This window comes from Streptomyces sp. NPDC045026 (genome assembly GCF_056432625.1).
Window position 1 is genome coordinate 1 of sequence record NZ_JBWKIS010000038.1, and the last position, 56,093, is coordinate 56,093.

General features: G+C 68.1%; 51 protein-coding genes and 9 pseudogenes (1 of these 60 running past the window's edge). 26 read left to right on the forward strand and 34 right to left on the reverse strand.

The genetic code is table 11. The features are described from left to right. The 3 genes and pseudogenes from AC07EJ_RS41775 to AC07EJ_RS41785 all read right to left on the reverse strand — a co-directional run. Positions 1–307, reverse strand: a pseudogene (locus tag AC07EJ_RS41775) (serine/threonine-protein phosphatase); the annotation flags it as partial. 106 nt (positions 308–413) lie between these two features. Further along, entirely contained in the window at positions 414–704 is a 291-nt protein-coding gene (locus AC07EJ_RS41780; protein WP_389491500.1) for a hypothetical protein, read from the reverse strand. 65 nt (positions 705–769) lie between these two features. Then, entirely contained in the window at positions 770–1,117 is a 348-nt protein-coding gene (locus tag AC07EJ_RS41785; protein ID WP_389491503.1) for a hypothetical protein, read from the reverse strand. A 507-nt stretch (positions 1,118–1,624) separates the two neighbouring features. On the opposite strand from AC07EJ_RS41785, the gene AC07EJ_RS41790 reads away from it, so the two are divergent. Further along, a complete protein-coding gene (locus AC07EJ_RS41790) occupies positions 1,625–2,344 on the forward strand; it encodes a hypothetical protein (RefSeq protein ID WP_389491505.1) in 720 nt (239 codons plus the stop codon). Positions 2,345–2,691: 347 nt separating this feature from the next. Here the strand turns inward: AC07EJ_RS41790 and AC07EJ_RS41795 are convergent, their stop codons facing one another. Further along, positions 2,692–3,111, reverse strand: a complete 420-nt coding sequence (locus AC07EJ_RS41795; RefSeq protein ID WP_393588722.1) for a DUF6234 family protein — start codon at positions 3,109–3,111, stop codon at positions 2,692–2,694. Positions 3,112–3,649: 538 nt separating this feature from the next. Here AC07EJ_RS41795 and AC07EJ_RS41800 point away from each other — a divergent pair. The 3 genes from AC07EJ_RS41800 (at position 3,650) to AC07EJ_RS41810 (ending at position 5,714) form a co-directional block, all read left to right on the forward strand. Further along, entirely contained in the window at positions 3,650–4,159 is a 510-nt protein-coding gene (locus AC07EJ_RS41800; RefSeq protein ID WP_478886194.1) for a 2'-5' RNA ligase family protein, read from the forward strand. Between the two features lie 243 nt (positions 4,160–4,402). Then, positions 4,403–4,909, forward strand: a complete 507-nt coding sequence (locus AC07EJ_RS41805) for a hypothetical protein (RefSeq protein ID WP_389491513.1) — start codon at positions 4,403–4,405, stop codon at positions 4,907–4,909. A gap of 31 nt (positions 4,910–4,940) precedes the next feature. Next, positions 4,941–5,714, forward strand: coding sequence for a hypothetical protein (locus AC07EJ_RS41810; protein WP_393588717.1), 774 nt, complete (start codon positions 4,941–4,943; stop codon positions 5,712–5,714). 1,081 nt (positions 5,715–6,795) lie between these two features. On the opposite strand, the gene AC07EJ_RS41815 is transcribed toward AC07EJ_RS41810, so the two are convergent. The 3 genes from AC07EJ_RS41815 to nadC form a co-directional block, all read right to left on the reverse strand. Then, entirely contained in the window at positions 6,796–7,089 is a 294-nt protein-coding gene (locus AC07EJ_RS41815) for a DUF1330 domain-containing protein (protein WP_393588715.1), read from the reverse strand. A 385-nt stretch (positions 7,090–7,474) separates the two neighbouring features. Beyond that, positions 7,475–8,332, reverse strand: a complete 858-nt coding sequence (locus AC07EJ_RS41820) for a PhzF family phenazine biosynthesis protein (protein ID WP_478886195.1) — start codon at positions 8,330–8,332, stop codon at positions 7,475–7,477. Continuing rightward, entirely contained in the window at positions 8,320–9,213 is an 894-nt protein-coding gene (nadC, locus tag AC07EJ_RS41825) for a carboxylating nicotinate-nucleotide diphosphorylase (protein ID WP_389491520.1), read from the reverse strand. The genes AC07EJ_RS41820 and nadC overlap by 13 nt, the downstream gene beginning before the upstream one ends. A 443-nt stretch (positions 9,214–9,656) precedes the next feature. On the opposite strand from nadC, the gene AC07EJ_RS41830 reads away from it, so the two are divergent. After that, positions 9,657–10,025 (forward strand): winged helix-turn-helix transcriptional regulator, encoded by a 369-nt coding sequence (locus AC07EJ_RS41830; RefSeq protein WP_393588746.1) that lies wholly within the window; start codon positions 9,657–9,659, stop codon positions 10,023–10,025. Here the strand turns inward: AC07EJ_RS41830 and AC07EJ_RS41835 are convergent. From AC07EJ_RS41835 to AC07EJ_RS41870, 8 genes and pseudogenes are all read right to left on the reverse strand, one after another. Continuing rightward, positions 10,002–10,337, reverse strand: a pseudogene (locus AC07EJ_RS41835) (PHP domain-containing protein); the annotation flags it as partial. The gene AC07EJ_RS41830 and the pseudogene AC07EJ_RS41835 overlap by 24 nt on opposite strands. Before the next feature lie 381 nt (positions 10,338–10,718). After that, complete coding sequence (locus tag AC07EJ_RS41840; protein ID WP_389491523.1) at positions 10,719–11,120, reverse strand: nuclear transport factor 2 family protein; 402 nt, start codon at positions 11,118–11,120, stop codon at positions 10,719–10,721. Positions 11,121–11,225: 105 nt separating this feature from the next. Continuing rightward, positions 11,226–11,702 (reverse strand): nuclear transport factor 2 family protein, encoded by a 477-nt coding sequence (locus AC07EJ_RS41845; protein WP_389491525.1) that lies wholly within the window; start codon positions 11,700–11,702, stop codon positions 11,226–11,228. Between the two features lie 48 nt (positions 11,703–11,750). Next, on the reverse strand, positions 11,751–12,155 hold the full coding sequence (locus tag AC07EJ_RS41850) for a nitroreductase family deazaflavin-dependent oxidoreductase (RefSeq protein ID WP_389491527.1): 405 nt from the start codon (positions 12,153–12,155) through the stop codon (positions 11,751–11,753). A gap of 61 nt (positions 12,156–12,216) precedes the next feature. Next, positions 12,217–12,969 carry an SDR family NAD(P)-dependent oxidoreductase gene (locus AC07EJ_RS41855; RefSeq protein WP_389491528.1) on the reverse strand — a complete coding sequence of 251 codons (753 nt, stop codon included), beginning with the start codon at positions 12,967–12,969 and terminating at the stop codon, positions 12,217–12,219. A gap of 88 nt (positions 12,970–13,057) precedes the next feature. Beyond that, positions 13,058–13,489 (reverse strand): Rrf2 family transcriptional regulator, encoded by a 432-nt coding sequence (locus AC07EJ_RS41860; protein WP_389491529.1) that lies wholly within the window; start codon positions 13,487–13,489, stop codon positions 13,058–13,060. Positions 13,490–13,792: 303 nt separating this feature from the next. Continuing rightward, positions 13,793–14,336: pseudogene (locus AC07EJ_RS41865) on the reverse strand (transposase); the annotation flags it as partial. 45 nt (positions 14,337–14,381) lie between these two features. After that, a pseudogene (locus tag AC07EJ_RS41870) lies at positions 14,382–14,564 on the reverse strand (dTDP-4-dehydrorhamnose reductase); the annotation flags it as partial. Positions 14,565–14,610: 46 nt separating this feature from the next. Between AC07EJ_RS41870 and AC07EJ_RS41875 the strand changes: the two are divergent. The 5 genes from AC07EJ_RS41875 (at position 14,611) to AC07EJ_RS41895 (ending at position 20,411) form a co-directional block, all read left to right on the forward strand. Next, complete coding sequence (locus AC07EJ_RS41875) at positions 14,611–16,143, forward strand: integrase (protein WP_478886196.1); 1,533 nt, start codon at positions 14,611–14,613, stop codon at positions 16,141–16,143. A 74-nt stretch (positions 16,144–16,217) separates the two neighbouring features. After that, a complete protein-coding gene (locus AC07EJ_RS41880; RefSeq protein ID WP_478886197.1) occupies positions 16,218–17,870 on the forward strand; it encodes a hypothetical protein in 1,653 nt (550 codons plus the stop codon). Beyond that, on the forward strand, positions 17,867–19,741 hold the full coding sequence (locus tag AC07EJ_RS41885; RefSeq protein ID WP_478886198.1) for an integrase: 1,875 nt from the start codon (positions 17,867–17,869) through the stop codon (positions 19,739–19,741). Before AC07EJ_RS41880 ends, AC07EJ_RS41885 begins: the two co-directional genes overlap by 4 nt. Beyond that, entirely contained in the window at positions 19,735–20,010 is a 276-nt protein-coding gene (locus AC07EJ_RS41890; protein WP_478886199.1) for a hypothetical protein, read from the forward strand. Before AC07EJ_RS41885 ends, AC07EJ_RS41890 begins: the two co-directional genes overlap by 7 nt. Positions 20,011–20,045: 35 nt before the next feature. Continuing rightward, complete coding sequence (locus AC07EJ_RS41895) at positions 20,046–20,411, forward strand: hypothetical protein (RefSeq protein WP_478886221.1); 366 nt, start codon at positions 20,046–20,048, stop codon at positions 20,409–20,411. Between the two features lie 238 nt (positions 20,412–20,649). On the opposite strand, the pseudogene AC07EJ_RS41900 reads toward AC07EJ_RS41895, so the two are convergent. Then, positions 20,650–21,628: pseudogene (locus tag AC07EJ_RS41900) on the reverse strand (NADPH:quinone reductase). A gap of 20 nt (positions 21,629–21,648) precedes the next feature. Next, positions 21,649–22,227 carry a PadR family transcriptional regulator gene (locus tag AC07EJ_RS41905; protein WP_389491625.1) on the reverse strand — a complete coding sequence of 193 codons (579 nt, stop codon included), beginning with the start codon at positions 22,225–22,227 and terminating at the stop codon, positions 21,649–21,651. 33 nt (positions 22,228–22,260) lie between these two features. On the opposite strand from AC07EJ_RS41905, the gene AC07EJ_RS41910 reads away from it, so the two are divergent. Beyond that, positions 22,261–22,746 (forward strand): ester cyclase, encoded by a 486-nt coding sequence (locus AC07EJ_RS41910; protein ID WP_478886200.1) that lies wholly within the window; start codon positions 22,261–22,263, stop codon positions 22,744–22,746. Positions 22,747–22,919: 173 nt separating this feature from the next. Here the strand turns inward: AC07EJ_RS41910 and AC07EJ_RS41915 are convergent, their stop codons facing one another. The 5 genes from AC07EJ_RS41915 to AC07EJ_RS41935 all read right to left on the reverse strand — a co-directional run bounded on the left by AC07EJ_RS41915 (position 22,920) and on the right by AC07EJ_RS41935 (position 26,469). Further along, positions 22,920–23,633: an SDR family oxidoreductase gene (locus tag AC07EJ_RS41915; protein ID WP_389491623.1), complete on the reverse strand. Its 714-nt coding sequence runs from the start codon at positions 23,631–23,633 to the stop codon at positions 22,920–22,922. Positions 23,634–23,725: 92 nt separating this feature from the next. Beyond that, entirely contained in the window at positions 23,726–25,048 is a 1,323-nt protein-coding gene (locus tag AC07EJ_RS41920; protein ID WP_389491614.1) for a UDP-glucose dehydrogenase family protein, read from the reverse strand. Between the two features lie 90 nt (positions 25,049–25,138). After that, on the reverse strand, positions 25,139–25,783 hold the full coding sequence (locus tag AC07EJ_RS41925; RefSeq protein WP_478886201.1) for an aminotransferase class III-fold pyridoxal phosphate-dependent enzyme: 645 nt from the start codon (positions 25,781–25,783) through the stop codon (positions 25,139–25,141). A gap of 4 nt (positions 25,784–25,787) precedes the next feature. Beyond that, entirely contained in the window at positions 25,788–26,039 is a 252-nt protein-coding gene (locus AC07EJ_RS41930) for an aminotransferase class III-fold pyridoxal phosphate-dependent enzyme (RefSeq protein WP_389491617.1), read from the reverse strand. 208 nt (positions 26,040–26,247) lie between these two features. Next, positions 26,248–26,469 (reverse strand): hypothetical protein, encoded by a 222-nt coding sequence (locus AC07EJ_RS41935; RefSeq protein ID WP_389491618.1) that lies wholly within the window; start codon positions 26,467–26,469, stop codon positions 26,248–26,250. Positions 26,470–29,116: 2,647 nt separating this feature from the next. On the opposite strand from AC07EJ_RS41935, the gene AC07EJ_RS41940 reads away from it, so the two are divergent. From AC07EJ_RS41940 to AC07EJ_RS41950, 3 genes are read left to right on the forward strand one after another with little or no spacing between them, the layout of a single operon-like run. Beyond that, a complete protein-coding gene (locus AC07EJ_RS41940) occupies positions 29,117–30,373 on the forward strand; it encodes an IS256 family transposase (RefSeq protein ID WP_478886202.1) in 1,257 nt (418 codons plus the stop codon). Continuing rightward, a complete protein-coding gene (locus tag AC07EJ_RS41945) occupies positions 30,370–30,846 on the forward strand; it encodes a GNAT family N-acetyltransferase (protein ID WP_478886203.1) in 477 nt (158 codons plus the stop codon). The genes AC07EJ_RS41940 and AC07EJ_RS41945 overlap by 4 nt, the downstream gene beginning before the upstream one ends. 9 nt (positions 30,847–30,855) lie before the next feature. Beyond that, the gene (locus AC07EJ_RS41950) at positions 30,856–31,155 is read left to right on the forward strand and encodes a MarR family winged helix-turn-helix transcriptional regulator (RefSeq protein WP_478886222.1); all 300 of its coding nucleotides are present in this window, start codon (positions 30,856–30,858) and stop codon (positions 31,153–31,155) included. A gap of 759 nt (positions 31,156–31,914) precedes the next feature. Here AC07EJ_RS41950 and AC07EJ_RS41955 read toward each other — a convergent pair. After that, positions 31,915–32,163: a DUF6417 family protein gene (locus AC07EJ_RS41955; protein WP_389479675.1), complete on the reverse strand. Its 249-nt coding sequence runs from the start codon at positions 32,161–32,163 to the stop codon at positions 31,915–31,917. Between the two features lie 105 nt (positions 32,164–32,268). Next, on the reverse strand, positions 32,269–32,892 hold the full coding sequence (locus AC07EJ_RS41960) for a hypothetical protein (protein ID WP_478886223.1): 624 nt from the start codon (positions 32,890–32,892) through the stop codon (positions 32,269–32,271). Positions 32,893–33,074: 182 nt separating this feature from the next. Here AC07EJ_RS41960 and AC07EJ_RS41965 point away from each other — a divergent pair. After that, a pseudogene (locus AC07EJ_RS41965) lies at positions 33,075–33,230 on the forward strand (UDP-N-acetylglucosamine--N-acetylmuramyl-(pentapeptide) pyrophosphoryl-undecaprenol N-acetylglucosamine transferase); the annotation flags it as partial. 498 nt (positions 33,231–33,728) lie between these two features. Here AC07EJ_RS41965 and AC07EJ_RS41970 read toward each other — a convergent pair. Beyond that, entirely contained in the window at positions 33,729–33,926 is a 198-nt protein-coding gene (locus AC07EJ_RS41970; RefSeq protein ID WP_389479674.1) for a hypothetical protein, read from the reverse strand. A 610-nt stretch (positions 33,927–34,536) separates the two neighbouring features. Here AC07EJ_RS41970 and AC07EJ_RS41975 point away from each other — a divergent pair. Further along, positions 34,537–34,722, forward strand: a complete 186-nt coding sequence (locus tag AC07EJ_RS41975) for a hypothetical protein (RefSeq protein WP_393588095.1) — start codon at positions 34,537–34,539, stop codon at positions 34,720–34,722. Between the two features lie 21 nt (positions 34,723–34,743). Here the strand turns inward: AC07EJ_RS41975 and AC07EJ_RS41980 are convergent, their stop codons facing one another. Both AC07EJ_RS41980 and AC07EJ_RS41985 read right to left on the reverse strand, forming a co-directional pair. Beyond that, entirely contained in the window at positions 34,744–35,979 is a 1,236-nt protein-coding gene (locus tag AC07EJ_RS41980) for a PP2C family protein-serine/threonine phosphatase (RefSeq protein WP_389479671.1), read from the reverse strand. A gap of 96 nt (positions 35,980–36,075) precedes the next feature. Then, positions 36,076–37,068: an Acg family FMN-binding oxidoreductase gene (locus tag AC07EJ_RS41985; protein ID WP_389479668.1), complete on the reverse strand. Its 993-nt coding sequence runs from the start codon at positions 37,066–37,068 to the stop codon at positions 36,076–36,078. 287 nt (positions 37,069–37,355) lie between these two features. On the opposite strand from AC07EJ_RS41985, the gene AC07EJ_RS41990 reads away from it, so the two are divergent. After that, positions 37,356–37,574, forward strand: coding sequence for a universal stress protein (locus AC07EJ_RS41990; protein ID WP_478886204.1), 219 nt, complete (start codon positions 37,356–37,358; stop codon positions 37,572–37,574). A gap of 226 nt (positions 37,575–37,800) precedes the next feature. Then, the gene (locus AC07EJ_RS41995) at positions 37,801–37,974 is read left to right on the forward strand and encodes a hypothetical protein (RefSeq protein ID WP_326778270.1); all 174 of its coding nucleotides are present in this window, start codon (positions 37,801–37,803) and stop codon (positions 37,972–37,974) included. A 624-nt stretch (positions 37,975–38,598) separates the two neighbouring features. On the opposite strand, the pseudogene AC07EJ_RS42000 reads toward AC07EJ_RS41995, so the two are convergent. Next, a pseudogene (locus tag AC07EJ_RS42000) lies at positions 38,599–39,273 on the reverse strand (NAD(P)(+) transhydrogenase (Re/Si-specific) subunit beta); the annotation flags it as partial. 144 nt (positions 39,274–39,417) lie between these two features. Here AC07EJ_RS42000 and AC07EJ_RS42005 point away from each other — a divergent pair. Beyond that, the gene (locus AC07EJ_RS42005) at positions 39,418–40,911 is read left to right on the forward strand and encodes an APC family permease (RefSeq protein ID WP_478886205.1); all 1,494 of its coding nucleotides are present in this window, start codon (positions 39,418–39,420) and stop codon (positions 40,909–40,911) included. A 14-nt stretch (positions 40,912–40,925) separates the two neighbouring features. Beyond that, complete coding sequence (locus AC07EJ_RS42010; RefSeq protein WP_478886206.1) at positions 40,926–42,527, forward strand: serine hydrolase domain-containing protein; 1,602 nt, start codon at positions 40,926–40,928, stop codon at positions 42,525–42,527. A gap of 226 nt (positions 42,528–42,753) precedes the next feature. On the opposite strand, the gene AC07EJ_RS42015 is transcribed toward AC07EJ_RS42010, so the two are convergent. After that, positions 42,754–42,969 carry a hypothetical protein gene (locus AC07EJ_RS42015; protein ID WP_384063978.1) on the reverse strand — a complete coding sequence of 72 codons (216 nt, stop codon included), beginning with the start codon at positions 42,967–42,969 and terminating at the stop codon, positions 42,754–42,756. 574 nt (positions 42,970–43,543) lie between these two features. Between AC07EJ_RS42015 and AC07EJ_RS42020 the strand changes: the two genes are divergently transcribed. From AC07EJ_RS42020 to AC07EJ_RS42040, 5 genes are all read left to right on the forward strand, one after another. After that, positions 43,544–44,653, forward strand: coding sequence for a phosphotransferase (locus tag AC07EJ_RS42020; RefSeq protein ID WP_478886224.1), 1,110 nt, complete (start codon positions 43,544–43,546; stop codon positions 44,651–44,653). After that, the gene (locus AC07EJ_RS42025) at positions 44,644–44,991 is read left to right on the forward strand and encodes a hypothetical protein (protein WP_478886207.1); all 348 of its coding nucleotides are present in this window, start codon (positions 44,644–44,646) and stop codon (positions 44,989–44,991) included. Before AC07EJ_RS42020 ends, AC07EJ_RS42025 begins: the two co-directional genes overlap by 10 nt. Positions 44,992–45,047: 56 nt before the next feature. Continuing rightward, complete coding sequence (locus tag AC07EJ_RS42030) at positions 45,048–46,538, forward strand: NUDIX domain-containing protein (protein WP_389479655.1); 1,491 nt, start codon at positions 45,048–45,050, stop codon at positions 46,536–46,538. Between the two features lie 136 nt (positions 46,539–46,674). After that, a complete protein-coding gene (gene fxlM, locus AC07EJ_RS42035; protein ID WP_478886208.1) occupies positions 46,675–49,014 on the forward strand; it encodes a methyltransferase, FxLD system in 2,340 nt (779 codons plus the stop codon). Then, complete coding sequence (locus AC07EJ_RS42040; RefSeq protein ID WP_389479651.1) at positions 49,007–49,360, forward strand: ASCH domain-containing protein; 354 nt, start codon at positions 49,007–49,009, stop codon at positions 49,358–49,360. The genes fxlM and AC07EJ_RS42040 overlap by 8 nt, the downstream gene beginning before the upstream one ends. Here AC07EJ_RS42040 and AC07EJ_RS42045 read toward each other — a convergent pair. The 3 genes and pseudogenes from AC07EJ_RS42045 to AC07EJ_RS42055 all read right to left on the reverse strand — a co-directional run. Further along, positions 49,311–49,955, reverse strand: a pseudogene (locus AC07EJ_RS42045) (helix-turn-helix domain-containing protein); the annotation flags it as partial. The gene AC07EJ_RS42040 and the pseudogene AC07EJ_RS42045 sit on opposite strands and share 50 nt — an antisense overlap. 338 nt (positions 49,956–50,293) lie before the next feature. Beyond that, a complete protein-coding gene (locus tag AC07EJ_RS42050) occupies positions 50,294–50,917 on the reverse strand; it encodes an NADPH-dependent F420 reductase (RefSeq protein ID WP_329580146.1) in 624 nt (207 codons plus the stop codon). 32 nt (positions 50,918–50,949) lie between these two features. Then, positions 50,950–51,684: an SDR family NAD(P)-dependent oxidoreductase gene (locus AC07EJ_RS42055; protein ID WP_393588079.1), complete on the reverse strand. Its 735-nt coding sequence runs from the start codon at positions 51,682–51,684 to the stop codon at positions 50,950–50,952. Between the two features lie 144 nt (positions 51,685–51,828). On the opposite strand from AC07EJ_RS42055, the gene AC07EJ_RS42060 reads away from it, so the two are divergent. Next, a complete protein-coding gene (locus AC07EJ_RS42060) occupies positions 51,829–52,440 on the forward strand; it encodes a TetR/AcrR family transcriptional regulator (RefSeq protein WP_478886209.1) in 612 nt (203 codons plus the stop codon). Positions 52,441–52,779: 339 nt separating this feature from the next. Here the strand turns inward: AC07EJ_RS42060 and AC07EJ_RS42065 are convergent. Together AC07EJ_RS42065 and AC07EJ_RS42070 are read right to left on the reverse strand one after the other, a co-directional pair. After that, positions 52,780–52,890: pseudogene (locus tag AC07EJ_RS42065) on the reverse strand (site-specific integrase); the annotation flags it as partial. 386 nt (positions 52,891–53,276) lie between these two features. Further along, positions 53,277–56,093 carry the 3' portion of a S8 family peptidase gene (locus tag AC07EJ_RS42070; RefSeq protein ID WP_478886210.1) on the reverse strand. Its footprint extends 1,044 nt past the window's final position, so the window shows 2,817 of its 3,861 coding nt (coding positions 1,045–3,861); the start codon falls outside the window, past its right edge — the gene reads right to left on this strand; the stop codon is at positions 53,277–53,279.

The following is a 56,093-nucleotide window of genomic DNA, read 5'->3' on the forward strand; positions in this document are numbered from 1 at the left end:
TCACCGGGGCGAACACCCGCTTTCCGTGCCCGGCGTCGGGGGCCTGCACCAGCTCCTGGGTGCGCAGCACCTGGTCGTAGACGCTGCCGGCCAGCCGGATCTGATCGGCGTCGAAGCCGGCCCGCGGGGCGATCCCCTCGTCGACCCGCACCATCTGCCGGCCAGCGACGCTGACGAACAGGAACGACACCGCCCGCGCGTCGAACCGGTCGCGTAGATTGCGCGCCACCACAGCGAGAGACGCCCCCGGCGCTGCGTCCTCCGCAGCGGCGAGCACCTCGGCCAGCCCGAACGGGTCACCCGGCATCCTTGCCTCCGCTCATGCGAATGTCCCAGCCTGACCGCGGTCACTGCCCGCATGCGATCTCACACCGGTGTCTCAGCCTGACCGCGGCCACTGCCCGCATGCGATGTCACACCAGTTCCACCTCGGCGGCGGGCAGGCACGCCCAGTCCCTCGCATAAATGACCAGTTGCGAGAGTTCTGCGAGCACCCCGGAGCCGATCGTGAATCCGCAGGTCGTCGTTCGCAGAAGTCCTATCAAAACCGGTGAGTTGTGCGAGGCGGTTGCAGTGCTGGGCAGGTCGCCGTGAGCATCCCCGTGCTCGCTGGTCTCGTCGAGAGCGATGTCGGGCAACGCCTCGAAGTGGTCGGTTCTCGAGCAGGGCGGCGTGCAAATGCTGCGGCCGGCGGTGCCGGGCAACCGGCTACAGCAGCCTCGGGGCGACCGTCTTCCAGAACGCGAGTGGCACGGTCGCCTGGTAGAGGTCACCCATCGCTGCGTTTCTTGGCTGCGATCCCCAGCATCATCAACAAGCTGTTCAGCGGTTCGCTCTCGCCTTCCGCTCGGTCCGGCTGCTCTGGCAACTCCCATACCTTCGCCTCCTCCTGTGCGCGCCACTGCCGGTCCTGACCGACCGCGGCCCGGTGTGCGCGCCATAGGCTCCACCCGGCCGTGCCGAGCACGGCCGTGGCGAGCACGATCAGGAGGACGGGCCACACCCTCGCCCAGTTCCTGGCCACCCATACCGCGGCGAGCACCGCCGCCACGGCGCCCCAGCCCTGTAACTGCCTGCGTGTGCGCTTCCTCAGTCGGCGCCGTCGTCGTGCTGCCATGACTCCCCCGCTCCCCATGCCCGTGATCCGCAGTGTGAAAGTCCTGCTCGGCCCCAGCAAGTGGGCATTGCCTCCGCACCGGGGATGCCGCTGTGCTCATGGGCGGTCGAACGGGATCGGGTACGAGACCGTTGGCTGTAGCGCGGGCTTCGGGGCGTCCCGGCCCGGAGGTCAACGAACAAACGGCACGACCGCTGGACTTCGGACTTCCCGCACGAAATAAGGGGCCCGGAGAAGGGATTACGACCGGCAGGGCGCGGCGGGCGCGCTCACGGCCTGCATCGTGATCGTCATGCGCCGGTTGCACCCGCCCCCGTACCGGGAATGGCGGGCTGTCGGCACCGGTCCTCTGTGGTGGGGCGGTTCGGCCAGCGAGACACTGACGACACCTCAGCCGCGCTCTCGATAAAGCCGGTGTCGGAAAGTGCAGGTTAGGAGAGAACGGGGCAGTATCAGCTCTATTCTCCACGCGTCCTGACGGCGCCGAGGCGACAGCTGAGGAAGAACATGGGCCAGAATGGCACCCGTCTGATGGCCGTGTCGGCCGCTCTTGCCGGAGCGCTCGCGCTCGTGCCGGCCGCTCCGTCCGCGGCCGGCGCCGATCACCGGACCGGGACCGCGCTCTCGTTCGGGACGGTGGCCGCACCGCAAACCCCCTCCCCGACTCCACCTCCGCCCCGCCTCCCCCGCGACTTCCGCGGCAAGGGCAAGTGGGTCGTCCGGGACCTGGACATCACGGTGCCCTTCACCTGGGAAGGGCGGGATGGCAACAGCCAAATGACCGCTGGGGGCCCGCAGTACCCAATCTGGTTCACCAACCTGATCTACCACGACACGCTCTACACGCTCACGTACAAATGGCCGGGCCTGTACGAGCACCCCTGCTCACGCATCCCGGGCTTCAACCTGAAGGCATTGAACCAGGGGTTCGAGAAAGCCCGGTTCGTCGGGCGGGAGACCCTCAGGCGTACCACGCCGCGGTACGTGAACCACTGGCGGGTGGGCGTGGTCCTGCCCGAGCTCCCTCCCGGGAACCACCCGCGCCTGCCGCTCGCTCTGGGCGACATCTATGTCGACGAGAACAACCGGGGCACCTTCTGGCAGGTACTGCAGTTCGGCGTCCAGAACCTCTACGACCCCGAGCTGGACGAATGGCTGGTCATGGACACATTCGAGCACCGCCCCGGAATCGTCACGCTCCCTCAGCGATGCGCACCGCCCCACTGAGCACGGTGGACTGCCTACACATCACGGGGACAGGTGTCCTGTCCCAGGTAAGTGTGGGCACGTCCAGCCTGTGACCTGCAGTGCCCCCAGTTCTGCGAGACCCCGGTTCGCCCGGTGTCTCGCAGAACTGTGGGCAAGTGACGCAGTCTCGGCGCCCTCCTCCCAACCGTTGCTGGGGTCCGGGACGCCGGGAAGGCTGGCGATCGGGCGAGGTCGCGCCGACGGCGGTGGCGGGTCTCACGAGGACGCCCCAGACTCTGACGCCAATGTTGCAGTTGCCCGCGAACCGCGCGGTGACGACGCCGGCGAGAGACCGGTCACGGTGCGACTTCGAGAGCGTCCGCGCGTCACCGCGGCTGCCGAGGTTGGCGGCCTTGCGCCGAGGTCTGGCGGCTGTCGTCTCGCTGGGACTCGTGCCAGCGAAGTCGCTCCCGCCGAAGACGGCGCCGTCGTCGCTCTCTCCCGATCCACCTGCTGCACTCGGTGCCCACACTCAGGAAAGGCAGCAGCGTGAGAAGCACTGCCATCACCAGCTGGGACACGCATGCCACCGGCAGAGCGGCAAGAGAACAGCCGTACCCAATGGAGGCCGAGAAAGCCGCCGCCGCGCTCAGCGCCAGCACGTCCCGGCCCATCCGATCCGGAACAGGCGCTCCCTTGGCAGCCCACTTCTCCATAGCTCCGACGAACCAGACAGCAAGCAGCGCCACCACTTCGAGCCCTGCCAACAGAACGGCCAGGCCGACGTCGAGGATCCACTTCGTCATTCTTCCCATGTTGGGCGAGCGGGCGGACGGCACGCCTGAGTACAGCTACTCAAATACGTTGGTCAGATAGCGAGTTCGGCTGCCACGCTGCCCTGACCGACAAGTTCGGCGAACTCGAGGTGCTGGTTGTCGACGTGCCCGCGTAACGCTGTCATCGGGCTCTAGCCGTCCCGCCTGTCAGGCCTCCAGGACGACGGTAGGGAGAATCGCGCCGGGCTGCCCAGAGAAGGCTGAGCCACCACACCCTTTGCCCAGACTTTCGCGAGGCGTGAGTCACGGTGCCCACAGCACTCCGAGACTGCCCACTCTTCGTTGAGACAGGACGGACAGGACACGGACAGCTCCACTCGCGATCTGCCGTGCTCATGTGACTGAGCGCCGTAGTTGGCGAGTCTGAGCGCCATAGTTGGCGGCCGCGATGGGAGAGACACGCGCCACCGGCGTGCCACATCCGGCGAGGATCGGCCCGAGCAGCGAGCCGATGCCGCTGGCTACTCGAACCGCGAGAAGCAAGCGACACCGCACCTACGCTGCGTCCATGAGACGGCATCTGTGTGTGAACCTGGCCGGGCCGGAGGCTGGGCAGATCGAACGGTGGAGACACGAGTGGGACCCCGTCATGGCCAGCGTCATCCCCGCGCACGTGACCGTCACCTACCCGGAAGAGACCGTCGACGAAGCTCTCCTCCTGCAACGGGCTGAACTCTGCCACCACCAGACACCCGCCTTCCGGCTGCGCCTGGGCGAGGTCTTCACGGAAGACGAGGGCCGCGGTGGGGTGTTCGTCGCGGTTGACGACGTGGACCGGGGGTGGGCAGACCTGCGCCGAGGCTTGTTGTCCCCTCCGATGACACCCATCAGCTTCCCCGCGCATGTCACGATCGCCCATCCACGCACCTGCAGGCGCGGACCACAGTGTTATGCCGAGCTGGCCAGACATTGCGCCAGGGGCACGGTCTGGGCGCGGGAACTTCTGTTCACCCAGACGACCGCAAACTCCTTCACCGTCCTTCGACGCTTCCCCCTGAGCGCGGGCGCGAACGACTGACCAGATCCGAACGCACAAGGGACAAGACGCTACGACCAGCCTCTGACACGCGCTCGTACTTCACGGTCTTCCTCGAAAGCCCGCGGGTGCCAGTCGGCGAGCGCAAGCGCCTTCTCCCCGAGCGTGAACGTGCCCTTCGGGTGGTCGCCGAGATCGATGCCGCGATGTGCGAAGGGAGCGCGTGACGTGCCCCGGCTCAACGCTCAAGACAAGGCCGGCAACGAGTCGGCCGTACGGGCTGCCATGGAGAAGATCCTGAGAGGCGATCTCCCGCCCGGCGCCAAGGCCGACCTGAAGACCCTGGCGTCACTCGCCGGGGTGACGAGAACCGGCTTCTATCCGAAGAAGAACCGCGACGGCACCACGCGGACCGGGGCTTACCAGCATCTTGCCGAGGAGTTCAGCCGCCGCCTCAAGGAACTGCAGGACGCCGGCGAGATCGTCGACCCTCGTGCCGCGCAGATCGAGCGGCTGAAGAAGGGGAACGCCGAGCTGCGTGGACGGATCTCCCACCGTGACGCGGAGGTGGCGCGGTTGACCGAGTTCAAGGTCATGGCGATCTCGCGGCTGGCGGCCCAGCACGAGGAGATCGAGCGGCTGCGGTCACGACGGCTACTGGAAGCCGAAGCACACGCGGTGGCTACCCACCTTGAGCCGGCGGCCCACATCCGCGCGGTCCCTCCTCAGGGCCGGGAGCTGTCAGAGGGGATCCCCACCATGAACCGTGACCAGGACGGAAATCCGTTGTGAGCACGGCAGTTGGCGTCTCTGCTCTCGCTCCATGACATGGAACGAGGCCAGCGGCACCGTCAGCCAGACCTTCGACAGCTGGCGGGCGACCGACGCGCAGAACCGCGCCTGCCTGCGGCTCTCTGCCGAGTGGTCCAACGCGGCCTACGACCGAACCTGGAAAGAGGCCGAAGCGTCGTTCACCGCAGTCTTCGATCCGGACCGGCACCACGGGGACGAGCATGTTGACATGTTCGACCATGCCGTCGATGGACTATGGCCGAGCGACTACCTCTGGCTGATTGAAGCCTCGGTGCTGAAGGCCGGCGTGACGGCGTTCGAGGTCTACCTGGAGCAGGCGCTGCAGGAGGTGCTGAAGGGGTACCGGGTCACGGTCGACGGGCAGAAGTGCGCCCTCCGACTGGTCACACCGAAGAACTTCGAATCTCCGGGCTGGGGAACACTCGTCAAAGCCCACGCGGTGCTCACGAACGAGGTGGACACCGCCGAAGTGATGTGGGCCAGGGAGCTGCGACACCTCCTCACTCACCAGAACGGTGAGCTGCGCACGCAGGGCGCCCTGGAGAAGGTCCGGGATGCGGAGGCCGAGGCTGGCCGGGAGGAGATCGACCGAGCGTACATCGGCGGGAAGGTCCACCTGGGCGCGGAGCGCGTGCTCAGGACTCTCGACGCGCTGGCCTCCGCGGTCCGTGCCGCCGATCCTGCCGTCTGGTCATTCGTGTGGGGTCCGGGGCGCGGAGAGGACTGCATGAGGGCCCTTGCGGAGCGCGAGCAGGGAAAGCTCATTGAGGCCGCCGCCACCTGATGAGAGCGAAGTCGGGCAGCGAGCCCGGCGGGCCCGGGCGTGTTCGTTTCGAGCGGACGGCCCGGTGCGTGACAGGCGAAGTTTGATTGGCCGAACTCCCGGCGATCGCCGACGCAGACCGCACACCGCTACTTCGACGACTTCGTCCTCCGCCGACTCCCTGCCGCGCTCGCCACGGCCCGTCAGGCCACCGTCACGGCGGCCATGGCACTGCTGGCCGAGATGTTCGTCGACGCCGGCGGCATGGTCCGGCTGAGCCGTGAGCAGGCTCGCGGCCGGGTCGGCGGCTTCGAGATCATCGAGTACATCCTGCGCGGTCAGCCCGGGAGGCGTGCCCGGCCCCTGGGGCCACCACTTCGACGACTGCCTCCTGCACGCTCCCCTCACCGACCAGCACCGCAACAAGATTGCCCACCAGGCCGCGCTCATCGAGTCCGCACTCGGGAGCGACCCGGCGGACGTTCCGAGCACGGCCCCTCGCGCGCGCCACCGGCCGCCGCATCCTGCTGATAGCGTCCGGAGGCGCCGCCGACCTGCGCCGGGTCGACCCGGCTCTCCTGCACCCCGCCGACCGCCTGGTCCTCCACGACGTCGACCCCGACGCCCTCCAGTACGCCCTCACACACCTGCCGCCCGCGACCCGCGCCCAGACCGCCGCGGCCCCCTGGCAACGTCCTGCGCACCGCCGCCCATCTGGCCGCCGACCACGGCCCCTTCGATCTGGTCCTGGCCGGAGGCCTCTTCGACTACCTCGAAGAACGCTTCACTCGAGCCCTGATCCGCACCACCCTGTCCCGCCTGTGGCGCCCCGGAGACACGTTCTACTTCTCCAACATCGCGACCCCGAACCCGTACGCCGCCCTGATGACCCACATCGGCCGCTGGGACCTCGTCGAAGGCACCCCCGCCGACATCGAGGCCGACGTCCGAGCCGCCGCGCCGCCGGGAAGGAACCGTCGCCGGACCGGACATCACCGCCGATGCCACCGGCCTGACGCTTTTCGCGACGGTGCGGCGCGCTGACGAGCCGGGGTGATCCCCGCAGCCGGCATCGTGTTCCTCCCTGACGCGGCATCGGTCGTCAGTCGAGGCCTTCGATGATGCGGAAGTCGCGCTCGACGCCGTCAGCAAGTACGGCCAGTGCCTCCTGGTAGGCCGCACTCGCGCGTGCGGCGACCGCCTGTTCGAAGCTGTCGAACTCGATCAGGACGGTGCGCTCGGCGATTCCGGCGTCGTGTGCGACGACCCGGCTGCCGCGGGAGAGCAGCCGCCCGCCCGCGGACTTGACGGCTGGACCGGCCAGCTTGTCGTAGGCAGCAAGCCTCTCAGGGTCTGCGATGGTGCGGTAGACGCTGACCCAGTAGCCCTTGGCCACGGTACCTCCTGTGTTCGGAATTGATGATCAGAAGCATGCTCAGATCCATGGCCGGCGCGCAGTGGGTCAGCGAGCCGACGGAGACGGCGTCGAAGTCGGACGGCTTCGATCAACCGGCCGGGGCTGCGATCGGATTGGTCTCGGGTGAGCGTCGGCGGGCGAGCACGAGCCAGAGCCGGTCGAGTCGATGACTGGCCTCGCCGGAAGGGCCGCGGCCCGGACTGGTACGAAGAGGAGCCGACAAGTAGGTACGAGTCGCACCAGTACGACGTGATCGGCCATCAACCCTGAGCCCCTGCCACAGATGCCGCCAGAACTGGCGGGGCTCTCACAGGAGCAGTTGGACCTGCTGCGGACCGGCACCCTCGCCTTGAGCGCGCAGGCCTCATCGCATGACCGTGCGCACGATCGCCGCCTGGCCGCCGACTCGGATCCGGTGTCCCGTGCGGTCGCGGTGGGCGGTCGCTGTGATGGTGGACGGGCTGCCGAGGTGATCACCCATGTCGACAGCGAGGCGGTGTGTGCCGAACCCGGCAGCATGCGCTGCCAGGCAGGCCGTGCTGTTGGCGTTGGCAATGTCCTCGGGGACGCCGATCGACGGGGCGAACATCCGGGCTGCTGCTCGGCCGTGTCGGTCCGGGGGCGAGTAGGCGTAGCAGCCCAGCAGACCGTAGCGGTCACAGGCTGCGCGCAACAGGGGTAAGTCCGGCGTGAGTTCGGCCAGTGCGGCGCGGGATCGGATGGGCAGCAGAAGCCTCGGCCGCCCGTTCAACGCCACGCAGGCGTCGCCGGCTACCGCGTCCTCTATCAGTCCGAGGCCGCCTACGACTGCCCTCAGTTCGGGTCCACCGGTGCTACGCAGGCTGACCGGGCCCGGGTCGAACGACGCCGTCAGGCCGTCACCGTTTCGGCTTGCCCGACCGTCGAAGCTGCGGTGGGCCGTACGCAGGGCGGCGCGGTAGTCGTGGTCGCCGCCTTCCCGTTCGGCGAGCACGGCGAGGGCGGCGACGGTGCCGTGTCCGCAGGCGCGCAGTTCGCCCTGGGCGGTGAAGAACCGCAGTGTGTACGCGGGCTGACGACGCTCGATTCCGGTCGCGCGGAGGAAGACGGCGTGCGATGTTCCCAACGCCGTGGGAATGCGGCATCGCTCCTCGTCGGTGAACGGCGCATCATCCAGAACGGCGGTCGGGCTGCCACCCGCGCCGTCTCGCTGACACGCGACGACGACCGCTACCTCGGACATGGCACCGGGCCGGTGGTCAGCAGCATGGTCAGGTCCAGTGCGGGCGCGCTGTGCGTCAACGCCCCGACCGAGATGAGGTCGACGCCCGTCCCGGCGATGGCGAGAACTGTGTCCAGGCGGATGGTGCCCGAGGCCTCCAGCAGGATCCGGGAAGCGTCGGCCCGCCCGGCCCGGAGCTTCACGACCTGCTCGATGTCGGCCACCGGCATGTTGTCGAGCATGATCCAGCGGGCTCCGGCGTCGAGGGCCTCGACGGCCTGTGTGACAGTCTGCACCTCGACATCGCTCTCCACGGTCCGCCCGGTGCGCGCCATCCCGCGCCTGACCGCCTCGATCGCGGCGGTCACCCCGCCCGCCGCGGCGATGTGGTTCTCCTTGAGCAGGACCATCGCCTCGAGATCGAGGCGGTGGTTGTGGCCGCCGCCGGCGGTGACCGCGTACTTGTCCAGGGCGCGCAGGCCCGGCGCCGTCTTGCGCGTGTCCAGGATGCGCACCCTGGTCCCTGCCACAGCTTGGACGTAGTGGTCGGTCAGCGTCGCGATGCCGCACATGCGCTGCAGGAAGTTCAGCGCCGTTCGCTCCCCGGTGATCAGGCTGCGCGCCGAACCGGATAGGTGCACCAGGACCTGGCCGTCGGCCAGTCGGGCGCCGTCGGCGACGGCCGGCCCGACCTTGACCTCGGGGTCGACCTGCGCGAAGACCTCGGCGACCACGGGGAGGCCGGCGGCGATGCCGCTTTGCCGGGTGCGGATCTCGGCCGTGGCCACCAGTTCCTCGGGAACGCTCCACCCGGTGGTGATGTCCTTCCCTGACGCGTCCTCGGCCAGGGCGGCAGCGGCGGCGGCCCGTGCTGCCGTCGAGGGAAACTCGGTCGTGGTCATCTGGTCTCCACCTCTGAGTGGATGTTGGCTTGGTGGCGGCAATCGCCGACGAGGCAGCACTGAAGTTCCGCTGGGCCGGTTCACAGGACCTGGTGGATCCTGCACTCGATCTCCCGCGTGCCGGTCACCCGTCCCCCCGCCACGAACAAGTTCCGAGTGAGCCGTCCGTGCGACTCGGCGCCGACGTCGAACTCGGGGCACCATGCGCATGTACCGGTCCTCCCGGCCGGCCTCGCCTCCGTCGACACGGGCTTTCAGGAACGCCTCTCACCCAGGTCGTCGGGGCAGTGCCACAACAGCCTCCTCCGTTTCGATTTCCGAAGCGGTCACTGATGCTAGCGTGTCGGTATTCGAAGCATCAACCCTGGAGAGCTGGACATCCCGACATGGCAACACCCAGGCCTGGCAATCCTGTTCGCGGCTCGACCACCGGCCGCCCCCTCATGGCCGCACTCGATCTTTTCGGGCGGCGGTGGAGTCTGCGCATCCTGTGGGAGCTTCGCGCGGGTCCGCTTGGATTCCGCCCCTTGCAGAAGCGGTGCGACGACATGTCCTCCAGCGTGATGCGGCAGCGCCTGACCGAACTGCAGGATGCCCAGGTGATTCACCAACTACCGGACAGCCGCTACGAGCTCACCCCGCTGGGACAGGAGGCGCGCCACGCTCTGAACCCCCTCGCCCGCTGGGCGGGACGCTGGGCGGCCACTATCGACCCGCAAGGGGCGGACCACACCGACGACCAGTCCGCCAGCCGCGTCTCACATCCGGACACCGTGGACGACGGGACGCCGGAGAGGGACTCCGCGGACTGACGCCCCGCCCCGCCTCGGATCGGCGGCGGGGCGGGACCGCCGGGTCGCGAGGTTGCCGTGGCTAGGCCGAGCGCCGGGGACAGGCGCGAAACCTCCGCCAATCCTCGTGGAAGCAACCGCCAGGTCAACGCCGGAGATCGGGCGCACTCCATGCGCTGCGCACGACTTCGCGAACCGAACGGCCCCGGTGACGTTGTCGCGATCCGTCAGAGCGAGCCACTCCATGCCCCGCTCGACGGCTCTCCGCACCAAGACCTCGGGACGGGATGCGCCGTAGCGCGTGGAATAGCCGGACGCTACGTGGAGATGCATGAGCCGCTCCACGTACGCCTGGATCTGGTGACGGTGTCCCTTCCGGCATGGCCGCGGAGCTCCAGGTCTGAGACCCTCGAACCGACGGTGACCCACGTCCCAAATCGGTTGTGTCCTCCGTCAACCCGCTGCTGCCGGCCGGTCTGTTCCGCAAGCCGGCCTTCACCGCCGGGCTGCTGATCCAGATGCTGCTCCATGCGGGAGTAGCGGGCATTGTCGGCCTGCAGCAGTGGGGGCTCGATCGAGGGGACTCCGTCCACGGTGGCTCCGGCGAACTGCATCATCTTGGCCAGGGCCCGGTTGTTGGGGGCGGGGAAGTTCAACGTGGGAGCCGACACCTCGTCCAGAGCGGCGCGGTGGGTGTAGCCGATTCGGCGCCCGTTAGCGGGTCACTCCCTGGGCGACGTGCCAGGAGTCCTCGAACATGTAGTAACGGCTGATGCGGCCCTCGGGATTGACGACGATGTCGATGGCGAAAGGCGTGTCGATCACCTTGGCCGTCGATCGGACGACGACCCGTGCCCGTCCGATCAGGACCGCGTTCGGGCCGTCGACGATGATCCGCTCGACGTCGAACAGCTCGCGGTCGGTGTGCGCACTGATCGTCGCGAAGAACTCCGGGATGTCCTCGACAGTGCGACGCCCCACCCAGGGGACGATGCCCGGGTCGCCTGGGATCTCCCAAACGGCGTCGTGTGCGAACAGCTCGACCGCTCCTGCGATGTCGCCCGCCCCGATGCGCTCGAGGAGCTCGGCCACCACGTTGCGCGTGTTCTCACTCATGATCTGCCCTTCTTCGCCGAACGGATTCGGCCTGTCGGATGGTGCTTGCACGGCTTTCAGGTCAGGCCGCTGTCTTGATGTTCGGTCCCGCCAGCATCCGGTTGGTCAGCCCGTTGCCATCTCCTCAGCCATGAACTGCCTTTCCAGAGGCGCGACCTTGCGATCTGTTCGGCGGGGGATGCAGGCCACGCCGCCGGGCAACATGGCCCGAGCGGCGCGTACGACGTCGAGAGATTCCCGCAGCAGGGTGATGGAGCCGTCCTTGGCGACGAGGCGGCCGGCGTACAGCTGGCTGAAGGGCCTGCCGTCTGCGGTCACGGTCTCGAACGCGTACTCGGCGAAGACCTGGTCGGGGGTGTCGATCAGGATGTCCGGTGCCTGGAAGGAGAAGGTCGGGACGGCCTCACCGAGGTTCGTCAGGAACGCGCGGATGGCTTCTCGCCCTTCGGTGCGTGCCGGGATGCCGAGGGAGGTGAGGTAGGGCAGTTCGATGGCGCCGTCTTCGGCGAAGAGCGCTGCGGCCTTGTCCGGGTCGGCCACGGAGTCGAGGTACGCGAGCAGGAGTTCGTGGGCGTTCTTCATGCGCCTGTCCTCCCATCAGAGCGATATGGGGTGGGTGGCGAGGGTTGTTCAGATGGGCTGCAGCACGACGACGGGCAGGATCCGGTCGGTCTGCTGCTGGTATTCGGCGTAGGTGGGGAATGCCTCGACCATGAGCGGCCACAGCTGTTCCCGCTCTTCGCCCTCGGTGGTGCGGGCGCGCACGGTGCGTTTGTCCGGGCCGACCTGGATGCGGATCTCGGGGTGGGCGAGGAGGTTGAGGTACCAGTTGGGGTGGGTGTCCATGCCGCCCCGGGAAGCGACGACGACGTAGTCGTCGCCGACCTTGCGGTAGATGACGGCGAACTTCCGCTCCTCGCCGCTCTTGCGGCCGATGGTGGTCAGGACCAGCGTGTACTTCCCGTCGAGCCACTCGTGGCCGGTAGTACCGTCGGTCTCCTCGTACGCGCGGATGTGCTCTTCCTGGAACAGCATGCGAGTCCTTCTCATTTCGCAGGAGGGACGGGTGTTGTCGGCGGTTGTCGCGGGGGAAGCCTCAGACCTGGGCGAGGCCGCCGTCGACGAACAGTTCCGCTCCGGTGGTGAAGGAGCTCTGGTCGGAGGCGAGGAAGACGGCCGTTGCGGCGACTTCCTCGGGACGGCCCATCCGGCCGAGCGGGACCTGGGCGCTGAAGGTGTCCTTCAACTCCTGCCTGGCCTGCGGGTCGTCACCGGCCAGGCCGAAGATTCCGGGGGTCTCGATCGGGCCGGGGCTGATGGCGTTGACGCGGATGCCCCGTCCGGCGAGCTCACCGGCCCAGGAGCGGGCGAGGTTGCGGATGGCTGCCTTGGTGGCGCTGTAGATGCTCATCGCCGGAATGCCCTTCGAGGCATTGGTGGAGGAGAGCACGATGACGGAGGCGCCAGAGGGCAGCAGGGGAAGGGCCTTCTGCACGGTGAAGACGAGGCCCTTGACGTTGATGTCGAAGGCGCTGTCGTAGTGCTCCTCGGTGATCTCCCCCAGCTGGGCGAAAGAGCCACCACCCGCGTTGGCGACCAGGACATCCAGGTGGCCGCTGCGCTCTTCGATCGTTGCGTAGAGGCGGTCGAGATCGCCGAGGTTCGACACGTCGCTGCGCACTCCGATGGCCTGTGGGCCGATCGCTTCCACCGCGGTATCGAGTTCGGTCCTGCGCCGGCCGGTGATGTAGACGGTGGCGCCTTCGGCGGCCAGCCGCTGTGCGATGCCGAAACCGATACCGGTCGTGCCGCCTGTCACGAGGGCCACTTTGTTGTCCAGCTGTGCCATGACGATCCACCTCTCAGAGAGAACAATTCTTGTTACAACAAATGCCGTGACTATCGGCAGGTTCAGGGGGTTTTGGGACCTTGCGACCCTAACGCGCCGCCAGCACATTCCGGAGGACATCGGCGAGCGTGGTGCGGGCCAGCTGGCCGCGCAGCACCGCCTCGACCTCGTCGTACACGTCCTGCATCGCGGGCCTGATACCGAAGCCGACCGGGCATTCCTGGTTGGGTTCGGCGCGATGCATGGCGAACAGGGCGCTGGGCTCCACGGCTTCGTAGACCTCGAGGAGCGTGACGGACTCCAGCTCTCGCGCCAGGGTCCAGCCGGCGCCCGCGCCACGCCGAGAGGTGACGAGGCCCGCCTTGCGCAGCTCTCCCAGCAGGCGCCTGATGACCACCGGGTTGGTGTTCACGCTTCCCGCGATCTGTTCTGACGTAGCGATCTCATCCCCGCCTCGCTGATGGATTTCCATCCACACCAGAGCGTGCGCTGCGATCGTCAGCCTGCTGTTTGCGCTCACCAGGGCGCCACCTCCTCATAGAAGCAACATTAAACGTTACGACTGGGTGGGGCAACCGGAGGGGTCCGCCCTTGCGGGCGCCGGCGGCGGTCGGGTTCAGTCCGCATTGGGCCAGGCGCGCAGCGCGAGGTCGGCCGTGCGCTGCAGTTCCTCGCGGGCGACCCCGCCGGCCGCGTGGACTGCGATGCCGTTGCTCACGGCCATCACGAAGCGCGCGAGATCGGCGGCGTCGGCGTCAGCGGGAAGATCGCCCTCCGCGACGGCGTGCTCGAACCGCTCCTGCAAGGCGGCGACCACACCCGCCCGTCGGTCGGCGAGTTCCTTCCAGGTCTTCATGCGGGCGAGTGTGTGCTCGACGCGGGCCCGGACCTGCTTGTGGGACTTGTTGTGTGCTTGCTTCCAGTCGGGCAGTTCCTCGCCCTTGCGGCGGCGGTGAGGCATCACGACGCCGGTGCCCGGGTAGCCGCTGTCGGCGATCGTCATGGTGTTGCCGACGGCGGCCTTGGTCCCGGACTCCTCCCAGGCTTTGCAGTCATTGCGGTTGCCGGGGAAGCGGTCGGCCGACCACGACGACGAGCCGGGTGTCGGCGTCGATGACGACCTGGTCGTTCGTGGAGTAGCGGTAGTTCTTCGACGGCTCGGCGACGGTGTGGTCGCGAGTGGGCACCAGGGTGCCGTCCACGATGAGCACGGCGTCCTTGGCGAACCGCTTGCGGGGCTGAAGCGCGAGCATGGGACCGAGATGGTCGATCACACGGTCCGCCGCGGACTTCGGCACCCCGAACAACGGCGCGAGCTGGCGCATAGTCAAGTTAGTGCGCCAGTACGCCGCCTCTACCGACGGCCTCTGCTACACCTTGCTGTCACACCGTGCGCGGGCGAGCCAGTCGCGTCACGCACCGGGGCGCAGGAACTGCCGGGCTCCACGCAGCACAGTGCGCAACTGCCGCTGGGTCGCCTGACTCTGGAGGCGTACATCGAGGGCCCCTGGAACGGTGCTGTTGGCCCGCAGGCCCGTGGGCAGACGAGAGGCGTCGAGACCGTCGCGTCTGGCGATCAGGGTGCCGAGCTCGTGACTTCCCTGATGCTTGAGCGTGTTCAAGCATCAGTGGAGGTAGCAGTTGAGTACGTGGCAAGTGGTGCGGGTACCGGATCCGGGCCGGTGGGGGACGCTCCCCACGGAGGGGGTTCTGGGGGTGCGGGATCTGCCCGAGGCGGTTACCCGGATCGGTCTCAAACCGGGTGATCCGGTGTTCGTTCGGCCGGATGGAGTGGTCGATGCGGACCTTCTGAATTTCGTCCTCTCGGAAGCCTTCAGGTCTATGGAACGTGAGTCGAAGCGGAACTACTCGACGGATATGCGTCTACTGCTCGAATTTCTGTCCTCGCGGCGGGTCGAGTGGCGGAGAGCGACGCAACAGGACCTGGACGACTTCCGGCACTGGCGGTGTGAAGCACCGGAGAACCCGGACAGCATCAGCGGGACCAAATGGGACCGGGAGGCGGCGGCGTTCACGAAGTTGTTCCGGTGGGGCGGTGTACGCCCGCTGCCGGTGGACGTGTCGCGGCGGGAGGACCGGGCGGCGGACTCGGTCAGTTCGCGGGTGTCGTGGCTGACGCCGCGAACCTGGGGCCTGTGGTCCGACGTCGGTCTGCGCGGCCACACCCGTGCTGGTTTGCCGGCGCCGGGGTGGGATTCCCGGACGGAGATGCGGAATGCGAGCTTTGTTCAGCTGCTGCTGTCCTCGGCCCTGCGGCGGCAGGAGGGCGGGTCGTTGCTGACGTTCGAGCTGCCGACCCAACGTCTTCGGCGCGGGCGATATTGCCACGGCCGAATAGCCGGTGCCGTGACGCGGTCGAAGAGCAGCCGCGTGTTCTACGCCACGGTGGACGCAGTCGGGCAGGTCGAGGTCTACATCCAGTCCGAGCGGGCTTGGGCAATCCAGCGAGCACAGGCAGCGGGCCGCTACGAGCGGCTGCCGGTGATGCGGCTTATCACCCGAGTGACGAATGGGCGGAACCCGACGGTGCAGTGGGTGGACCGGAACGGCGTCGCCGGTGCTCGGGAGCTGAGCCGTCTGGGCTGGATGGACCGGCAGTCACTGTTTCTGGAGGGGGCAGAGGGGCCGGAGCCTGCCTATCTATGGCTGACGGAGCAGGGTCTGCCGATGGCACCTGATCGATGGAACGGGGTGTTCAGGACCGCGAACCTGCGCTGCGAGGAAACGTTGCTCACCGAGGAGGAGCGGAAGATCACCCGGGACTTCCGGCTTGCGGAGGTGCTGGGGAAGTCTCCGTACGCGACGCCGCATTCTGCTCGGCACTCGGCGGCGCTCTATTTGCTGATCGTGCTGAATCAGCTGATGGAGACGCGTTACGGGCTGGCGAAGGCGGAGAGGCGGGACTTCGCCCTGTTGTTCGGTGACCCGTGGTGGCTGGTGAAGACGATCCTCGGGCACACGGACGTGGAGACGACGAAACGGCACTACCTCGCGGCGGTCGCCCACTTGCAGCTGGAGTCGATCCTGGCGATGGCTGACGCTGACGAGGACGAGAGTGAGCAGGCGGAGGACCTGGACGGTGTCTTCGCTCGCCTGGCCCGGGAAACCGCCGGCATTCAGGACATTGATGCCCTCCTCAAGGTGGCCTCGTGACTGGGCGGGGACGCAAGGCTGTCCTCCCGCCGGCCGACCACCACACCAGGCCACCTCTTGCTCCGGACGGACTCGTGGTCACCGTGGTCAGCAAGGCTGGCTTCAAGGAGTACGACTTCGCCGAACTGCCGGTGGCCGAGCCGATGCAGCGCTCGCTGGCCGCAGTTTTCGCGGTCCGATCTCGTGGGTGGACCAGTCATCTGACAGCTGGGACCAATTGGCGACACATCGACCAGTTCGCAGAATTCGTCTCGGGCCTGGACAGCCCGCCGGACGATCTGGACGGTCTCACCGTCGTAGCGCTTCAGAGCTGGCGGAACCAGAACATCGGCACCAACAGCGGCCGGAGCGTGCTGGGCACAATCCGTGGACTGTTGCGGCGGGACCCCCGGCTCTCTACTGGGCCGTTGGCCGAAGAAGTGGCCCGCCGGGTTCCTGGGCCGACGCCGAGTAAGCAGTCCTACGAGGAGGACGAACGGAACCGGGTGGTGCTGGCCGCTCAGCGCGAATTCCGCTCGGCCTGGCTTCGGATCGGCGAGAACACACGCCTGCTGAACAGGTGGCGGGCCGGCGACGTCACCGAAGGCAGCCGCGAATGGAAAATCGGCGCCATCCTCGACCATATCGCCCGCACCGGTGATGCCCCTCGCACTCTTCGCCCATCCGGGCAGAGAGCGGTGACCAACCACGAACTGTTGGGCGGCAACAGGTCGGAGAAAACCTGGGGCAGGCTCTTCTTGACCCGCGGGGAGCTCACCGCGCTGGCCGTGCTCCTGACTGACCGGTTCGGGTGGAACCTGTCTCTCTACAGCCGTATGCCCGTGCCGACCACCACACCATCGGTCGGCGAGACGACCTCGGCCACCTACCAGGTCCAGCTCGAAAAGCGCAGAGCTGGCAGGGGGCACTGGTTCTCGACCGAGAACATCACAGACTCCGGAGCCGACTCCCCAGGGCGCCTGATCACCCAGGCACTGGAGGCCACGGCGCACGGACGCGCGCTGGCGAACCGTCTGGCACCCGAGATAGATCTGTTGATGGTCGCTCGTGCTCACCAACCCGGACAGGGACATCTGGGTCTGGATCGTCCATCGGCGGTGGAGCCCCTGTCGTTCGGCATCTCCTACGCCATGGCCAAGTCGTGGGCCCGCAGCCACGGGTTGCACGGATCACCGTTCCAGCGAACCCGCCGGACGACGGTGACCCGCGAGGGACGCCCCCTCCAGCACACCCAGGGCACTCACGAGAGCGTCTACGTGCTGCCCGACAAGCAGGTTCAGCACGCGTCCCGGGACGACTTCGCGACTGGTGCCAACGAGGCTCTGGAACAGGCGATGGCCGCCGTGTTCGGCGGGAAGATCACGGACGAGGCGGACCCGGATCACCACCCGACCGCGACAGTGGACTGCGAGGACGAGACCACCACGCCCTGGCCGGCTCCGGGCGGCGGCTGCGGAGCGGATTTCCTGCTCTGCATGGCCTGTCCCAATGCCCACGTCCACCCGGGCCACCACCCCCGGCTCGCTCTGCTGCACCAGCAGATTTTGAGCCTGCGCTCCGCCCTGGACGATGACACGTTCCACAGCCGCTGGAACGACCATCTGCTGCGACTGGAGAACCTGCGGGACAAGGTCGGCCCGGCTGCCTGGAAGGCAGCCCTGACCCGCGTCAGCGACACCGACTGCACCGTCGTCCAGCTCTTGCTGAAGGAAGACCTCGCCCCGTGACCAGCCTTGCCATCGAGAACGACCCGTACATTCTGGCTCCGCCGAATCCGAACAGCCCCGTGGTGCTACCCCTATGGATCAGCCCCGGCAACACGCACCCGAACGCGCAGTACCGTGATCCCGTCTGGCCGCTGGCCCCGCTCATCGACAGCCCCAGCACCGTGCTGTCCACCATCCACTGGCAGGGCTGTCCCGACTCGTTGCTCGCCCAGGTCAAACAGACGCCCTGGACGATGATCAACGGCCGGCTTCGTCCCACCTACCTTCTGACGCGAGGAAGCCATTCCCGGGCCAGGACGTCCGCTGCGGACATCAGGGACACTTGCAACGAGTGGATGCGGCTGGCGCGATGGCTACACGCGCGCCGCCTCAGCAGTCTTACCGACTGCACCGACGACATGTGGCGGGTCTATATCACCCAGCGCTGGGGCGACGGCGTCTCCCGCGACCACGCCGCGAAGGTCTGCACCAAGCTGACAGATCTGTGGGCGTTCGACCAGCTCAGTGCCCGGCCTGCGGGCGTCACCCAGCCGCCATGGGACATCGAGGGCATCGACGACTTCCTTCCCGCCGCCGCCACCAGCCCGGCACGAGGAGAGAACAGTACGGAACCTCTGGATCCGGCAGTCCTGGGGCCGCTGTTGGTCTGGGCCATCCGGTTCGTCGATGACTTCGCCGACGACATCTTGGCAGCATGGGCCGAGAGGAGCCGTCTGGTCGCGGCGGCTGAGGCCAACCCGGCCATCCCCGATGGGCAGGCTGTCCTTGCGGAGTTCTTGCTGCCGCATGTCCGGTCGGGCCGCGGGCTGCCCTCGGTCCGGATGCACGGCCGCCGGGGGCTGGCTCGCTCCTACATCTCCGCCGTCACCGGCGCGAGCGTGAAACAGATCGACTACTTCGTCGCGCGCAACAAGCTCTCCGGCCTGGCGAACGAGCACCCGGGCCCATGCCCGCTGGAGGTGCCGGTCAGCGGGATCAACGGGAAACCCTGGCGCGAAAGCATGGACTTCGATGAGGCTGCCACCCTGATGCGTCACCTGGGCACCGCCGCGGTGGTCATATGTCTTTACCTCACAGGCATGCGTCCGCAAGAAGTTCAAGGGCTACGGACAGGCTGCTGCCCCGATCCGGAGCCCGGCACACAAGGCGCTGTCAGTCGGCATTTGATCCGCAGTCAGCACTACAAGAACGTCGTCGACGACGACGGCAACCACATATCCGCCGGCGAAGCTCGCGAGGTCCCCTGGGTCGCCATCACCCCAGTCGTTCACGCCATCCGCGTCCTGGAGCGCATGGTCCCCGACGGCGAGCTCCTCTTGAGCGCTTCTCACCACGACTTCGCCTTCCAACGGGGCCGGCACGGGGCGTTGAAAGGCGGCGGGCTGAACAAGCGCATCGAGGACTTCGTGGCCTGGGTCAACCACGAGGCACAGGCCCAGGGCCTGCCCGGCCAGGTCATCCCCGAGGACCCTCATGGCGCGATCGGAATGTCTCGGTTCAGACGTAGTTTGGCCTGGCACATTGCCCGGCGCCCCGGCGGCTTGGTCGCACTGGCCATTCAGTACGGGCACATGCGCACCGTCCTGGACGCCAGAGTTTCCAGCGGATACGGCTCTCGCAGCCGGAGCGGAATGCACTCCGTCCTCGATGTCGAGACCGCCTTGGCCGCTGCTGACACCGCCGCCCGCCTCCGCGACCGCATCGCTGCCGGCGAGAAGGTCTCCGGGCCAGCCGCCCGCCGGGCTCTAACCGCCGCAGCCACGACCCCACGGTTCGAGGGCCGCATCGTCCCCAAGACGTTCGCGAAGAAGGCAGCCGCATTCCTCGCCCGGGACGGCGTTGTCCTCTTTGCAACCCCGACGCCATGCTGATCTGCGCATTCAAGCGGGAGACCGCGCTCTGCGACCCCGAGCCAGGAGCAACAGCCCCACGGCAGTACGCCTGCCAGTCCGGTTGCGGCAACACAGTTCGAACCGACTCCCATGCCCGGCAGCTGCGGGAACGGGCCGATGAGATCGACCAACTCGCGGCATACTCGCCCGGCCCGCTCGGCAAACGATTGCGGCACAACGCTGACAAGCTCCGCACCATCGCCGACACCCACGACGCCACCGCCCGACCTGCCGAGGCTGCCGCGTGAACCAGCAGAACGAACGCACCCGCATCCGCGAGGCCATGGACCGGCTCCTGAACGGGCAGCCCACCGCCTCCAACGGGAGTCTCACCATCGTCGCGCTCGCCGTCGAGGCTGACGTCCACCGCATGGCTCTCATGAAACGGCATGCCGATCTCAAGAACGAGTTCTACGAGCGCGTCCGCACCGAGACAAAGCAGCTGCCGGAAAGCGAAAAACGACTCCGCGAAACCGTCTCCAAACTGAAGAAGACTCTGGCCAATAAGGAAGCGGAGCTCCAGGAGCTTCGTCAGCAGGTGACGCTGCTGACCCTCGCCAGCGCAGTTCTCACCCGAAAGAAGGGACCCGAGAGCGAGCCTTCTCCCGTCGCGGACAACGTCTTCCCTTTCCGACCGCCGAACCGCTGAGCACTCCACCTACAGAGCCGCCCCGGCCACCTTCACACCGGGGCGGCTCCTCTGCGTTGAGACTGAGCAGCCGATCTGGCGGACTGAGCACCTGACCTGGCGGAGCTGGGCAGGCAGATTTTGCCGGTCAGGGCGTTACCGCTGTTGTCGCCGACGACCATGGCGATGTGGGACATGAGGGTGGTGTCTGTGGCGCCATGCCAGTGCGCAACCGCGTTGACAGCGAAGCCGGTCGTTTCTACGGGATGGTGAGCAGGATGCGGCCGTGGCCGCCGCCGGTGTCGACGTGGTCGTGGGCCTTGGTGATGTCGTCCAGCGGGTAGCGGTCGCAGACGTCGACGGTGAGGGCGCCGACGGCGGCGGCGGAGGTGAGGTCGCGGGCGGCCTGGCGCTTGGCCTCGGCGGGGAAGTCGTCGCTGCCGAGCAGCCGCAGGGTGACGTTGTTGAACAGCAGCGGCCAGAAAGGGACTTCGGTGCGGTCCGCGCGGGTGGCATAGGCGGCGATGACGGCATTGTTGGCGGCGACGGCGTTGTCGAGGTCGGCGTTGTCGGACAGCGCGACCTCGATGATCCGGTCGACGCCCCGCGGCGCGTACGAGCGGATGGCCGCGGCGGGGTCGCCGGTGTCCAGGGCGACGGCGTGGGCGACGGCCGGGTCGACGTGGTCGAGGTCCGTGGTTCGGCGGACGGTAGCGATCACGGTGGCGCCGGCCCAGTGGGCGAGCTGGGCGGCCAGGGAGCCGACGCCGCCCAGAACTCCGTGGACCAGGACCAGTCGGCCGTCGACCGGGCCGTCGGCGAAGACGGTGCGGTGGGCGGTGATACCGGGGATGCCGAGGCTCGCGCCCAGTTCGTCGCTGAGGTGGTCGGGTAGCGGGACGGCCAGATCCGCAGGGACGACGGTGTACTGGGCGGCGGTGCCGAAGGGGCGGTAGGACTGGGCCCCGTACACCCAGACTCGTTGCCCGACGCGGCGGGCGTCGACTCCGGCGCCCACGGTGTCGATGACTCCGGCGCTGTCGCTGTGCGGGATCACCCGCGGGAAGGGCATGGACGAGCCGAGCCAGCCGCGCCGCTTCTTGGTGTCGCCGGGGTTGACGCCCGAGACGGTGATGCGGACGCGGACCTCGCCGGGGCCGGGGACGGAATCAGGGAGTTCACCGACGTGCAGGACATCGGCGGCGGGTCCCTGTTCGTCGTACCCAGGATGCAAGCATGGGGGTACCTCCGTGGACAGTCAGCTCGCGGGAGCGGCGGGCGCATGCGGATCGCTGTCGGTGCATCCGGTGTCGAATGCGGGCGGTTCCTCCCCGAGGGTCTCGCGCAGCCAGGTCCGTTCGGCGCGACTGGTGGCGCGGGCGGTGAGCAGCATGCCCCGCCGGTAGGGGTCGGCGACCTCCTCGGCACGCAGGGGCCGCTCGTTGTCGTAGAAGAAGCTCGCCGGTTCTTCCAGGAACTCCAGCCGTCTGCGCAGCACCGCGTGCCGTTCGGCCATGTCGGGCAGGTGGGAGAGGAATGCCAGGACGACGTAGAACCGGGTGAAGTCGGTGATCTCGTGGTCGGCGGGCTTGCGCAGGCACTGAAGCATTTCGGCCCGCCCGGCCGCAGTCAGGCTGAGCACGTACCGGGCCGCCCCCGCGGCCGGGTCGGCACGCCGCTCGATCAAGCCCGCCTTGGTCAGACGATTGATCGCCGGATACAGGCTGCCGTCACTGACCGGCCGCGTATAGCCGGTCAGCTGTGAGACGCGGCGACGCAGCTCGTGTCCAGGCAGGGGTCCCTCGGCGAGGAAGCCGAGTATCGCGAGTTCCAGCATGAGTCCATCTTCGCACGCGAACATCGAATCGATGTGAACATCGATTCGATGTTACGCTCGCAGCTACCCGCCCAAACGTCTCTGGAGAGGCCCAGCACGATGCCATCGCAGTCCACCGAGTCAGTGATGAACCGTTTCGTCGAGTTCATCAACACGGGCAACGAGGATCTCGCCCGCGAGGTCATTTCTCCGGACGCGGTGTTCCACGCGCCCAGCCACCCGGAACCACTGCGAGGGCCCGATGGGTACATGGAAGTCCTCGGGATGATGCGCAGCGCCTTCCCGGACGTCCAGTGGACGCTGGAGGAGACGGTCACCGAAGGTGAAACGGTCGCCGCGCGGTTCACCATGCGGGGAACCCACGACGGTGAATTCTTCGGGATCCCGGCGAGCGGCAACAAGATCTCGGTGCAGGCCATGAACTTCTACTATCTGGCCGACGGCCGGATCGACGGCGAACGGGGGCAGCCCGACCTCCTTGGGGTGATGCAGCAGATCGGTGCCGTACCGGGGCCGTGAGCCCAGTCGCGCTGGGTACCTTTTCGCGCGCTCCGGCACAGCGGAGCCATCTCTCACTGGCGTGGCTTCACGTGAAGACCGCGCAGTGGAGAGACGGGGCCGCCGCCCTGCCCGGCATCTGAGCTGATCAGACCCGCCAGGTCAGATGCTCAGCGGCCAGATCGGCTGCACAGTCACATGCGTCTCGGGCCCCAGAGCACCCCACAGAACCTGAACAGATGAACTTGACAGGGAACGTGACGGTTCAGGGCGTCGGTCCCTGCGAGATGGTGGATGCCTGTTGCTCCGCCCGACGCCAGTTCCAGGAGGCCGGTCGCCAGGTCCGAGACATGGACTGGGCAGCGGATGTCGGCGGTGAACAGGGCGCCATCGACTGTGCCGGCGGCCAGTTGGTGCACCAGCTGCTCGTGCTCGGAACTCCCGTGGCCGATGATCAGCGACGTGCGGGCGACAACGGCCTTCGGGTGGACCGCGAGGACCCCTGTCTCGGCCGCGGCCTTGGCTGCGCCGTACGGGGTGGCAGGATCCGGGAGACAGGACTCGTCGTAGTGGACCCGGCCCGCACCGGAGAACACCGCGTCGCTCGACACGTGAACCATGCGGGTTCCGTGCCTCGCCGCGACGATCGCGAGCTGAAGAGGACCTTCTGCAGTAACCGCCCAGTCGGCCCCGCCGCTCGATGCGTTGATGACCACGGCCGGATTCACGTCGGCAATGACGGCGTCCAGCCTTCCCGCGTCCCGCAGATCGAGGGGGCACCACGCGGTCGGGGATGAGCGCCCCGGCCCAGTCGCGTACGTCGCGACGGTCGTGTGCCCCGCCGTCCTCGCCTGCCGGATCAGTTCGGACCCCAGGAAGCCGCTGCCACCGACGATCAGAATGGTCATGCGCGTCACCGTAGCCCCGCAGGCCCAACGGCGAAGGCGGTCACCCCGGTGTTCGGGTGACCGCCTTCGCCGTTGGGCCTGCGGGACCGGTTCTACTTTCCGGGGCGTCCGAGCTGGTGGATGGTCCAGCCTGCCGAGCGCCAGGGCGCGGGGTCGAGGGTGGTGCGGCAGTCGACGAGCAGGGGGTTGGCCGAGCGGCCGGCCAGGGCCTGGGGGTCGGCCTGCCGGTATTCGGGCCATTCGGTGGCCAGGACAACGAGCTCGGCACCGTCGAGGGAGGCGCCCAGGTCGTCGGTGTAGTCCAGCTCCGGGTTGCGGACCATCGCCGTGGGCACGGCTTGCGGGTCGTGAACCGTGACGATGCCGCCGGCCTGTTGGAGAGCCTGGGACAGGGCGAGGGCCGGGGACTCGCGCACGTCGTTGGTGCCGGGCTTGAACGCAGCCCCCCACACGGTGATGCGGGCGCCCTTGATGGGGCGCTCCCCCAGGGCGCGGGTGATGAGCCCCAGGGCCACGGTGGTGCGGTTCTCGTTGATCTCCTCGGCGGCCCGCAGCAGGGTGGCGGCCTGTTCGGCGCCGAGCTGTCGGGCGGAAGCGGTGAAGGCGCGGACGTCCTTGGGGAGGCAGCCGCCGCCGTAGCCGATGCCGGGTCGCATGCCGCCGCTGCCGATGCGGGGGTCGATGCCCAGGATGTCGACGATCTGGGAGACGTCGCCGCCCGCGGCCTGGCACATGTCGGCGACTGCGTTGATGTAGCTGATCTTCAGGCCGAGGAAGGTGTTCGCGGCGCCCTTGGCGAGCTCGGCGGTCTGCGGGTCGGTGACGAAGATCGGGACACCGGCGTCCAGGATGGGGGCGTAGACCGTGCGGATGGCCTTCTCGGCCTCGACGGTGGTCAGGCCGGCGATGAGACGGTCCGGGCGGAGGGTGTCCTCGACGGCGTGGCCTTCGCGAAGGAACTCCGGGTTCCATACGACGTCGACCTGGTCGCCTGCGGGGGCCAGGCGCTGGGCGAGGGCGGTGACCTGGCTGGTGGTGCCGACGGTGACCGTGGACTTCCCGACGATCGTGCATGCCCGGTCGAGGTGGGGGGCGAGCTGACGGATCGCGCCGAAGACCTGTGCGGTGTCGTAGGAGCGGCCGTCAGCGTCGATGGGTGTTCCGACGCCGATGAAGTGCAGCTCGGCGAAGTCGGCGGCCTCACTGATGTCGGTGGTGAAACGCAGGCGCCCGCTCGCGGTGTGGCGGGCGAGCAGGTCCGGCAGGCCGATCTCGTAGATGGGGCATTCGCCGGCGTTGAGCCGGTCGACCTTGGCCTGGTCGACGTCCACGCCGATGACTTCGTGGCCGAGCTCGGCCATGGCCGCAGCGTGCGGGATGCCGAGGTGACCGCAGCCGATCACGGAAACACGCATTCCAGGTCGTTCCTTGTCTCGTCGGGGGCACACCGGAATCGGTGTGCCCCCGACGATATCGGTTGGCGAGTAGGACCCAAGTCTGGTCACTCAGTGGTTCGTTGAGGAGTTCGAGTGGGTGACACAAGGGCGTTCGGGACACCGGGTTGGGTGTGGGCCGACGGTACGGTCAGCGGTTCGGCCCACGGCGTCCAGCGCGCTGGACAGGGCTGTGATCAGGAAGTCGATGTCATCGTCGGACGAGGTCAGTGGGGGTGCAACGACGAGCCCTTCACTCTTGGGGTCCCCGGCGCCGGTGAACGGGTAGAAGAAGACCCCCTGTTCCTCAGCCGCCTTCATCACGGGCCAGAGCTGCCCCGAGGTGACCTCCACGCCGTACAGGAATCCCAGCCCGCTTATGTCCTGCACGGGCCCGACGCCGTTCAGGGACTTCATGGCCTGCCCGAGGTGCTCAGCGCGCTCCGAGAAGGCGGTGAAGTCCATCGCCTCCAGTTCGTCGAGGACGCCCAGGCATGCGGCCGCCATGAGGGGATGGGTGGCCATGGTGCCCATCGCGGGCAGCGGGTCGGCGTCCTCATGCCGGATGAACGGGGCGATGTCGGGCGACACCAGCACCGCGCCGACGCCCGTGTACCAGGCGCCCAGCCCTTTGGAGAGGATCACCATGTCGGGCTCGCAGCCGTCCCAGTGGTGGCTGGCAAGCGGTGTCCCGGTGCGCCACATCCCGGTCAGCACCTCATCATGGGATGACGAGGACGTCCCGCTCCCGGCAGACCTCAGACACCCTGTGCAGGTAGCCGTCAGGCGGCACGAAGGCGCCGCCCGTAGTCCCGTTGACGGGCTCGATCAGAACCCCGGCGACGTTCTCGGCCCCGCGGCTGTCGATCTCCTTCGCGATCTCGTCGGCGCACAAGGCATCGCAGCCGCGGCCCTGGTGCGCATGCGTCGGCGGGTAGGGCGCCGGGAATTGAGGGGCCGAGGCCGAGCGCATCTCCCGGGCGCGGCCTGCGGGCGTGGTTGCCGGCGAGTGCGAGGGTCAGCGCCGACATCCCGTGGTAGCTCAAGGTCGAGGCCAGGATGTCCCCTCGCAGTTTCCCGTCGCGTACTCGGGTGATGTTCCGCGCCAGTCCCACAGCCACTTCGACGCCGAGGGTCCCGCACGTGGTCAGCGCAACCGAGTCGGCGGGGCGGCCCACGGCTTAGCACAGACGGTCCATCAGCTCCATCTGAATGCGGGGCTGGACAACGGCGGCGCCGCCGAACGAGTACCGGCTGAACTGCTCCTCGATCCTGGCGTGGACCTTGGGGCTGCTCTGGCCGACATCGGTGCAGAGCAGCCCGCTGGATCCGTCGAAGATCCGGGTGCCGTCGGCGCAGTGAAGCCACGGGCCCTGCGATCCCACGACCTCGAAGTCCGGCATGGGGCGGGATGATGTCAGCAGCCGCTCACGGTTCTGGGCGTACGAATCCACTCTGGGGAGTCCGTTCTCGGGTGTGTTCACGGGATGGGGCCGCGCACGGCGCTCGTGCGCGGCCCGGGGGACAGCGCCGGTCAGACTGCCTGGGTGGAGACGGCGAGGGGCACGCCCAGCTGGCGGCACAGTGCGACGAGCGAGACGTAGGCAGCTGGGCTGCTCGCGGCCGGTTCTGCGCAGCAGCGGGGTGTACGTTCAGGGGACGCCTCACCGTGGCGCCCGGTGCGCGCTCCACCACCTGGCGCTCGTCCTCCTCGTTGACACAGTGGGCGGCCGCCCCGGCCGCCGTACGGCGGCGACGTTCTGGGCGGCATTCTCCGCCCCGCTCCCACCCACGCCACGAGTAGCACGCGTCCCAGGCCCGGCGCCCGGAAGCACTGCTTGATCCGGACGACCACGACGACGTGTCCGTGCTCATCGACCGACCCAGACCGCGCCCTGACCCACTGCGGACGCTGGCCAACCGGGGCCAGCTCGTGCTCCAGCGCTCACTTGACCGCGTGTACCGAACCGTTGCTCGCATCGGCACTGTCGCCTCCCAGATCAACTTCCTTTCCCTCCATCACTGTTCCGCCGGTCCCTGCCCTCCCCCGCCGTGCAAGCTGCAGGACCTTACCGGTATCGCAATCCGCCCAGAACCGCGAGAAGAACACACGTCTGGCACGGCGGCGGTCTCACGGATGATGGTCGTATGCCGTCTTGGCCGCGCAGGACTGCAGGAACTTTCCTCCCACTTCGCGCTACGTCGCGCCGCCTACCAGCGCCTGACCCAGCCACGCCGCCGACGGGCGGATACAGCGCGACGTCAAGCGGCTCACTGACGCCCCAGGCATGGGGCGACTGCGAGAGGGGCGCAGCGGCAAAGCTGTCGTCGTGTCGTCGCAGCCGCAGTGGTCCGCCCCCGGTGACGTTCCCGACCAGCTGAGCCGTGATGCCTCACCATCGCAATCCGGGCGGCAGTGCCAGAGCGTTCCCAGGCGCTCACCTCTGGGAGTAGCCGAGGTCCGCAGACCGAAGAATCCAAGCTGTTGGAATATTCCGACGCAACAACTTGCCGAGTCATGGCCCTCCTCACATCCAACATAGTTTTTTGTTCAACCATCTAGGAGTAGTGTCGCTAATGCCTGATCAAAGGCAGCCGTGGCTCTGTTCTTGCAGGTCACGGGGCAAGCTAGGAGGAAAGATCATGGGATACACGTTTGCGCGTCGGGCTGCCATGGCGGTGGCCTCTGTGGCAGTCGCAGCGGCCGGACTCCTCGCCACTGGCGGTTCCGCCTTGGCGGCGGCCCCCACGACTGGCGACCGGCCTGCCGTCGTTTCTCACTCCACGCAGTCCGCTGACGCCCACCACGATGGCCGGTCCGGCCGCTGGGATGAGGGCGGGGGCAGGCACGGCGAGGATGGTCGTGGGTACTGGGTCCACCACCGTGATGGACATCGCCACTGGGGCCGGGACCATGATGACCGCGGCCGCTACCGGGTAAGCGAAGACGATCTTCGTCGTCAGTGGATCCTCGACCAGATCTACTGGCTCGGTGACCACGGCACACGTCACTAGTGGGTCCGCGAACACAAAGGTCGTCCATGCTGCTGGAACACTGCCGTTGATTTTGTGGAACACACACAGGCGGCCACTTCGACCACAGCGGTGTACGACGACGGCCGCTCCCTTCACTGGGAGGGCAACCGATGGGCACTGGCACCGGTGCCCACTCAACGGGCTCTCGACGCTGTGGCGAGGCATGATGCGCACGGGCTGCCATGGCCCGTTCACAGGAGAGAGCCACCTCGCGAAGGCGACCCTTCGGCAGGTGCACGTCATCTAACGAAGGCGCCGCCAGAGGGCACTGGGCCAGCCTGGGCGCACCCCTCTGGGGGCAATATCTCCTGCATCGGACCAGCAATCCGGTGCAGAATCCACCGGTCGCGGATGGCCACCGGTGGATGATCAGACTACGGCTGGGGAATCCGTACTCAGCCGCGGGGCGGAATTCGCAGTCACTTCAAGGGACGGCAGTGACTGGTACACCGAATGCCGCCCCGCGGCCCTGAGCGCGAGGCCGGCAGAACGAGCCAGTCTCCTTTCAACTCTCATCTCTGGTCACCCGACACGTCTTTGACGGTCCTACGCGCCGGGCAACAGGTGGACTCTGCAGTCACCGTCCGTCCCATGCAGCCGGTTTGATGTTCCATCAGTGCCCTCCACGGCTCGGCCCAGCGTCCGCACTGGACTGCCATCGGTCTGGCAGCATGATGTATACGCGAGCAAGGAGGGGGCTGGACCATGCCGCGGACGGGATCTGCGCCCAGCTCCCGGGCGTTCAAAGTCGGGGTGTGGCGGTCGCTGATGGAGGTTCACAACACCGTGCTCCGCGAGATCGAGCATGAGCTCGCGGAACGTCATCGTCTCTCGATCAGCGAGTTCGACACCCTGGTGAACATCCCGCTCAAGGGCACACGCCTGCGCGAAGAGCCATGCTCAAGACCTGTGGATCGAACTCGGGGAGCACGCGAAGGGCGTACCTTGCCGAGTGATCGACTGATGGTCATCGAGTAGGCCGGTGTTCGCAGCACCGGTCGGGAAGGCACGCCCGTGCTCAGCCTAGTCAACGACCACGGCACCGCCGCCAACGGCTCCTCCTTGATCGACGAGATCGTCCGGGACGGCGCGAGGCGGATGCTCGCCGCCGCCCTGGAGGCCGAAGTCAACGCCTATATAGCCGAGTTAGCCGACCAGCGCGACGAGAACGGTCGACGGCTCGTGGTCCGCAACGGCTACCACCAGCCCAGGAAGGTCACCACCGCGGCCGGGGTGGTCGAGGTGAAGGCCCCCCGGGTAAATGACAAGCGCGTTGACGAGGCCACGGGCGAGCGCAAGCGGTTCTCCTCCGCGATCCTGCCGCCGTGGTGTCGCAAGTCCCCGAAGGTCAGCGAGGTACTGCCCTTGCTCTACCTGCATGGCCTGTCCTCGGGCGATTTCGTCCCGGCACTGGAGCAGTTCCTCGGCAGCGCGGCCGGGCTGTCGGCGGCCACCGTCAACCGCCTCACCCAGCAGTGGCAGGCCGACCACATAGCGTTCATGGACCGTGACCTCGCAGAGGTCGACTACGTGTACGTGTGGGCCGACGGCATCCACCTCAACGTCCGTCTGGAGGAGGCCAAAGCCTGCGTCCTGGTGCTCATCGGGGTCCGCGCAGACGGCTCGAAGGAGCTGGTCGCGCTCAAGGACGGCTACCGCGAGTCCGCCGAGTCGTGGGCTGACCTGATGCGCGACTGCGCCCGCCGGCGCATGCGCGCCCCGGTCCTGGCGGTCGGCGATGGCGCCTTGGGCTTCTGGAAAGCCCTGACCGAGGTGTTCCCCGAAACCCGCGAGCAGAGGTGCTGGGTCCACAAAACCGCAAATGTGCTCGACTCCATGCCGAAGTCCGCGCAGCCCGGCGCGAAGAAGGCCATCCAGGACATCTACAACGCCGAGGACCGCGACCACGCCGAGGCGGCGATCAAGACGTTCGCCAAGCTCTACGGCGCGAAATTCCCCAAGGCCATCAAGAAGATCGTCGACGACAAGGACCAGCTGCTGGCGTTCTACGACTTCCCGGCTGAGCACTGGATCCATCTGCGGACCACGAACCCCATCGAGTCCACGTTCTCCACGGTCCGGCTGCGGACCAAGGTCACCCGCGGCGCCGGCTCCCGCACCGCCGCCCTGGCGATGGTCTTCAAGCTCGTCGAGTCCGCCCAGCAGCGGTGGCGAGCCGTGAACGCACCCCACCTCGTCGCCCTCGTCCGCGCCGGAGCGCGCTTCGAAGGCGGCCGACTGGTCGAGCGGCCCAAGGAGCGAGCGGCATGACGGCCATCGACCTGCGGCCGGCCACCTACGCGGACAGCGAGTACTGCTTTCAGCTACACAAAGCCGCCATGGGCGCCTACGTCACGGCCATTTGGGGCTGGGACGAGCAGATCCAACGCGACTTCCACACCCGCGCGTTCACCCCGAAACAATGGCAGATCATCATCGCCGATGGCGCGGACGCCGGCATGCTCCACGTCGAGCACCAGCCGACGGCGATCTACCTGGCGCGGATCGAGCTCCACCCCGACTACCAGGGACGCGGCATCGGCAGCGAGCTCATCCGCAGCCTCCTGGACCAGGCCCGCCTGCAGGGCCGGGACCTCACCTTGGACGTCCTCGTCGTCAATCAGCGGGCCAAGGCCCTCTACCGGCGGCTGGGCCTGCACGAAGTCACTCGGCACGGCGAGAACAACATCAAGATCAGGATGTCGACCAAGCCACCTCAGCCTGGCCTGATCCACAGATCTTGACAATGACTCCTGCGCGAACTCAAAGACCGGGTGGTCCTGACGCAGAGCGCGGTCAGTCGCTTGTGCGACAAGCTTGCCGACCGCGGGCTCATCACACGCTCGCCCCTGGAAGAGGACGCGCGCGGCGCAATGATCCATCTCACCGACGCCGGGCGGAAAGTGCACCGCAACGCTGCCCGTACCAATGCCGAGGTGGTGGAGAGGACGTTCGCCGACCGGCTGTCACAGACCCAGCTGGAGTCTCTGCATGAAATCCTCGCCCAGCTGAACACGGAACACCATCCGGAGGGTTGCGACGTCACCGAGTGACATCGCAGCAGCGAACCAGCGCTCCCGATCCCCCCGTACTCATCTGCGTGCGGTCCGAAACCGGCCGCCCTGAGGAGACCCCACCCGGCCGCAGCAACCGCCTCGACAGTGGTCGGGCTGAGGACAAGCGCGTCAATCGCTTCAGCGCCAGCTGTGACTGACCACGGGCGCTCCCTGCAGTTCGGAATCTTTTCCGACGCTCTAGGCCTGCAGGATTCCCGCACTCCTGGAGCGCGAAAGTGACTGATACAGAGGGCCTGGATCCCATCTGCATCCAAGACCGCCCGTACCAGGCGGAGTTTCCTGACGCCCGGGCGCTGATGGCGACCGTGCTGGCCCGTACCGAGCGCGTATAGGTGTTCCCTGATGTGCTGAGTCTGCCACTGCGTCCTCCAGCGGTCATGACGACGATGGCAGCGAGCCCGAACGTGATGTCCGGCGGCCGTTTCGAGCTGGCTGTCGGGGCGGGCGCATTCTGGAACGCCATCGGAGCAGTAGGGCCCCCGGCGACAACCGCGCGGCGATCCAACTCGCCACGACGATCAATTGCGCAAAGAAAGAACGCCGGACCCTGTGTGAACGCCGCCCGAAACGAAAACGAAGCTGACAACCCACGCTCCCAACACCGCCGGGAGCAGCGAGGTCCGACACCAAGATCCGGCTGAGAGTGCCCGGCCGCTGCATCCGCAAGCCACCTGGCCCCGTGCCCGCGCCAGTTGATCGCCGTGGCGCGCTGCGGGTGCAGCGAGTACGGTCGCTTCAGTTCTCCGAGGGGATGCGCGCGGCAAGCTCCCGGGCGAACCACTCGGCTTCATCACTCAGCTCATCCAGGCCCTCCGCAGCAATCAGTTGAAGAAGACGCAGCAGGTCGTGGGCCTCGTCGAGGGTGAGCAATTCCAGACGGCACGCTGTGGTGTCCTGCGCCGGGATCAGGCTGATGGCATCCGAGTTCATGTCCTGGAGAACGACCGCCACAACCAAGAGGATCTGGAAGAGCTGCCAGAGCACCCGCACGGACCTACCCATATCCGTGCACCTGCCGAGCTGCGCCCCTCGCGACGACCACCGAGGGCTTGGCGTCGGGTTCTGCCATAGGTTTGTCGCCACAACTGGTCACTGACCGAAGGATGACCGCCCCACCGCGTTCTGCGCGTCTACTGCCGCGAGCACCGTGTCAGCCAGCTCTGCAACGGACCGTCCGCCACCCGCGTCGATGCGATCCATACCCAACCTGTCGAGGGCATCGATCATGAGTGTCTGGTAGCGCTCCGTACGGGCCAGGAACTTGTCCATCAGACGCCGTTCTGCCTCTGTAGCTGCTTCATAGCGGCCCGCTGCATGAACGCGTGCGCGCACCACGGCGTCGTCCGTGGTGAGCCACACGGCGGCCGTGCGCGGGACCTGCAGCCTCGCGACGCGGACGGGCCAGAGCGCCGCCCCCTCCAGAACCAGGCCCGTCCTGCCATGGCCCTCAGCTGCATAGGTCGTGATCAGCTCTTCGATGCGGGGCCACAGCCGATCGTAGTGGCCGAGAACGGACGTGATCAGTTCGTCAACCGTGAGTGATCCGTAGTGCTCGGCGACGTGTGCCGGCACCTCCCACTCCGGGGTTCTCCAGGGTCGCCCGGGGTGCCGCGCCAGCCCGTCAGTGGTCAGGCACTCGAACCCGAGCTTCTCCGCCACCGCATGGGCAACGGTCGACTTTCCGACGTTCGACGTCCCGCCGATCAATACCACCCGCACATCGTGCACGCCGACGACCCTACTGATCCTTTCGGGACGATGCCTACAGGTGCGGTCGAACGGGAGCGAGGGCGGTATGGCACCGGTATGGAAGGCTGCACCTCGCAGACCGCCTTTCGTCGGCGGGAGTTGAGGGCACGACGGGCGATGCCCTACGCAGCCAGATTGGACGTCTCGTGACCAGCGACAACAGCCGCGCTCCGCACACGCCGTTCCGCCTCCTCGTCACCGGCGGCGGAACGGGTGGCCATACCTACCCGGCACTCACGGCCATCCGCGCGCTGCGGGACCGGCTCGCAGGTGAGGGCCGCGGTCTGGATGCTGGCATCTGGTCCAGGAGCTGTCGGTGAACGTGCGGGTCGACGTCCACGCGACCGGCAAGACAGTGACAGCCGTCGTACCGTGCCCCACCAACGTCGCCCCACAGGACTGAAAGAGCGTTTTCTCCCCTTGGGGGTGTTTGCGTAACTCGAGGGCAACGGCGAGTTGGGGCCGCGGCCCCTATGCGTGTGAGGGCCGGACCGGCACGTTCCTGATCGGTCGACGTTGAACTGGCCCGTCAGCCTGGCGAATCACGAGCACCCCATCGAATCGGACAGCGGCTGTGCGTTCCGGTCCGTGATCAAGTGGACCTTCCATCCCTTCTTACCCGACCAGTGCGCTGATGCGGGGCCTGCGCATTGCTGGCGTGAGCGGGACTTGCGCGTGGACCCATGATGCGCTTCCCTCCGGCGGCCCGGCGGCGTACACCAGCGCGCAGGATGGGGCCACCGTCCGGGTGTCGGCGATTTCCTGACTTCCTTTCGGCGCCCTGTGGCCACCGCTGTTCATCAAGCCCTCGCTGGCGCTTGGAAGATGTCCTGGAACGCTGTCATGCACTCCAGGCAGTGCCGGTCGGTCGAGTCCTGTCCGGCGACACCCTCACGCTGCCTGCGCTGTCCGCACAGCGTGGCGGCCGTGTCGGCCGACAGTACGTGCCACACCAGCCCACCGCCCGCGGCGTCCACTCCGACCCACATCTCGTGCATGTCCAGCTCCCTGGTAGACGGCCCCGCCTTTCCATCGCACCACCTGTCCGCCCATAGGGCCCCTCGGGGTGGAGCGGACGGGTGAGACGTTCACCCAGCCGTTTGCGTCTCCCCCCGGGGCGGGAAGGACGGGCCGGATCGGCGGCTGTCACGTTGCCTCGCGCCATGTCGCGAACGGACCAATGCGGTGCACGGCCCCACCATCAGGAGCATGGCCCACGTGTCGCTCCGCTGGGAGTCCACTCACCTCCCCGGCCTCGAAGTCCGACGCGGCACTGCAGGAGAGGTTCTGCAGGTGCTTCCACGCGAACCAGTCCGACTCGAAACCGGTGGGCTTCGTCGGGGCCGAGGACCCGGTGGGCGGTGCGGAACACGGTGATGACGTGCGGGGCACGGGTCGAGTAGTCCTCGCGGAGCATGCGGCGCACCAGGGCCGTGCTGTGGGCGGTGCGTTCGTCGATGCCGCTGCGGTCGAGGCGGATACGGGACAGGTCCTGGTCCGGGCGTCGCGGTCTGGACATACCTCACCGCGACGCCCGGGTGGCCTCGCTCTGCGAGCTTCACTCGATTGAGTGAGGCTCGCGAAGCGAGCAGTGGGTGGCGGGTGGAGATGGCGGATTCCGTTGAGCCGATCGCGCCGCTTGAGTTACGCCAGGTGATGGACGAGATCGTGTCGGCGGTGCGCGATGGAGACGATGCCCTGTTGGAGGCGTTACTCGAACGCTTCGCAGGTCTGGCGGACGCCAGGGCAGTGTTCATGCTGCGGCTGCGGTTGCACCAGGACCTGGAGAAGTGACCTCACGGCGTCAGCGCGCCGTCAGAGGCGCACGACGATCAGAGCGATGTCGTCCCCGGCGCCGCCGGCCACGCCGAGGCGGGCCAGCAGGGCGTCGGCGAGGTGATCGGGGCTCATGCGGGTATGAGGGGCGAGGGCGTTGGTGAGCCGGTGCAGGCTGACGTCGATGTCTTCGCCGCGGCGTTCGATGAGCCCGTCTGTGTACAGCACGAGGATGTCACCAGGGGTGTAAGGCAGGGAGGCTTGCGGGCGGGGAACGTGTTCGGGGCGGGCGCCGAGGGGCGGGTCGGTGGCCTGGTCCAGCAGGTCGTAGGTGCCGTCGGCGTGCACCAGGACGGGTGGGAGGTGGCCGGCGCTGCTGTAGGCGATCTGCTGGTGGCGGGTGTCGATCACGGCCTGGGCGGCGGTGGTTGCCAGCGCGCCTTCGACCGAGCGGGCGTACAGGCCGAGGACTTCCAGCGACTTGGCCGGCTCGGTCAGGGCCCGGACGGCGGCGCTCAGCGCGCTGCGGAGCATGCCCATGACGGTGGCAGCCTCCAAGCCGTGGCCGACGACGTCGCCGACCGCGACGCCGAATGAGCCCTCGGGCAGATCAACGACGTCGTACCAATCGCCGCACACGTTCAGCGACCCGACTGCGGGCAGGTAGCGCACTGCGACATTCCGGTGCCGGTCCAGGTCGGGCGAATGCAGCATGGCCCCCTGCAGGGTGAGGGCGACCTGGCGCTCCCGGGCATGCGCCTGGCGCAGCTCCTCGTTCAGCCTTTGCAGCTCCCGCGCCCGCGCGTACAGCTCGGCCTCCATCGCTTCTCGCCTATCCAGTGGTCCTCCTGTCGGTTTGGGTGGTCTGGAGCGGACAAATTCGGTCACGTCCTCCACCCGGTGGATAATCCACGCCACCCGCCCGTCCGGCCCGAGCACGGGGGTGTTGATCGGCGACCACCACCGCTCCTCGAACGCCCCCGGCCGGGACGGCACGGGGATGTCGTACTTCTGGACCGCCATTGTGTCCGGCTGCCTCCACCGCAGGACCCGGCACAGCGAGGCGTCCAGGTTCTGCACCCCGTCCGCGCTCTCATCCGCCGGATTGTCTGGGAAGGCATCAAACAGGTACTGGCCGACCAGGTCCTGCCTGCTCCGACCGGTGGCATGGAGGTAGGCGTCGTTGACGTCGACGATCACCAGGTCTGGCCCCAGCACCAAATACGGACTCGGCGTGACTGTGAACAACGCCTTGTAGTCAATGTTCGGTTTCATGGACTTGCGTCAGTCCTTTCCGCTGCCGGGGTCCCGAGCAGTGGGCCCGCCGTCACCTGTTTTGGCGGTGAAGGGGGCGGTGACTCGCCGACTGCGTCATGTGAAGCTGAGGACTTCGGCCACAGGCCGACGTGGTGTCGCCGTGCCTGGGGGGCCGTAGCCGAGACGGAACACCATGTGAACGAAGCCGGTCACAGAGGTCGGATCGCGTACGGACGACCGGAGCTCGGGCCATTCGAGAGGTTGCGACATCAGCGAGGCCGCAAGGCCGTCGAGTGTGGCCTGCAGGAGCACTCGCTGCATCGCCTGACCTGCTCGCAGCCAGTCCGCCGGAGCGTCCTTGACCGTGCCGAGCAGCGCGATCTGGGGGTGCTTCTCGAAGTTGGCCACGGAGCGGTCCGCCACCCGGCGCGGGGCGTCGAAATCCCGTACGGGGGAACTCACACCGTACTGCCGTGGACCGAGGGCATCCGCTGGAATGCCCTCGGTAGCGAGGCCTTCACCGGTCCTGCCCGTGCGCGTCCATGTCGCGATCTCCGCGCGTACGGCCTCATTCCCGGCCTCGAGGAACTCGGCGTCGTGCACGAGTTCCCTGACGGCGTCGGCATGCCAGGCGCCCGGTGTGATCAACCGACAGCCTTCCAGGAGAGCGGCCGAGCGAAGCCCATCGAGAATCGGATCGGGAATCTGTTCCTCAGAGAAGGGGAAACGGCTGGTGTGCCGCCGCCGTACAGCGGGATGGAGGTCCGCGAGACCGTGGTCCACGACGTCGGCCCGCTCGAGGCGTACGTCGGCCAGGTACCACGGGTCATCGGGGTCGGGAAGCAGCCGGGCGTCGGCGGTCCAGCCGTTGTGGATGGCGGCCACGCGCAGGTTGAACAGGGCGGCACCGCACCCGAGGTGCAGAGCGCGGTGCTCCGGATCGCCGTGCGGCAGCGTGCGGTCTGGATCGCCGTACAGCGCCAGGGAACGGCTGCCGGTGCGGTGGACGAACTTCCAGGGCTGTGCGTTGTGCATGGAGGGCGCCGTCACGGCGTCCTCGACCAGCGACGTCACGACCGCCGCCTCGAGTTGTTCTGTGGGGGACACGGTTCATCCTGTCTGTGAGGGATCGCCATAGCGTGTGCCGTACGGAGGCGATCGTGACGATGCGGGAATCGGCGGCGCCGGGAAGGGAACGGCGTCGTTGCCAGGGGCTGCGTTCGAATGGTCTTCGCCAGGACCGACCTGGCCCATCGCGCCCACGCCGGCCTGGACGCAACGGCGCAGGGGACTTGTGGAACTTGCCCTGCCGCTGTATTTCTCGTTCAGCGCTTTTGGATGGCAGTGGGAGAGCAGTCCTTGACGGTCCTTTCGGACATCGATGAGGACGAGTCATGGAAGGCATCACCCTCTACTCCGCACTCAGCTCGCTCGTCGTGGGCGTCAACGGCTCGGCATCCGCGCGGACAGCAACGCTGTGGGCTGCCGCGGAGGCCAAGCGGCGCGGAAGCCGACTCCACGTCGTCCACGCAGCCGACACTGCGGGCCGCACTCACTACCTGTCCCACACCGACGTCGCTCGCGCCCACCGGGCCGGCCGCGAGCTGGTCTAGGAGACGGCGACGGCCGTCACCGTGAGCCACGCGGGGCTGCCAGTGAGCAAGGAGCTCAGCCGTAGTGGGCCTGCCCCCAGCCTCACCCGTGCGGCGGCAATGCGCACACCGCGCGGCGCGACACGATCGTGGCCGGACCGGACACAGACGTCTGGGCGGCTTCTCCTCGCCCATACTCACCTCGGTCAATCACAAGGTCGCGACTGGATCCGTTACGCCGGTCGTGGTGGTCCGAGACCGCCAAGAGCCGTCCGAGTCCGGCCGCCTGGTGCTCACAGCAGTCCCGGACGAGGGAGACCTCGGCCGCGCCCTGTGGGCCGCCCGCGAGGTCCTGCTGCATACGGCGCCGCTGCGACTTCCGCATGTCTGGAACTGCTGGGGTCTGTCGGTACGACGGTGACGCTCCGCTCACCTCGGCGACCTCAGCGAGAGCCGTCATCGGGTCCTGTTTGTGTGGAGCCCGTCTGACCGGGGGGGAGGGGAGGAGGCCAGACGGGCTCTGGTCCCGATTCTGAGCCTCGCTCCCATCCTGCGCATGAAGGAGCGGTGCGTTCGGATTGCCAGGAGCGGAGGGTCGGAGTGGATGGTGGGTACCGGTTCACGGACGGGCCGGGACCGGACGAGGCAGCGGCAGGGGTAGTCACCGAGCCGCCCGAAACGCACTCCCACCCGAGGGGCCGTTGAACCTCCCCGCCGGGCCGGCGCACTGCGCCGGCGGAACTTCCACGCGCTTGTTGCAGGTCGGCGGCTCCCGCACAGGGAGACGCCGCGGGAGGCCATCCTGGGCGGTCCGACGCGCTGCTGGCCACCACATCGTTCCGAACCCGCAGCTTGATACAGGTCGGGGCCGCGCAGCTGGTGCCCGCGCGGCCCCCGATCACGTAAGCGAACCTTCCCACCCCGTCCCGCACAAAGCCCGGTGCCAGCTGTTGGAGCCGGGGCTACGCCAGGCAGGCATACGGTGTGTGGGTCTACGTGGCTATGCAGGCGGGCCGGGGATGGTCAGACCAGGTTGATGTTCTCCGCCTGGGGGCATCACGACGGACGAAGCCGACAGGAGGAGCTCGGCAGTGTCCTCCGCGGAAATCTCGCGGTGCTCGCCGTAATCCTGGTCGCCCGACGGACCGGCCGCGATCCCGAAGCCACCAGCGATCACCGAGATGAAGGAGCGGTTCATCGCCTTGCACATGATGTAGGAAAGGTACGCACCGGAGGAGCCCACCAGTGCACCAGTGACGATCAGCAGGTCGTTTTGCAGTAGGAATCCCGAAGCGGCGGCCGCCCAGCCGGAGTAGCTGTTGAGCATCGAGACGACCACGGGCATGTCACCGCCGCCGATGGAGGCGACCAGGTGCCAGACGAGCGCCAGCGCCAGCGCCGTGACTTCGATCAGCAGCCCCAGTGCGGGAGTGATGCCGTACACCAGCGTGAGTATCCCGAAGACGACCAGCGCACCGACGTTGATGACGTTCTTGCCCGGCAGTAGCAGCGGAGCGGACTTCATCCGCGCCGAGAGCTTGAGGAAGGCGACGAGCGAGCCGGTGAACGTGACCGAGCCGATGAAGACGCCGATGAAGACCTCGGCTCGATGGATGCCGCCCGCGTGCGAGCCCGCCTCGAGGTGACCGTTCCGGCCGATCAGTACCGCGGCGAGACCGACGAAGGAGTGCAGCAGCGCGATCAGCCCGGGCATGCCGGTCGTCGTGTTCCGGGTGGATCAGCCCGGCGTTGGCGGCAGCGACAACTGACGGGCCGCGGCTTTGGCGCACACGACGAGGACGGCCCCGGTGACGCCCCGTACGTTGTGCCGACCAGGCGCGAACGACGGAGAGTGGAGCCCAGGATGACCGAACTGATCCCGTCGGAAATCACGCGGTCGGCGCCCGGGGCGGGCAGACGCACGCTCGGCGTGCTGCCCCTGGTCGGAATCTTCTTCTTCACTGTGTCCGGAGGCCCCTTCGGGCTCGAAGCCTCACTCTCCAGCGCCGGTCCGGGCATGACCCTGCTGATGATCGTCCTGTTGCCGGTGATCTTCGGCGTGCCGAACGCGCTGGTGGCAGCGGAGTTGAGTGCCGCGATACCGGTCAACGGCGGCTACTACTACTGGACGAAGATCGCGCTCGGCAGAGGTGCGGCATTCGTGTTCGGGGCCTGGAATTCGATCGGGTCGGTGCTGAACCTCGCCCTCTACCCGATCCTGCTGGTCGACTACCTGGCCACCTGGGTCCCGGTCATCGCCCGCGGGAAGGGGCTGGTGATCGTGGACCTGTTCCACGGCGGTTTCGTCGTGGACCTGCACTGGATCGTCACCGTCGCTCTCATCGTCCCGATGGCATACCTGAACTACCGCGGCTCCAAGGCGGTGAGCGAGTACTCGGTCGGGATGATGCTGCTGATCCTCGCACCGTTCGCGGTGCTGACGGTCCTCGGCATCTGGCATGCAGTCAGCAACGGGATCAACGTGCTCTCGCCCTTCACGGTGCCGGGGCAGAGCGTCCACTCGTCGGTGGCCGGCGCGCTCAGCGTGATCGTGTGGCTGTACCTCGGCTTCGACGGCCCGAGCACCGTGCTGGGCGAGATCGCCGACGCGCACCGCACCTACACCCGGGCCCTGGCCATCTCGGTTCCGCTGATCATCTCCGCCTACCTGCTGCCCACCATCGCCGCCATCGGCAGCGGGCTGCACCGGGGCTCGCCCGCCGACTGGGCCCAAGGCGACTTCATCGTGGTCGGCGACGCCCTGGGCGGAATCTGGCTGAAGGTGCTGATCTCCCTGGGATCGGCGCTCTCCCTGATGGGGCTGTTCATGGCGATCCTGCTGACGAGCACCCGGGTCCCGCGGGCGCTCGCCGCGGACGCGTACCTGCCGCGCTGGATGGCCCGGGACAGCAAACGGTTCAACACGCCGGTGGGTGCGCTGCTGGCGAGCACCACCGTCGTCGTCGTGCTCTCCGCCGTCGACTTCAGCTCGATCCTGCGGGCCACGGTGCTGCTTACCCTGGCCTCGATCCTGCTGGAATTCGTGGCCTTCCTGGTCCTCCGCTGGAGATATCCGCAGATGCTCCGGCCGGTTCGGGTCCCCGGCGGCTGGCCCGGTGCGGTCCTGGTCGTCGTGCTGCCCACAGCGATGATCGTGTACCTGGCGTGGAGTACGGCGGTCGACGAGGCCGCGACGTTCGGCACGAGTGTCGCGGTGGCGCTGCTGGCCGTGCTGCTGTATCCGCTGTGCCGACGGTTCGTCAAAGGCGACCGGCCGGACGCGGAGATCGACTCCTCCCAGGTCGAGCTGGGTCCGGACCGGTTCGCAGGATTCGGTTCGCGGAAGGCGGGCGTCTGATGGATGTGCAACGGGTGCTCTCTGGGCTTGCAGAGCGGTTGCGGACCTGGTGGCCGGTGCCGGGAATCGCGATCAGCGTCGTCGATGGGACCGGCGAGTCCGCGTTCGTCACCGCAGGATTCGCGAACGCGGAATCCGGGGCGCCGGTCTCCCGGCGCACGCGGTTCGAGATCGGTTCCATCAGCAAGACCTTCACCGCCTTCCTGCTCGGCATACTGGCGGACGAGGGGAAGGTGGACCTCGACGCGGCGGTCGCCGACCACCTGCCCTGGTTCGCCCCGAACGGCGGCTCCCGCGCGATCACCGTCAGGCACCTCCTGCAGCACACCTCCGGCCTGGTGGCCGGGGCCGACGCGCTGCCTGATGCCGCCGCACGCGGCTACGCGCTGCGTGATGCGAGGACCTGGGCCGAACCAGGTGAGCTGTTCCACTACTCCAACGAGGGCTACAACCTGCTGGGGTTGATCGTCGAGCAGGTGACGGGGGAATCGCTGGCGGACGCCATGGCCGGACGGCTGCTGCGGCCCCTGGGCATGCGCAACTCGGCGGCGCGGATCACTCACGAGGACATCGCCGAACTCGCCACCGGGTACCGGTTCCTGCGCGACGACCGCCCGCCGCTGCCGTCGGCCCCGCTCGCGCCGGCCGGCTTCTTCGAGTATTCGGCGGCCGATGGGAACGTGCTGGCAACCGCTTCCGACCTGGGCTTGTTCGCCCGCATGCTGCTGGGCCGGGGCACCCTGGACGGCACCACGATCATCGGGCCAGAGCGTCTCCGACAGATCGTCACGGTGCCTGCCGACACGGTCAGTTCCGGCTACGCGCTCGGCGTGGACGTGGAAGTGATCGATGGCCGCACCTGGCTGACGCACGCCGGCGGGATGGTCGGATACCGCTCATACCTCGCCGTCGACACCGACGGCGGGCACGGTGTCGCCGTGCTGACCAACGCCCCCGGCGAGTGCCAGATCATCGACCGCTTCGCCCGCCATGTGCTCGCCGTCGTCCAGGGAGCCCCGGCGGACCCGGCACTGTTCGACCCGGAGCGGATCCCCGACGCCCAGCGCTACGTCGGGATCCACGGAACGACGCCGCGTCAGATCCGCGTCGAGGCCACGGGCGACGACCGTCTCTCGCTCACCTCGGACGAGGTGACCGGCAGGCTGTACGACGCGGGGGACGGACGGCTGGTGTGCGATCACCCAGGATGGTCCGCCTACCACCACTCCCTGGACGGACGCTGGCTCTACGGACCCGAGTCACTGGGCCCCAGCCCCTCCGCGCCGACCGCTCCCCCGCATGCACTCGCAGGTCACTACCGGAGCTACACCCCCTGGTATCCCAGCTTCAGCATCGTGCAGCGGGCGGGACGACTGCACATGATCGCCGCGACCGGCGTGGAAGCGCCCTGCGACGAACCGGAACTTGTCCCGCTCGACGACGGGACGTTCCGCATCGGAGCCGACCCCCGGCTGCCGGAGCGCCTGACGTCCGGCCCCGCCCTGGACGGCGCGGTGCTCTGGGTCGACCTGGACGGGTGCCGCTACACGCGCTCGTTCCGGGGCCAGCCGGAGCCTTGGGAAGCGCCCGTCCGCAGCTCGCGCACCCGGAGCTAGAGCGAGCGCGAACGCTTTCCGACCCGCAGGTGCAGCAAGCGAGGGCACAGATCGAGGCGGCGGAGACACAGCTCGGGGCTGGAGTTGTGCACCCGCCTTCAGCTTTTCCAGGATCGCTACGAGCAGGCCGTGCGCGACGGTGACGCGGCAGTGAGCCCCAGCCGGGCGCCGACTGGACCGCGCGAATGCCGCATGTCCGCGCAAGGCCGCGGGACATGCCCACCGGTCAGACGTCCTCGACCCCCAGCATCTGTACGGCCTTGCGGGCCTGGTAGAAGTCCTCGTCGGACACCTGCGGGTCGTCCTCCGTGTCGTGGAGCCAGTCGGCCAGGTTCGCGACGGACCACGTCTCGAACTCCTCGGGCACGTCGAGGGTGGTCGTCCTGCGCAGGTGCGTGGCGACAGCGGCGTCCCGGACGCTGCGCGTGCTCACCTCGGTCATGTTCCGCACCGCCTTCCGGTGTCATCGGGGGATCGGACAGGCGACCTTGCCAGACAAAATCCGTACTGTCCAAAACGTCTGCGTGAGGCTGAAGCTACTCGAAGCGCAGCTTTCTTCGCGACGTCATCGCCCTCCGCCCAGACCTCGCTACGCCATGACCGACCAGGCGGCCCCCGGCAATCCCCCGCAGGAGGTACCGCAACCCACATGAGTGATCGAACACAGCATGACAGCCCGCCCCACCCGACCGCAGAAGGAGCGGGCCCGGTATTCGAAATGAGGTTCTAGATTTCGCCCGCCTCCACCCGTTACGGCTACAGCAGAACCGCCGTTACCCGATCACCTGTCCGCATCTCGTCCCTGAGGAGTCCCATGCATCCCGTACGCCGCCCCTCGCTCGTAAATCCTGCGTTCGAAAACACCGCTGCCTCCTCAGGCCCCAGCCTTCTCCTCACCTCCGGCCGCGCCGCCCTGCTCGCCGATGGATCACGACCGGATACGAGGTACCTGGCATGACGGATTCCACTCGTCTGCCCTCCCCCTCCACGCCTGGGTGGAGAGCGTGCTGGGCCCCATGGACGGTGTGCGGGACTCCTCGCATGACCGCGAAAACTCCCAGGTGTGGAGGGTGACCGGACGCGCCGGCGACCACTACGTGAAAGTGGCGCCCAAGCCGATCCTGTATACACGCGAGACCGGTGCCTACCGGGTGGCCGTTCCTCACCTCGGTCACGGCAATGCCCCGGTGCTGTACGACAGTTCCGCGGAGCTGCTCGCCCTGATTCTGACCGCCGTGGACGGTGAGCCGTTGAAGGAGGAGGAGTCACCCGCGCGCCGCCGGACGGCCCACCGGCAAGCCGGCCAGCTCCTGCGCCGCTGCCACGACGCGATGACCGGCGCCCTGGTCCAGCCGGAAGCCGACAGAGTCGTCGAGAACACGGTGGCCGGCCTGGACAAGCACCTCGCCGAGGCCGGTGACCACCTGTCCGCTACGGAAGCGGACCTGCTGCGACACCTTATGAGTGCGCTGCCCGGCTGCGGACCGCTACCGGCCGGGTGGCGGCACGGGGACTTCTGGGAGCGCAACCTGCTCTGGAACGGCCGACGCTGCGCCTTGATCGACTTCGAGCGCAGCGAACCAGGCCCCCTCGTCGCTGACTTCGTGAAACTCGCCACCTCGCTGTGGCCGGACCATCCCGAACGTCCCGAAGCCTGCTTCGCCCAGCGTCTTAGACAAGGCATGACCCGCTCCACCGAAAGGCAGAGCCATGCCCTCCCCCCCTCCCCCCCGTCAGCACGAGTTGCATCGCAGTCCGTCCTGTCAGCAGCGCAGTACGCCGCATACCGGCACGCGGTGTGGCTCGGCGCCGCCGCGATCATCACCGACCAGGTCGGCCGCGTCCTGCTGGTCCACCCGACTTACCGCGAGGACGACCGGTGGCTGCTGCCCGGCGGAGTCGTCGAACCCGGCGAACACCCGCACGTCGCCTGCCGGCGCGAGATCACCGAGGAACTGGGCCTGCCGGACCTGCCCCTGTCGGGCGTGCTCGCCGTCCACTCCCTCTCGCCGTACCACCCAGACATCAGGCCCGGCACGCCCTGCCCCGGAGAGATCCGGTACGTCTTCGACGGCGGAACCCTGGTGCCGGCCGTCGGCGAGGTGCGCGGTGCACGGTGGCGGTGACCGAGGAAGCCCAGCTCCCCCTGACCGACCCGGTGCGACTGGGCTGGATGCTTGATGAGACGGGCGAGGTCTACGGCGCAGTGGGGCCCAACGCCAGGCTCCGCCTAGCCGCCCGTGTCACCGGCATCGGGCCGGCGGCCGTCGACCCCGCCACCGGCCACCCCTTCGCACGCCTGCTCGCCACCCCCGCCCAGGCAGCCTCCCTGCTCGGATGGGGCCCGCCAGGAGCGCGGCAAGCCCGACTCACCGCTGAAACGGCCCGGGAGCGCTGGGGCCTGCCCACCGCTCGCCCCACCACCATCGACAAAGTCTCTCCGGAGGGGATGCGGCTGAGCTGACACGAACGACCACCCCGCCTCGACTCGTTCCGCATCGCGCCCCTCTGAGGTACACCATGCCGCTGTCGCACAACCACATCCGCACCACCGTCGAGACCTACCTCGCTCGCCACCCTCACGAGCGACCACAACTCGGCAGCCTCCTGGAAGCCCTCGACCGGCCCACCGACATCGCCAGCCGCTCCACCTTCTCCGGACACGTCACCTGCGGCGCCATCGTCGTCGACCCCTTCGGCCGCGTCCTGCACGTGCTGCACCTCGCGAGCGGGAAAGTCCTCGCTCCCGGCGGACACACCGAACCCGACGACGAGTCCCTCGCTGAGGCGGCCCTGCGGGAGCTTCACGAAGAGACCGGAATCCCACCCCAGGCCGTGGCACCGTGGCCCGGCTACGAGGCCGTGCCGTTCGACGTCGACACCCACGACATCGACGCCCACCCGGGCAAAGGCGAACCCGGCCACCAGCACTTCGACGTCCGCTTCCTCTTCCGCCTACGCACCGCGACAGAGGTGCCCGTGGTGCTACAGGAAGAAGAAGTCGGCGGCATCGAGTGGCGGCCCCTGGACAAGGTGGCCTCCCCCTCCCTGCGCGAGAAGCTCCTCAAGCTCACGCCCGCCGTCGAACCGGAGACCGCCAACGCCTCCGCCCTGATCTACAACGACCGCGGTGAGTACCTGCTCCACCTGCGCGACTACTTCCCCGGCCAGATCTGGGAGCCCGGCATGTGGTCCCTGCTGGGCGGCGGCCGAGAACCCCAGGACACCACCCTGGAACACACCGTGCGACGCGAACTCGACGAAGAAGCCGGACTGCTCATCCCCGACCTGACCCTGTTCGGCACCGAGGAAGCAGTCGACTCCGCCGATGCGACCGCGCCCATCGCCATCTACGCCGGCAATTGGAACGGCGACCCACGCGAACTCCGGCTGACCGAAGGAGTGATGCTCGCCTGGTTCGCTCCCGATGACCTCCACCGTCTGCGCATCACGCCCTCCACCAGCGACCTCGTGCGACGCCACGCCGCCACCTCCCCGGCCATCTCCTCCACTCCCGCCCCACAGGTCGGCCACTCTTCGGAGGCCGAGCCCCGACCGGCCCCTCCCATCGGCACCGTCCCCAACGTGATCGGCGTCCACCTCTATCTGGAGCGCCCCGACGGAACAGTGCTGCTCGGGCTGCGCCACCCCGACTCCGAGTTCGCACCCTCCACCTGGCACACCCTGGCCGGCCACTGCGAGCAGGAGAGCGCCATCACGTGCCTGATCAGGGAGTCACGCGAAGAGGCTGGCCTACTGATCGAGCCGCAGGACGTCGAACTCGCCCACGTCGTCCACCTCATCGACGGGGCCGGGGACCAGCCTCGCCTGGGGCTCTTCTTCCGCGCGCGGGCCTGGAGGGGCGAGCCGCAACTATGCGAGCCGGACAAGTGCACCGAGTGGAAATTCTGGGACCCGGCCGCACTCCCGGAGGCCCTCGTCCCTTACACCCGGGGCGTCATCGAAGCCATCCGCGCCGGTCACCTCTACTCGGAGACGGGATGGGCATGAGCCACCGCCGCCAGCTCGTCGAAGCCCTCCGTCGCCATATCCCCGCCCTGAGCCCGTGGGAGCTGTCCGTCTGAGCCGGCACCCCGCCTGCTCTCCACCCGTATACCCACCCTGAACTCGCCGTAAGGATGCGCCGTTGTTCACCCACCAAGATGAATGGAATCGCGGCTACGCCGAAGGCCGACGCTACCGGCCCCTCGACGACGACGAGCGATCGTTGCTCGCGCAGCACGTGCCCGCTCCCGCCGGAGGCCGAGCACTCGACGTGGGATGCGGGGCCGGAGAACTCGCCCTGCACCTGGCCTCCATGAGCTACGCCGTCGATGCCGTGGACTGGGCCGACGCTGCCTTCCCCAGTGCCGACGCGCGCCTCGACGATCCCTCCCACGGATCCGTCCACTGGCTGCACCTGGACATCGAGCGTGCCAACCTCTCGCAACTACAGGCAGACGGTTACGACCTGATCGTCCTGCGGATGGTGTACGCGTTCCTGCGCGACCGCACGCGCCTGACCCGCACTCTGGGCCGACGGCTGCGCAAGAACGGTGCCCTCGTCGTCATCACACCGCTCGCCGCGACCACCCCCGCCGAGCGACGGGGCATCGCCCTCGACGAAAACGAGATCGCCCTCCTGATGAGCATGTGGGACCAGGCACAACGCTTCAACGCGAACGGCATGGCCGTCCTGGTCCTGCGTGGGCTCAAGAAGTCCGCCGTGCAGATCACGAACACACCTGTCCCGCAGCCGAGTTCGGTGACCGAAGTGCACGCCGTGGTCACCGACGCCCAGGGACGCGTCCTGCTGGGCCGCTCGCAACAACAGCGATGGGAGCTGCCCGGCGCGCCGGCCGAGCCAGGAGAAGGATTCGAGCACACGGCGGTGCGCGCCCTGGCCGAGCAGACCGGCGTGACGGCCGAACCGGCCGACGCGCACGTCCTCGGACTGCACCTCGATGCCCCGGACGGCTTCCCGCGGACGAGCGTGGTGGTCCGCATCTCGGCTCACACCGGGCAGGTCCAGCTGCTGAAGCCAGACGGGTTCGGGCACGTGGACTGGCGACCTCTGCACGCCCTGCGCCGTCTGGACCGACTGTCCGCCGCCTCCGCACGGGCGCTGGACCTCATCTGGCCGGGGGTCCTGCCGTACGTGCCCTCCGCGCACATGTACCCGGTCGACAGCGCCTACTCGCCGGTGCCCGGCGAATCGCTGGAGGCGGTCGAGCGGCGCGAGCGCATGGCTGACCGGGTCATTGCCGGGGGCTGGGCTCCCTCCCTGCCAGTACAGCAGGCGCTGCGTGCGGTGCCGCGGCACCGCTACACCCCCGAGAGTCCTCTGCGGACCGCTTACCACAGCGACCTGGCCGTGGTCACCGAGCACAACGACCTTGCCCAGGCGACCAGTTCAGTGTCCGCGGCCTGGCTCCAGGCCGACATGGCCGAGCACCTGCGTCTGACCGAGGGGATGACGGTTTTTGAGGGCGGCTCGGGCGGCTACAACGCCGAACTGATCGCGTACGTCGTCGGCCCGGCCGGCCGCGTGATCACCGTCGACCTCGCTCCGTATGTCGTGCGCCGCACACGGCGGCTGACCGCCGAGGCCGGCAGCGGTCGCGTCACAGCGGTGCTCGGCCCAGCCAGCGACGGCGCCGCCGAGCACATGCCCCGCGGTGGCTTCGGCGCCTCGGTGATCACTTACAACTGCTGGGACATCTCCCCCGCCTGGCGCGACCAGCTCGCCGACGGCCGCTATCTCGTGCTCCCGCTGGAAGTCCACGGCTACACCCGTGCCATCGCCTTCCACAAGAACGGCGAGGTGCTGCGTGCCACGGACTTCACGTTTTGCGGGTTCGTCCGCGACCGCGGCCCTGCGGCCCGCGCCGTCCCCGCCGTCGACCTCGCCGACGGCGAACTGCAACTGCGGTTCCCCGACGGCGTCTCCGCCGAGACCGTCGGTCTGGACGATGCTCTCGCGGGCCCGCGCCACGAAGTGGCCACGGGCGTGAGCGTGGCCGGCAACGAGTCGTTCGAGACCCTGCAGCTCTTCCTCGCCACCACACTGCCCGGTTTCTGCCGCCTCGCCCGCAACCGTGAAAAGGAGAGTGGTATCACCGCGCTGCCCAAACGCTCGGACGCCGCCGCGGTCACAGCAGACGGCTCGCTCGCCTACCTGACCCACACCCTTGCCCAGGACGGCCCTACACCCGATCAGCGCCGCTCGGAGTTCCTGGCCCACGGCTTCGGAGCATCCGGGGCCACTCTTGCCGAACAGCTCGCCGCCGCCGTACGCCGCTGGGACGTCCACGAACGAGCCCACGGATACCCAGAGTTGGAGGCTCACCCTGCCGGAACCCCTGACTCTGAGCTGCCCGCAGGCCACGTGCTGGACAAGACCCACAGCCGGCTCGTGTGGACGTGGCGCTCCGACGCCGCCGACACCCCGGCCCTGCAGCCCGAGAAGGTGAGCGCCCATGAGTGATCCGGTACCCGACCCGGTCGAGCCGCAGCACCGGCTGGGCCTGTACGAGCGCTACTACGCCCAGGTGGAATCCGGCCGCAAGACCATCGAAGTCCGGGTGCGCACGCCCCGGATGACGGACGTCGAGGTCGGCGACGTGCTCGTGTTCCACGGCGAGGAGTCGGGACGCGAACTCGACGTGAGGGCCACGCGGATCAGGCCATACGCCTCCTTCGCCGAGCTGCTCTCCGCGGAGGACGTCACCCGCATCGACCCTGACACCGCGTGCGCGGAGCAGCTCGTCAACCTGCGCCGCATCTACCCGCCCGAGAAGGAGGCGCTGGGACCGCTCGCGATTGGAGGTTGAGCGGGCCGAACTCGTCCATGCAGAAGACGACTTCGGGCTCGCCCTCCTCGGGTATGACCTCGCCATCAGCGATGGCGTAGAGGTGCTCGACACGGGCCTTCTTGGCGGCGTAGTCCGGGTCACGGGAGGTCTTCCAGGTCTTCACGCGTTGAAAGGAGACGCCTTCCTGATGAAGCAGGACCCGAAGGCCCTCGTGGCTGATGTCGTCGACCACCCCCTCGGCGACCAGGAAGTCGGCCAGCTTGGCCAGGCTCCAGGTCGAGAAGGGCAGACCGTGCTCGGCCGGCTTGGACTTCGCGATCTTCTTGATCTCCCGGCGCTCGGGCAGCGTGAAGGTCTTCGGTCGCCCGCCTCGGTACTTCGGGTAGAGGGAGTCGAAGCCGTCGGTGTTGAAGTTGTGGATCACGTCGCGGACCCGGTCCGCACTGGTGAACGTCACTTCGGCGATCTTGGCGACATCCATGCTCTGCGCGGACAGCAGCACCATCTGAGCCCGTCGCCAGGTCACCACCGACCCACTGCCCCGGCGAACGATCCGCAGAAGCCGCTGCCCCTCGTCGTCATCGATCTCTCGGACCCGTACGCGTTCTGCCACCCACACAGCTTGACGCAGAGGCGCCGTCCAGAGCATCACCCGGACGGCGCGTCACATCACAACGCGGCAAACGTTGAATGATGCGGCACTAGCGCGTCCTCGGGCTCCGTTGGCTCTGCCGACCGGCCTGCGGCAAGGGCCGACGTCGGCGAGGACGCTCGACGGACACGTGAGATTGAGCGGTGCGACTCTCTCGGCAACTGGCTCCAGATTGGCGCTCGGCGCCGCAAGCATGCCAGTCATTGGCTCAGGGCGCGTAGCCGCGCAGGAGGACTGCGAACGTCTCGTCCGAGCCCTCCTCCATCTTGTCGGCGGGGAGAGCGCCGCTCAGAGCTAGCTCAGGCGGGAAGTTCGGTGATGCTGAGGGCGAAGTCCAAGTTCCCCACGCCGTGGTTGGCGAGGCCCACCGTGACTACGCCCGCTCCTTCCAGCCAGTGCGCCATTGTCAGGCCGCCGACGTCCAGCGGGCGCAGTCCGAGGCTTTCGATGAACGCTTCCACACTTGCCTTGGCTTGCGCATTGTCGCCGGCGATGAAGACGTCGGGCCGGCCCTTCTCCAGGACGTGGCGGAAGATGGTGTTGAACGCCTTCACCACGCTGGCGCTGGCCGGGGCCGCTTTGGCGACTTCCTGCGCGATCGAGGTCTCCTCGCGGTGGGCCAGCCCGTCGAACGTGGAGTTGAAGGGGTTGCTGATGTCGACGATGACCTTGCCCGCGAGAGCGTCTCCGTACTGGGCGATGGCCGGCACGACGCCGTCGTACAGCAGGGCCACGATGACGATGTCCCCGGCCGGGGCGGTGCCCCATTCTCCCGTCGTGGCGCCGCCGCCGAGAGCCTTGGCCAGGTCAGTGGCCTTGGACTGATCGCGGCCCATGACTTCGACGGTGTTGCCGCCCGCTATCGCCCGCGCTCCGATGGTGCGGGCCATGTTCCCGGTGCCGATGATGCTGATGTTGCTCATGAGGTGTCCTGCCCTGGTTGTGGTTGTTCGGTTTAGATGGCGGTGGTGCCGCCGTCGGCGACGAGTTCCATGCCGTTGACGTAGCTGGAGTCGTTGGAGGCGAGGAAGAGGGCGGCGGTGGCGATTTCGTCGGGGCGGCCCATCTGGCCGCGGGGGATGAGGGACTCGAACCGGTGCTTGGTGGCCTCGTCGAAGAGTTCTTCCTGCTTGGCGGTGGCGACCTGGCCGGGGGTCAGGACGTTGACGCGGATGCGGCGGTCCTTGAGCTCGTTGAGCCAGACGCGGGCCCATGCCTGCTGGACGGCCTTGCTGCCGGCGTAGACGCTCCAGCCGGGGAAGGCGCCGAGGGAGGCGTTGGAGCCGGTCATGAGGATGGAGCCGCCGTCGTTGAAGAGCGGGAGGGCTTTTTGGACGGTGAACAGGGTGCCGCGGGCGTTGAGGTAGAACGCGGCGTCGAAGTGGGCCTCGGTGATCTCGCCGAGCGGGGCGGGCTCTCCCCCGCCTGCGCTGGCCCACAGCACGTCGAGGCTTCCCTTCTCCCGCTTGACGGTGTCGTACAGGCGGTCCAGGTCGTCCAGGTTGGAGGCGTCGCCCTGGACGCCGGTGACGTTGCGGCCGATCTGCTTCACGGCCTGGTCCAGGGCGTCCTGGCGGCGGCCGGTGATGAAGACGTGCGCTCCCTCGTCGACGAACAGCTTCGCGCCTGCCAGCGCCATGCCGGTGGTGCCGCCGGTGATGACCGCGACCTTGCCGTCGAGCTTTCCCATAGTCGTTCCCTTGGGTCGGTGGTGCCGTGTGCACCTGGGGCGACGGCGTTAAGTACACCGTCCTGTGTGCTTACGGTACGGGGCGGGTGGCCGAGGCGCAAACTATGTACACCGGTCGTTACCTAGCTGGGGTACGATGGACCCATGACGGAGTTGGAGAAGGGCCCCACGGGCCGCCGCCGCGGCCGGGGCGCTCGCGAGCGCATCCTCAGCGCGTCCCAGCAGCTGTTCCGTGAGCAGGGCATCAACGGCACGGGCATGGACCAGCTCTGCGCGGTGGCCGAGGTGTCCAAGCGCACGGCCTACCAGCACTTCACCAGCAAGGACGAACTCGTCGCCGAGTACCTGCGCCGGTTCGACCCCTCCGTTCTGTCCGGCGTGTTCGACCGCACCGACCTCACGCCCCGCGAACGGCTCCTCGCCGCCTTCGACGTCCCCCCCAGCACACCCCTGTGCCCCTACATCGGCGCCGCCGTCGAACTCCACGACCCCCAGCACCCCGCATCCCAGTACGCGCGCGACTACAAGAAGGCCGTCGCCGCGCGGCTCGCCGACACCGCCCGCGAAGCCGGCGCCGCCGACCCTGAACAGCTCGGCGAGCAGCTCGCGCTGCTCATCGACGGCGCCGCGGCCCGCACCCGGGTCCTCAACGCCGACGCCTTCCCCACCGCCGCCGCCATCGCCGCCGTCCTCATCGACAACGCCATCCCCGCCACAGTCAGCGATGACCGGCGACGGGAGGAAGTGTCGAGTTGACGTGGCACCTCGCGGCCGGTCTGGGCGCGTGGGCATAGGGAGAACGGTGAAGCCGAGTTACTCCCTGCCGGACGATGTGCATGAGCTTGCCCTGCGCGCGCGTTGGCGCGTCCTGGAGCGGGATCTTGAAGCCCTTGTCTCCGTGATCAGGACAGAGGCTGAGGGTGCCGAGCCCGCAGGCGGGGGCCGGTTGGCGCGACGGGGTGGAGTGGGCACTGCGTTTCATCCAGGAGCAGCGCCGTGAACGGTTGATGGGGCGCTGAACGCCTTCACCCAGTGCATGCCGAGGCACGACGCAGCCACCGAGTCCACCTCGCCCGTTCGGCCCGGACAGATCACTCAGCGCCGTGCGTCGCCGGACGCCAGGAGGCTGGTCAGCTCCGAGACCGCCTCAGGGGAGGGCTTGAAGTAGCGGCGGACGTTCTCCGGCTCCGTGTGCCTCGACTTCGCCCGCCGGTCGGCGAGCCGCACCGACCCTGGGGGCGTTCACGAGAGGGGCTGATCAGCAGCGATTCGACTCTTCAAAGATCATTCCCCGTCTGGCCAGTGATCGTTCCCCGCCGGAGAGCGCGATGAGCTGCGGTGGGGATCCCAGCGCGAGGGTCATGTCGGACCCTAGCAATAGCGTGGCCACATGCCCCTTGACGACGATCTAGCCGCCAGAATGGCGGAGCCGGACTTCTGGCCCCTGTATCTCTTCGACGACCAGCCGGCCGGGTTGCGTGTCCAAGACGCCGTCCGGTGCGCGAAAGTCTCGCCGTGATGCCGGAAAGCGGCCCACCGCCGGATGTCACCACCCGGCGGGGGCCGCTCTGTCGTACGAGGTGCTCAGCGCCTCACTTGAGGGCGTATGCCCGGGTGATGGTCTGGGTCGTGCGGCTGCCGCCCGCGTCCCAGGCCTCGGTCTTGAGGGTCACGTATCCGTTGGTGTCCGCGAGCTTCGGGTGCCGCAGCAGGGCCTGGAAGGAGTTGCTGTCCTTGCGGAGCACCTTCGCCTCCTTCCAGGTGGCGCCGTCGTCGTACGAGACGGAGACCTTGGCGCCGGCCATCGCGGTGGAGCCGGTCCAGCCCTTGGGGCGACCCGCGTCCACGGTGAAGGTGTACGGCAGTCCGGCCCGTGCCTGGTTGAGCACGTTCAGCGGCAGATCGTAGTCGAGCAGGATCACGGGCATGGACTCACAGACCTTGGGCGTGGGGATGAACGCCGTGTCGCAGTCCTTGATGGCCATGGTGGTCGGTGCCGCCTGGCTGAAGTTCCACTCCGTGCGCATCTGGCGGCCCAGGGTGACGCCCGGGACGTCGGTGGTCAGCTTCTGGTCGAGGACGTACCGGTAGTCCGCCTTCTCCTGCGCCAGCTGGCCGAAGCCGGTGATCGGCTTCCCGTTGAGGTAGTAACTCCAGGTGCCGGTCAGGCCCGACAGGGTGTGGGCGGGATCGTTGTCGGCACCGTTGCTGCCGGGCAGCTTCTGCCAGACGTCGGTGCGGCAGAACACACACGGCCCGAACTCGTACTGGGACAGGCGCATCGGCGCGTCGAACCAGCTCCGGGTATAGGACTTGCCCGGGGTGAGGTAGGTGGCGCGCTGGCCGTTCATCCACCAGGTCGAGGAGTTGAAGTTCGCCGTCACGCTCGGCTGGTACGTCACCCCGGTGCCCGCGAGGAAGTAGTCGTCGCGGGTGGTGCCCTGGTAGAGGGGCTGGCCGACGGAGCCGGTGCTCACCTGCAGGGGACCCCAGACGTTCATGTACTCGGCGCCCAGACGCCGGGCGCCGTCGGAGTGGAACGTATTGGTGACCTTGGCGAATTCCTTGACGTCGACGGTCTTGGCCAGGTCGGCGGGGATCCGGTCGTCGGTGAAGTGCGGGTTGTAGGTGTAGCCCGACTCCAGGACGCCCTTCAGGGCGATCCGGACCTTGTGCTTGGCCAGCAAGCCCTTGAGGGTTGCGGCGTTGTCGTACGTGGCGTGGGCGACCGGGATGGTCTGTCCGGCGGGGACGCCGCTTCCGCTCGGCCCGGGGTCGGCAGGGGCCACGATCATTGCGACGGCTCCGGCAGCCGCGGCCCTGGTGGCCTGGTCGTCGGCCTTGCTGACATCGGCCACGGAGACCAGAGCGGTCTTGCCCTTGACGTCGGCAGCGGCGAAGTCCTGCTCGGTGCCGGCGCCGAGGTCGACCAGCTCGGTGCGCTTGGTGCCCTCGAAGCGCTTCGCGTTCACCGAGGACTTCAGCGGGATGGTCACGTGCCCGGGGCCCGTCACCTCCAGCTGGACCAGCGGTTCGCGCCGGGCCAGGGAGGTCTCCAGGCGCAGCGCACCGGTGGTGGCGCCGGCACTGGGGATGGCACCTTGCCTGGTGTCCGCGAGGTTGAGCAGGTTTCCGATGCCGGAGAAATTGGCGTGGCCGTTTGCGGTGCCGTCGTCACGGACGATGAACGTGGTCACCTGGCCGTTCTCCAGGGGCCGGTTCTCACCCTTGATCTTCACCCTGAGGTCGGTGGCGGTGGTGCCGTCGACGGTGAAGGTCTGGTCCCGGTCACTCACTTCGATGTTGGGCACGTCGAACAGGTCGGCCGCGTAGGAGACCGCACCCCCGGCGGGGTCCGCCGAGTAGAGCGAGCCCTCGATGGAGTACTTGCCGAGCGGTACCGACAGGGTGGCGGTGCCGTTGTCGTACAGGGTCTGGCTCTGCCAGACGTTGTTGTCCATCCCGTGCAGGGTGAACTTGAGCGCCTTGGGGGCCTTGCCGAAGCGGTCGGTGACCTTCAGCGTGACATCGTGCTGCTCGACGGAGGTGACGAAGCCGAGCGCGGCGTGCACCGACTCGCCGCTGTCGGAGGTGGCGGTGACGGATCCGCCGTACTGGCCGGTCTTCAGGCCGTTGTTGTCGAGCGTGACGGTGACCTCGGCGGTGCCGCCGGCCGGGACGGTGACCCGGCCGTCGGACAGGCCCGCTCCCGACAGCGACAGCGTGCCGGCCGGGACCGCGGTGCCGCTCGCGTCCTTGGCGGCGGCCGTCACGGTCACCACGGTGTCGGTCGCGGCGTCGTTGTGCAGCGTCAGGGTGCGACTGCGGGTGGGGTAGGTGCCCTTCTGCCACGGTATGACGCGGAAGTCGGCGGTGCCGGACAGCTCCAGCGACGGGTCGAGTGCGGCGGGGATGTCGACCCGGCCGTAACCCTGCTGGTAGACGGTCTGGTCGGCAGCTGACTTGGCGTGCGCGGTCAGTGCGTCCTTGATGCGCTGCCCGGTCCAGTCGGGGTGGCGCTGCTTGAGGATCGCAGCGGAGCCGGCCACATGCGGGGTGGCCATCGAGGTGCCGCTGGCCGTGGTGTAGTTGGCATCCACGGGGGTGCCCATGGTGGTGCCGGTCGCGCGGGCGGCGACGATGTCCACGCCCGGGGCGGTGATCTCCGGCTTGATCGCCATGTCGCCGAGGCGCGGGCCGCGGCTGGAGAAGTCGGCGAGCGCGTCGGACTTGTCGACGGCGCCGACGGTGAGGGCCGCGTCGGCGGCGCCGGGGGTGCCCAGGGTGCTCTCGCCGGGGCCGCTGTTGCCGGCGGCGATGACGAAGAGGGTGCCCGAGGAGGCGCTGAGCGAGTTGACCGCGCTGGTCAGCGGGTCTTCACCGGGGGCGTCGGGACCGCCGAGGCTCAT

Coding starts and splice junctions, on each gene's coding strand:
- AC07EJ_RS41795 (WP_393588722.1), bottom strand. CDS start 3,111: ATGACGAAGTGGATCCTCGACGTCGGCCTGGCCGTTCTGTTGGCAGGG.
- AC07EJ_RS41805 (WP_389491513.1), top strand. CDS start 4,403: ATGGAGAAGATCCTGAGAGGCGATCTCCCGCCCGGCGCCAAGGCCGAC.
- AC07EJ_RS41905 (WP_389491625.1), bottom strand. CDS start 22,227: ATGCTGGAACTCGCGATACTCGGCTTCCTCGCCGAGGGACCCCTGCCT.
- AC07EJ_RS41830 (WP_393588746.1), top strand. CDS start 9,657: ATGGCCGCACTCGATCTTTTCGGGCGGCGGTGGAGTCTGCGCATCCTG.
- AC07EJ_RS41850 (WP_389491527.1), bottom strand. CDS start 12,155: ATGCTGTTCCAGGAAGAGCACATCCGCGCGTACGAGGAGACCGACGGT.
- AC07EJ_RS41895 (WP_478886221.1), top strand. CDS start 20,046: ATGGACCGGCTCCTGAACGGGCAGCCCACCGCCTCCAACGGGAGTCTC.
- AC07EJ_RS41915 (WP_389491623.1), bottom strand. CDS start 23,633: ATGACCATTCTGATCGTCGGTGGCAGCGGCTTCCTGGGGTCCGAACTG.
- AC07EJ_RS42030 (WP_389479655.1), top strand. CDS start 45,048: ATGCCGCTGTCGCACAACCACATCCGCACCACCGTCGAGACCTACCTC.
- AC07EJ_RS41975 (WP_393588095.1), top strand. CDS start 34,537: ATGGCGGATTCCGTTGAGCCGATCGCGCCGCTTGAGTTACGCCAGGTG.
- AC07EJ_RS42055 (WP_393588079.1), bottom strand. CDS start 51,684: ATGGGAAAGCTCGACGGCAAGGTCGCGGTCATCACCGGCGGCACCACC.
- AC07EJ_RS42050 (WP_329580146.1), bottom strand. CDS start 50,917: ATGAGCAACATCAGCATCATCGGCACCGGGAACATGGCCCGCACCATC.
- AC07EJ_RS42060 (WP_478886209.1), top strand. CDS start 51,829: ATGACGGAGTTGGAGAAGGGCCCCACGGGCCGCCGCCGCGGCCGGGGC.
- AC07EJ_RS41935 (WP_389491618.1), bottom strand. CDS start 26,469: ATGCCGGACTTCGAGGTCGTGGGATCGCAGGGCCCGTGGCTTCACTGC.
- AC07EJ_RS42015 (WP_384063978.1), bottom strand. CDS start 42,969: ATGACCGAGGTGAGCACGCGCAGCGTCCGGGACGCCGCTGTCGCCACG.
- AC07EJ_RS41800 (WP_478886194.1), top strand. CDS start 3,650: ATGAGACGGCATCTGTGTGTGAACCTGGCCGGGCCGGAGGCTGGGCAG.
- nadC (WP_389491520.1), bottom strand. CDS start 9,213: ATGACCACGACCGAGTTTCCCTCGACGGCAGCACGGGCCGCCGCCGCT.
- AC07EJ_RS41890 (WP_478886199.1), top strand. CDS start 19,735: ATGCTGATCTGCGCATTCAAGCGGGAGACCGCGCTCTGCGACCCCGAG.
- AC07EJ_RS42020 (WP_478886224.1), top strand. CDS start 43,544: ATGGACGGTGTGCGGGACTCCTCGCATGACCGCGAAAACTCCCAGGTG.
- AC07EJ_RS42040 (WP_389479651.1), top strand. CDS start 49,007: ATGAGTGATCCGGTACCCGACCCGGTCGAGCCGCAGCACCGGCTGGGC.
- AC07EJ_RS41840 (WP_389491523.1), bottom strand. CDS start 11,120: ATGAGTGAGAACACGCGCAACGTGGTGGCCGAGCTCCTCGAGCGCATC.
- AC07EJ_RS41990 (WP_478886204.1), top strand. CDS start 37,356: ATGGAAGGCATCACCCTCTACTCCGCACTCAGCTCGCTCGTCGTGGGC.
- AC07EJ_RS41845 (WP_389491525.1), bottom strand. CDS start 11,702: ATGAAGAACGCCCACGAACTCCTGCTCGCGTACCTCGACTCCGTGGCC.
- AC07EJ_RS41855 (WP_389491528.1), bottom strand. CDS start 12,969: ATGGCACAGCTGGACAACAAAGTGGCCCTCGTGACAGGCGGCACGACC.
- AC07EJ_RS41820 (WP_478886195.1), bottom strand. CDS start 8,332: ATGTCCGAGGTAGCGGTCGTCGTCGCGTGTCAGCGAGACGGCGCGGGT.
- AC07EJ_RS41790 (WP_389491505.1), top strand. CDS start 1,625: ATGGGCCAGAATGGCACCCGTCTGATGGCCGTGTCGGCCGCTCTTGCC.
- AC07EJ_RS41785 (WP_389491503.1), bottom strand. CDS start 1,117: ATGGCAGCACGACGACGGCGCCGACTGAGGAAGCGCACACGCAGGCAG.
- AC07EJ_RS41970 (WP_389479674.1), bottom strand. CDS start 33,926: ATGCACGAGATGTGGGTCGGAGTGGACGCCGCGGGCGGTGGGCTGGTG.
- AC07EJ_RS42005 (WP_478886205.1), top strand. CDS start 39,418: ATGACCGAACTGATCCCGTCGGAAATCACGCGGTCGGCGCCCGGGGCG.
- AC07EJ_RS41930 (WP_389491617.1), bottom strand. CDS start 26,039: ATGCGCTCGGCCTCGGCCCCTCAATTCCCGGCGCCCTACCCGCCGACG.
- AC07EJ_RS41810 (WP_393588717.1), top strand. CDS start 4,941: ATGACATGGAACGAGGCCAGCGGCACCGTCAGCCAGACCTTCGACAGC.
- AC07EJ_RS41980 (WP_389479671.1), bottom strand. CDS start 35,979: ATGAAACCGAACATTGACTACAAGGCGTTGTTCACAGTCACGCCGAGT.
- AC07EJ_RS41945 (WP_478886203.1), top strand. CDS start 30,370: ATGACGGCCATCGACCTGCGGCCGGCCACCTACGCGGACAGCGAGTAC.
- AC07EJ_RS41920 (WP_389491614.1), bottom strand. CDS start 25,048: ATGCGTGTTTCCGTGATCGGCTGCGGTCACCTCGGCATCCCGCACGCT.